Here is a 57,671-nt window from a genome sequence, read left to right as displayed (position 1 = left end):
CGTTTCTGTAATCCAGAAGAATTAGTGATTTCACCAGATATCGATGCACCAGAGCTTGCGATGAGTGCGGTTATTACAGGAGCAGAAATTTACTTACCCTTAGCGGATTTGATCAATATCGAAGAAGAAATTGCTCGCTTGGAAAAAGAATTGGCAAAATGGACAAAAGAAGTGAAGATGGTTCAAGGCAAGTTGTCAAATGAGCGTTTTGTTTCAAATGCACCTGAGGAAGTCGTAGCAGGTGAACGTGAAAAAGAAAAAGGTTACTTGGAAAAACAAGCAGCTGTTAAGGAACGGATTGCCACATTACGCAAATAAGTGACTGGGGGAAAGTTCAATGACTTATATGGAGGCTCTTGAGTGGATTCACAGTCGCTTGCCATTCGGCTCGCGACCGGGTTTGGAGCGAATTAATGCTCTTCTTGATAAACTAGATAATCCTCAACACAAAATAAAAACTGTTCATGTTGGTGGGACAAATGGTAAGGGATCGACTGTCACATTTTTAAGATGTTTGTTAGAGGAGGCAGGTCTTAAAGTAGGGACCTTTACGTCTCCTTATATAACGGCGTTTAATGAGCGGATTGCAATTAATAATCAGCCAATACCTGATAAACAACTAGTGGCTTTGGTTGAAAAGTTTCAACCTTTAGTGGCAGAACTGGATAAAAGTACTGATCTAGGTGGTGCAACGGAATTCGAAATTATTACGGCCATGATGTTTGATTATTTTTATGAAGAGGCAGTGGACGTGGCCATAGTTGAAGTTGGCTTAGGGGGGACGTTGGATTGTACAAATGTGATTACGCCTTTGATTAGTGGCATTACAACAATCGGTTTGGACCATATGGATATTCTAGGTGACACGTTACCGGAGATTGCGCATCAAAAAGCTGGAATTATCAAAGCTGGTCGTCCGATTGTGACAGGGAACATTCCGTTAGAGGCGCTAAACGTACTGATAGCATCTGCTAAGGAGAAAGGTAGTCCTTTAGCTCAATATCAAAGTGATTACCGCTTAAATAATCCCTTTTCTTTGGGAATTAAAGGAGAGTCTTTTGATTTTGTGAGTCATAATCTGGCTGCTGAAGGGGTTAACATCCCTCTTATTGGCCAACATCAGCGAGATAATGCCGGCTTGGCTCTTGAGATGTTTCGTCAATTAGGTCCTGACTTAGGCTATGATCCGACTCTCATTGACTTTCGCCGGGCCCTTTTAAAAGCTGAATGGGCTGGGAGAATGGAGACGATTAGCGAGTCACCCTTGGTCTTAATCGATGGTGCTCATAATGAACCGGCTGTCCAAGTATTAGTGGATAATCTACTATTGGAGTTTCCCAATCGTAAAATTTATACGATTTTTGCGGCAATTAAGCCAAAAGCAGTGGAAAAGATGTTACAATTACTATTAACAGTTCCTGAGATGCATCTGTATTTAACGACCTTTGATTATCCGAAGGCCTATAACTTAACTGATTACCCGATAGCTGGGCTAGAGGCGACTGAGTTGATTCCAGATTGGAAAAAGGCTTTAGTTGAACTCAAAGGACAGTTAACAGGCGACGATGTGTTATTAGTCACGGGGTCGTTGTATTTTATTTCTCAAGTAAGGTCATTTTTACTTGAATAATGGTTATTTCTTAATAGTGTTAAGTGAGAAGTGGGTTAAATAAGGGGTTAATAAAGTCTGACTAGACGCAACTCCATGGGAGCTCAGACCAGTCAGCAAAAAGCGTTTCAAACAGGAGGTTCCAATGAAGAAAGAGTATAAAGGCATCATTTTTGATATGGATGGGCTACTTTTTGACACTGAAACAATTTATTGTGAGGCGAGCATGAAATTAGCGCCAAAATATGGACTTACAGGCTACGACGAAGAGTTGTACATGCGCTATGTGGGGATTTCCGATGAAGAATTACAACAAGCGTATTATCAGGACTTTGCAGAAGTGCCTAATGAGGCGATTGATGCGTTTATGGAAGAAGGTCACCAAGAGGTTAAGAAAATGTTCTTGGCTGGCCAAGCGGCATTAAAACCAGGCGTTGTAGAACTTTTGCGCCACTTTAAGCAAGAGGCTGTCCCTTGTGTGGTAGCAAGTAGTAACATGCGAATTTTTATTGACATTTTATTGGATAAGGCTAAGATTCGTGATTTCTTTATTGATATTGTGTCTGTTGAAGATGTTAAGCGAGCTAAGCCTGATCCGGAAATCGTTGAAAAAGCCGTAGGTAAATTAGGGATTCATGCCTCTGACTGTTTGATGTTAGAAGATTCTTTTAATGGTGTACTGGCTTCTCATGGTGCTGGTGTGGATGTTATTATGGTGCCAGATTTATTGCAACCAACTGTTGAGATTCGAGAAAAAACCTTAAAAGTTCTCCCAGATTTAAAAGAAGTCAAAGAAATGTTAAAAAAATAAATGAAATCACCTCTTTTTTGCTTACTTTATTAGTAGGGAGCAAAAAGGAGGGTTTTTTTGAGTCAAGAAATGAGCAGTAAAAATTTGATTTCTGAGATGCCAGTCGCCAATCGTCCTCGAGAACGGTTGATTCATTATGGGGAAGGCGCACTCTCGGACCAAGAGTTATTAGCAATTATCTTACGAACTGGTTTTAAAGAGAAAAATGTCATGCATTTGTCTTTACAATTTTTAAATCATTTTGGAAGTCTGTATGAGTTAAAGGTGGCATCTCTTGAAGAGCTTCAAGAGATCAAGGGAGTTGGGTTAGTTAAAGCAGTTGAAATTAAGGCGGTGATTGAATTAGGAATGCGGTTGGCTAAAGCAAATCAGGTCAAATTAGGTAGGGTCACGTCAAGTATGGAAATCGGGCAGATGATGATTGAAGAGCTTAAAGATTTGAGACAAGAACATTTAATGGCACTGTATTTGAATACGAAAAATGAAATGATTAAGAAGGAAACGTTATTCATTGGCAGTTTAAACCAAAGCATTGCCCATCCGCGGGAAATTTTTCGTTCGGCAGTTAAATACTCAGCTGCAAGAATAATTTTAGTTCATAATCATCCATCAGGAGATACTTATCCATCTAAAAATGATATTGAATTCACTAAAAGGGTTGTGGAGTGCGGGGAATTAATGGGGATTGAATTGTTGGATCACTTGATAATCGGCCATCAAAGTTACTGTAGTTTAAAAGAACTTCATGTTATTTAATGAGGGTTAAATAAGGTGACAGGCTGAAAAGGTTGTACTTGCAATTGTTTTATTAATGCGTTATCATAATAGGTGTAATTCTAGAATGGTCAGTATGTAGAGGTTGTTTAACGAGAAAAGTTGCAGACACCTTTAACGTACCGCAAAAGTATTACAATATTATGTGCAAGACAAGGCACGAGGAGGAAACACAACATGGAACAAGGTACAGTAAAATGGTTTAACGCAGAAAAAGGCTTTGGATTTATCCAACGCGAAAATGATGGTGGAGACGTATTTGTACATTTTTCAGCGATCCAAGGAGAAGGTTTCAAATCATTAGAAGAAGGTCAATCAGTTACTTTTGAAATTGAAGACACCGACCGTGGCCCGCAAGCAGCTAACGTAACTAAAAACTAATTTAAACTTTAATCAAAAACACTCAGCTTTTCGAAGCTGAGTGTTTTTTTCACGTACTAAATCATAGACAATAGGAAAACCACCAGGCAAACTGTCTGGTGGTTGCTGTGTTATCGAGCTGCATGTGTGACTAGCGAGCGCGACTTTTACGCATTGCTTTGCGGCGGTTATCGTCGATCATGTTTTCTTTTTCTTCAATTGGTTCGATGACAGTTTTTTTCACGCCATATACGATACCTGCTAGAGTCGCTACTGCTACTGTTGTTCCTGCCAGGAAACCAGATACAAATTTTTTCATCATTAATCACCTTTTCATCTATTAGATAGGTTCTATTATCCAACAAATTGTAAAAAAAAGCCAGTGATATACTATATTTATTGCATTTAGTTGTGTTTGAGCCGCTTCTACGCTAATAGCATTTCTTTCTCCTACTACTTTTACTTGTAAAGTGATAGAATTAGAGTTGAATTGGAGGTTGATGGAAATGACAAAAGTAATTGCTCATCGAGGAAGTAAAGGAACGCACCCTGAAAATACCTTTGCTGCATTTCAGGAGGCCGTTGATTGTCAGAGTGATGGCATTGAATTAGACGTCCAGTATACAAAAGACAAGGCCTTAGTTGTCATTCATGACAATACGGTTGACCGTACGACGAACGGCCAAGGCGAAATCGATCAGTTGACACTTCAAGAAATTCAACAACTGGATGCAGGAAGTTGGTTTGATCCCATATACAGTGACCAGCGGATTCCGCTTTTCACAGAAGTCTTGGTCTTCTTAGAGCAACAGGGATTTAAAGGATTACTTAATATTGAAATAAAGACAGATGAAAAAGCTTATTTGGGAATTGAAGGGGATATTGTCAAGGTGATGCAAAGCGAATCTTGGGGATTCGATTATGTCTATTCAAGTTTTAATTTAACGTCACTTGAAATCGTTCACCAACTGGATCCACTGGCTGAAAAAGCCTATATTATGGCCACATCAGTTAAAAAGATAAAAAAGGCACAAACGATGGCTTTTATCAGTGGGATTCATCCGAAAATTGATTGGGTTAAAAGTCAAGGCGATAAGATAAGTGCTTATCCGAAAGCTGTTCGACCTTGGACGGTTAATGATGAGCTGGATATGCGTTATTGCTTTAGACATAATATTACTGGGATTCATACGGACTATCCGCGGGAGGCTATCCGCTACCGTAATTTGATGTATCCTAACTTATGATAGGGAGAGGTTAAGAATAATTGGTAAAAGAAAAAGTATTAGTAATTGTCGGTCCGACTGCAGTTGGGAAAACCGCGTTAAGTGTTGAGCTGGCAAAAGCCCTTAATGGTGAAATTATCAGTGGTGATTCTTTGCAAGTTTATCGAGGGCTGGATGTAGGCACAGCCAAGGCGACTGTTGAAGAGCGTCAAGGGATTCCTCATTATTTATTAGATGTACGGGATCAACAGGAGAGTTTTTCGGTGGCGGATTTTCAAGTATTAGGTCGTCAATATCTGGCGGACTGCCATCGTCGGGGAAAATTACCCATTGTTGTAGGTGGGACAGGACTTTATATTCAATCCTTATTATTTGACTTTGAGTTAGGTGGCCAAAGTGAGGCGCTGGATACCTCGGAGCTTCGCCAAGAGTTAACGGTTTATTGGGAACGGTGTGGGACTCAGAAATTGTGGGAACGACTTCGCGACCAAGATCAAGGGGCAGCCGAAGTAATTCATCCGAATAATGTTAAGCGAGTTATTCGGGCTATTGAAGTCATTGAGTTAACTGGGAAGAGTTTGACTGAACAGGTTCAAGTGGATTATCATGATTTAGAGAATGCGTTGTATGATGTTAAGTTGATTGGTTTAACGACTGAGCGTGAGAACTTGTACCAACGGATAAATCAACGAGTTGAATTGATGATGGAGGCGGGAGTTTTAGAAGAAGCCCGTGGAGTCTACGGACAAGAAGGTATTCAGGGAGCCCAAGGGATTGGGTATAAAGAATTTTTCCCTTATTTTCAAGGTGAATCGAACCTCGAGACAGCCGTCACTCTAGTGAAACAGAATTCCCGTCGTTATGCGAAGCGACAATTAACATGGTTTCGCAATCGGATGTCGGTTGAGTGGTGGGACTTGGTGGCGCATCCTGAATCCTTAAGTGAGCTTCAGATGGATGTTGCCAATTGGTTGGAAAAATAAGTCAGTTTTTTATTAGAAAGGGGCATGAATGCTTTTTGTTAGAACGTGAGAAAGTGATTTTAGTCGGCGTGGAAACGCAAAGTAATCAACAGTATTTTACTGAATCGATGAATGAATTAAAAAATTTAACAGAGACTGCTCAAGGGGAAGTTGTCTATCAATTGGTTCAAAAGAGGCAGATGGTGAGTCGTCAAACAATTATTGGTAAAGGGAAATTGGCTGAATTAGTCCAATTGGTAGATGCTCATGAGGCAGATTTAGTAGTGTTTAACCAGCCATTGACACCTCGTCAAAGTCAGTTGATTAACGACGCAGTCAATGTACGCGTGCTGGACCGGGTCCAATTAATTCTTGATATTTTCGCCATGAGAGCCCAGTCAAAAGCTGGAAAGCTGCAAGTTGAGCTAGCTCAGTTGAATTATCTTTTGCCTCGCTTAGTCGGGCAAGGAACCAGTTTATCTCGTTTAGGTGGAGGAATTGGCACCCGTGGCCCGGGAGAAACAAAATTGGAAACGGATCGTCGTCATATTCGAAACAAGTTAACGGCCATACGGCGGGAATTGAAAGAAGTAGGGGCTAGTCGCGAACGAAATCGTCAAAAGCGCCAAGATGCCAATGTTTTTCAGATTGGTTTAATTGGCTATACTAACGCTGGGAAATCAACTCTTTTAAATATGTTGACGGATGCAGAGACGTACTCTGAAGATCAGTTATTTGCGACTCTAGATCCTTTGACTAAACAATGGCAGATGGCTGAAGGTTTCCAAGTGACCTTGACTGATACGGTTGGATTTATTCAGGACTTGCCAACACAATTGATTGAGGCTTTTCAATCCACACTGGAAGAGAGTCGCAGTATGGATCTATTGCTTCACGTTGTGGATGCTAGCTCTGAAGATCGTCATCTTCAAGAAAAGACGGTTTTAGGTCTGTTAGACGAGTTGGAGATGAATGAGATTCCCTTGATGACTGTTTACAATAAAATTGATCAGGTGGATGACCATACCTTTGTGCCTACCCTTTTCCCAAATATTCAAATTTCTGCCAAGAATCCAGCTGATCGAGTGGTGGTAGAAGCTGGTATTAGACGGAAAATCATGGAGATGTTCGAACCTTATGAAAAACATTTGCGAGCGGAAGAGGGGCATTTATTAAATCGATTGGCGACCCATACATTACTGGTCAGCCAGGAATTTGATGAAGAGGCTGAAGAATATGTCGCCAAGGGATTTGCATCTAAAAATTCTCGGTGGCTAGAGGAGGAGTGATGATCTGGTCCGCTCAACTAGCGCCTGAATTGATTGAAACAATTAAAGAGCTAGATATCAAAATCACACCTATGCGCCGGCAAATGGAAGAAGTGGCGTTAGTTAATCAAAGTAAAGTACTGACAGCCTTTCGTCGCAATCAATTATCGGAAAGTCACTTTGCCATGTCCACTGGGTACGGCTATGATGATCTGGGGCGTGACACTCTTGAGTCGATTTATCCAGAGGTTTTTAATACAGAAGATGCCATTATTCGTCCATAGTTGATCTCCGGTACCCATCTCATTGCAACTGTTTTATTCGGAGTGTTGCGGCCTGATGATGATTTGTTGTACATTACAGGGACGCTTTACGATACCTTGCTTGAGGTGATCGGTCTTGCAGGTGACGGAATTGGCTCGTTTAAAGAATCCAATATCGGTTATGACCAGGTGAGGTTAATTGATGGCCATGTTGATTCTAGTGGTATCGAGGGAAAAGTCACTGCAAAAACAAATTCGTTGCTATCCAGCGTTTCCGTGGTTATGATCAGCGACCCTCCTTTACTGTGGAGAAAATCGGTCAGATGGTTACTCTTATTCGCGATTGCTATCCAGGAATGGTTTTTTTTGTCGATAATTGTTATGGGGAGTTTGCGGAGATAATTGAGCCGATATCATGGCGGGTTCCTTAATAAAAAATCCCGGTGGTGGGATTTGTAAGACTGGTAGTTATATTGTAGGGCGTGAAGAGTTGATTAAGTGTTGTGGGTATCGCATGACAATTCCTGGTGTAGGTTAGGAAACTAGGGCTATGATCGGCATTATTCACGAAATGCTTCAAGGTTTCTTTTTAGCTCCTCACGTTGTTAGCCAAGCGTTTCAGGGAGCAATTTATACAGCGGCATTGCTGGCTGAATTTGATATTGAGTCAACACCTAAATGGGATGAACCGCGGACTTACTTAATTCAGATGGTAGTTTTAAAAGAGCGAGAGGTGATGGTGGCATTTTGTCAGGCAATCCAGACCTATTCCTACCTATATGCCAAGTTATGAAGACGATGTTATAATGGCGGCTGGTACCTTTATTCAAGGTGCCAGTCTCGAGTTGACTGCCGATGGGCCTTTGCGCCCGCCTTGCATTTTATATGTTCAAGGTGGTTTAACGTATGAACATGCTAAACTAGCAGTTAGTCATGCTGTTAACGATGTTTTTTCAAAAGGTATAAAGAAGTAGCCCCTCTGTCCAGAAATAGGACGGAAGGGCTTATTTTCTAGTGACGAGTTATTTCTTTTGATTTATTCATAGGATAGAGACGTCTAAGCGACAGATTGCTTAAGAAACTTGTTTTAAAGGGTATTTGATTTAATCCTAACCCGTTGTATTGAGGCGTGTCATCTATTCAGTTGAATTGGTCTAGTTTTATTTGCAGTGGCTAAACAGGTAGAGAATGATAAATAAATATATTTTTTGAACTTTATCATTATTTATTCTTTTTATTATAACTGTTGAAAACTTGATAAATCAATCTTTATATACAGTGTTGAAAAAAAGTATAAAAAAATAACGCATCCATGTAAGGAAAGCTAACATGGAATGTTGACAGTTTTTTTATCAACTGGTATGATTCTATTATCAATTAAGAGGAGGGCTGCTATGAGTGAAAAAGAATTGCGGAAGTCGATGTCTGTTTTTCCCATTGGAACAGTTATAAAATTAACTGATTTAAGTGCTAGGCAAATTCGTTATTACGAAGAACAGGAGCTAGTATTTCCAGAGCGAACAAGTAGTAATCAACGGATGTATTCTTTGAATGATGTGGATCGTTTACTTGAAATTAAAGACTGGCTCAGTGCAGGCTATAATATGGCAGGCATTCACAAACTGTATGATCGAGAAAAGGAAAAGCAACAATCACAAAAAGCAGCTTACCACTTAACGGACAATGAGGTGCGGAGGATTTTTTATGATGAACTGCTAGCAGAAAGTGGTTTGAATCGTCATCCTTTCCAATCTGAAGGCCCAAGGTTTTAAAATCTAATGACAAATGGGGACGACAACTGTGGAAAAAAATGCCAAACGAATTGCCGAGATTAAAAAGATTGCCAAGGAAGAAAACGTGCGCTTCTTACGTTTAATGTTTACCGATGTAATGGGAACAATCAAAAATGTGGAAGTGCCGATCAGTCAATTAGACAAAGTTTTGGATAACAAAATGATGTTTGATGGTTCTTCTATTGAAGGCTTTGTTAGAATTGAAGAGAGCGACATGTTCTTATTTCCAGACCTTAAGACCTGGTTAATCTTCCCTTGGGAAAATGGCGATGGAAAAGTGGCTCGTTTAATTTGTGACATTTACATGCCAGAAGGCACACCTTTCTTGGGCGATCCTCGTGGAAACTTGAAGCGTGTGGTAAAAGAGATGAGCGATCTTGGGTTTAAGTCATTTAATTTAGGTCCAGAACCAGAATTTTTCCTTTTCAAACTGGATGAGAAAGGGAAACCGACGACTGAACTTAATGATAGCGGCGGTTACTTTGATTTTTCTCCGCAAGACTTAGGTGAAGATTGTCGCCGAGATATTGTGTTAGAACTTGAGAACCTTGGTTTTGAAGTTGAGGCTTCCCACCATGAATGTGGGCCTGGTCAACATGAAATTGACTTTAAGTACGCAGATGTGTTGGAAGCATGTGACAATATTCAAACCTTTAAATTAGTGGTAAAAACCATTGCCCGTCGTCATGGCTTGCATGCGACTTTTATGCCTAAACCTTTACACGGCATTGCTGGTTCAGGCATGCACTGTAATATGTCCCTTTTCACTGATGAAGGAAATGCTTTCTTCGATGAAAATGGCGAACGTCAATTGAGTCAAACTGCTTATTATTTCTTAGGAGGTTTACTGGAACATGCTCGCGCGTATACGGCAGTATGTAATCCGACAGTCAATTCCTACAAACGGTTGGTGCCAGGTTTTGAAGCACCGGTTTATGTAGCTTGGAGTGGTCGCAATCGTTCGCCATTAGTTCGAGTGCCAGAATCTCGTGGTTTGTCTACTCGTTTAGAGTTGCGTTCTGTTGATCCTTCGGCTAATCCTTACTTAGCAATGGCGGTCCTACTTGAGGCAGGCCTTGATGGCATTCGCAACAAGATTGTGCCACCGGCAGAAGTCAACCGCAATATTTATGTGATGAACGAAGAGGAACGTGAGGCAGCTCAAATCACGGATTTACCTTCAACATTACATAATGCAATCAAAGCCTTGCGCAAAGACGAGGTGATAAAAAATGCTCTGGGCGAGCATATTTATGCTAATTTTGTTGAAGCCAAGCGCCTTGAATGGAGTGCTTTCCGCCAACAAGTCTCTGAGTGGGAAAGAGAACAATATTTAGAGTTGTATTAAAGAAGGGAATGAACAAGCGGCATTGAGTTGGGGGACTCATTTCTGCTTGTTTTTTTGACGCCAATTTTCAACTGAAAAAGTAAGGGGGTCTAGCTTTTTTTATTTTTTCTTTAAGGAAAAATTATCAGCAGACTAAAGTGTTTAATGGTATACTATGTCTTGTATAATTTATTGAAAGAGGTGGCTTGGATGACTTGGCAACAAGTATATAAAGAATGGCAAGAACAGCCAGATTTACCAGGGGCTTTAAAATCAAATTTAGCCGAATTAGCAACTGATCCTGAACAATTAGAAGATGCGTTTTACGCACCTTTAGAATTTGGTACAGCAGGAATGCGAGGTATTTTAGGTGCTGGGATTAATCGCATGAATGTTTACACGGTAAGACAAGCAACAGAAGGATTAGCTCGATTTATTGAAACACTGGATGAGAGTGCAAAAAGCAGAGGTGTTGTGATTGCCTATGATTCTCGTCATCAATCACCTGAATTTGGTCTGGAAGCAGCTAGAGTACTGGCATCTCATCAGATTAAAGCCTATGTTTTTGAAAGTTTAAGACCGACACCGGAACTATCTTTTGCCGTACGGGAGTTAAATTGTATCGCTGGCATTATGATTACTGCCAGTCACAATCCTGCTGCGTATAACGGCTATAAAGTTTATGGAGCCGATGGTGGGCAGATGCCGCCACAAGATGCTGATGCTTTGACGGCGTTTGTTCGTCAAATTGAAAATCCTTTGGCGATTAACATTGCGGCTCACAGTGACGAATCCCCTTCTGAGTACATCGAAATAGTGGGTGATAAACTTGATACTGTTTATTTGGAAAATATTAAGTCTGTCTCGATTGATTTGGACTTAATCAAGGAGTATGGCAAAGAATTAAAATTAGTTTTTACCCCTCTTCATGGTACAGGTAAGATGCTAGGAGAACGAGCTCTTCAACGAGCTGGTTTTGAGCAATTTATTTTAGAGCCAGAGCAATCGATTGCTGATCCTGATTTTACTACGGTAAAATCACCAAATCCAGAAGAGTTGTCGGCATTTGAATATGCTATCCGTTTAGGGCAAAAAGAAGGCGCAGACCTGTTGGTCGCAACTGACCCAGATGCCGATCGTTTAGGAGCGGCTGTTCGTTTGCCGGATGGTTCATATCAGGTGTTAACTGGTAATCAAATTGGCGCATTGCTAATTCAGTATATTTTAACAGCTAAACAGGATGCTGGGATTTTACCAGCCAACGCGGCAGTTTTAAAATCAATTGTTTCAAGTGAGATGGCCACGGCGATTTGCCAGAAATTTGACGTTGAAATGATGAATGTTTTGACAGGGTTTAAATTTATTGCAGAAAAAATCGAAGAATTTGAGCAAACAGGTTCTCATTCGTTTATGTTTGGTTTTGAAGAAAGCTATGGTTACTTGGTCAAGTCCTTCGTGCGAGATAAGGACGCGATCCAAACCTTGCTGTTATTAGCTGAAGTGGCTGCATTCTACAAGAAAAAAGGACAAACACTTTATGATGGCTTACAAGCTATTTTTGCTGAATATGGTTATTTTGAAGAAAAAACCATTTCTGTGACTATGGCAGGCATTGAAGGAGCAGGGAAAATCAAGGCCCTAATGACTAAAGCCCGGACTGAACAAGCTACCGATTTTGGGGGTATTCCGGTTCTTGGGACTGAAGACTTTGATGCACAAGAGACAACCTTTGCTGATGGTACTAAAAAGCCTATTGAATTACCAAGAGCCAATGTCTTGAAATATCTATTGGAAGATGGCAGCTGGGTAGCAATTCGACCTTCAGGAACAGAGCCCAAAATTAAGTTTTATATTGCCGCCAAAGCTGAAACTCAAGAAGCAGTGTCTGAAAAAGTGGCAGCAATAAAAAAAACCATTGAGTTATTAATTCAATAAGTAAGTCGAAAGAAGGCAGATAGGTTGCCTTCTTTTTTGTAAATAAGAATAATTTCGTTTTAGGAGCTGAAAGACTAGACATTTAGCAGAAAACGTATTAGCATAGTAAAGTAGAATCAACATGCAAGATGGTTTTCCAAAGAAGGACGCTATTAGAAAAAGGAGAGCCTTAACTCTCTACGATGACCCTCATCTCTAAGCCAATAAATTGGCAAGAATGACGGCTCTACGATGACCCTCATCTCTAAGGTCTGAAGACCTAAGAATGACGGCTAGCATTTTTAATGCGTAGAAGTTTAGGACTCTACACTAGCGCTTCGATCGCAACAATCTCTAAATGCTTAAGCATTTAGAATTGAAGGACGGACCTATTAGAAAAAGGAGTGGCATAATGGCTGAACTGACAGCAACACCGGAAATGATTGAAAAAGTGAGTCAATTGTATAAAGCACTAAGCGATCCGACTAGGATTAAGATTTTAACTTTGTTAAGTCACTCGGAGCAAAATGTGAGTGCTATAGTAGAAAAAATTGGTTTGGAGCAATCGGCAGTTTCCCATCAACTTAAATTATTACGATTGAATCATTTAGTGAAATCCCGTAAAGAGGGAAAATCAGTTTATTATTCATTGGATGATCAGCATGTAGTGGATATTTTAGGTCAAAGTTTTAAACACATTACTCATTCTCAACACCGTGAATGAGTCGAGCCGGTGGCTTTGTGGCGTATGGCAGAATCAGACAATCATTTTGGGTTGTCTGATTCTTTTTGACTTCGGCTAAGTAGTTCAGTGACTTAGTAGGTGTCTGATATCTCTAATGAATCGGACGACGGTATTTGTTAGTCAGGTGTTCTTTAATTTTTCTTCATTAGGGCTAGCAAAAGAGGTTGAATTTCGGTATACTGAGAGATATTATCTTGATTAAAAATTGATGATAAGTTTTTAATCAAAGCTTAAGTAAGGAGTTTAGTCATGGAAAAATTAAAAGTAGCGGTTTTAGGATTAGGAACAGTGGGATCAGGGGTGCCGCTAATTCTAAAAGAACATCAAGAAAAAATATCGTCAGTTACTGGAGTTGAAATTGTTGTTGAGCAAGCCCTAGTGAGAGATGAAGTGGAAAAAGCGGATTTAGCGAAACACTATGATATTCAATTAACGACAGATTATCAAGAGATTTTAACTAACCCAGAGATTCAAGTAGTGGTGGAACTAATCGGTCAAATTGAGCCGGCCAAGACCTACATTATGGAAGCTTTAGAGCATGGAAAACATGTGGTAACAGCGAATAAAGATCTTTTAGCTCTTCATGGTAAAGAGCTAGTTGAGGCAGCTAATAAACACCAACGTGATTTGTATTACGAAGCAGCGGTAGCTGGTGGAATTCCAATTCTAAGAACAATTGCTAACAGTTTAGCAGCAGATAATATTACCTGTGTAAGAGGTATCTTAAACGGAACCACCAATTACATGTTAACAAAGATGGCTAATGAGGGTTGGTCATATGAACAAGCCTTAGATGAAGCTCAGGCGTTGGGATTTGCTGAGTCAGATCCTACCAATGATGTTGATGGAATTGATGCGGCTTATAAAGTGGCCATTCTAACTCAGTTTGCCTTCGGAATGAGCATTGATTTGGATGATATCGACAAAAAAGGGATTCGCGGTATGTCCTCTGATGATATTCAAATGGCTCAGCAATTGGGGTATATCGTGAAACTATTAGGTTCGTCCAAAAAAACTAACGGAAGTGTGGCGGCGGAAGTGGGACCTGTCCTAGTACCCGCTAATCATCCTTTAGCCTCAGTTCAAAATGAAATGAATGCTGTTTATGTGCAAAGTTCAGGTGTCCGTGAGTCGATGTATTATGGACCAGGGGCAGGTGCTAAGCCAACTGCCACAAGTGTGGTCAGTGATATCATTACAGTGGCGAAAAACATCCGTTTGGGAATTAGTGGTCACATGTTTAATTCTTATGCCAGTGAAACCTTGCTGACAAAAGATGAAGACATTGAATCTAAATACTATTTCTCTGTGAATGTTGAAGATAAAGTCGGTCAATTTTTGAAATTAACGCAAATTATCACCGAAGCAGGTGCTAGTATTGATCAGTTGATTCAACAAAAGTCCGATGGCAAGCAAGCGCGGATTGTGGCGATTACTCATTTAATGACGAAGGCACAAATGGCGGAAGTAGCAAAACAGATAAACGAAGTATCGGAATTTGAATTAATTGCCTCGTACCAAGTCTGGACAGATTAAAAAAAGAAAAAGAGAGTTATAGATTCTTGATCATGATGAGGAATTTATAGAGTTTGGAGTAATTTTATGAAAATTAGAGTACCAGCAACAAGTGCCAATTTAGGTTGTGGGTTTGATTCATGTGGCATCGCCTTGTCATTGTATTTACATTTAGATACCGGTGTTGAAGCGGATGTGTGGCAGATTGAACATAGTTTAGCAGGGGTTTCTCATGATGAGAGCAATTTAATCATTAGTACGGCTTTAAAGTTGAAGCCAGATCTTCAGCCTCGTAAGATGACGATGCAGACGGATATTCCACCCGCTCGTGGTCTGGGGAGTAGTTCTACTGCAATAGTGGCGGGGATCGAGTTGGCTAATCGTGAAGGTCAACTTGGCCTTACCCGTAAAGAAAAATTGGCTATTGCGACAGAAATAGAAGGGCATCCTGATAACGTGGGACCCGCTATTTACGGTGATTTTGTCGTCGCGTGTTACGATCAGTCAGAAGTCAATAGTGTTAAGCACCATTTTCCGGATTGTGACGTCGTGGTTTTTATTCCTAATCAGGAATTATTGACTAGTGAGAGTCGTGATATTTTACCGAAAACATTACCATATAAAGAGGCTGTAACGGCCAGTGGCATTAGCAATGTCATGATTGGGGCTGTGTTAAATGGTAATTTACCACTAGCTGGCAAGATGATGGAACAGGATTTATGGCATGAAAAATATCGGGGAGAGTTAATCCCACATTTGAAACCTCTTCGTGATGTCGGTCATGATTTAGGGGTGTATGGAACTGTCTTAAGTGGTGCTGGACCAACTATTCTGACCTTATGTCCGTATGAATTGACTGATAAATTTGTAAATGAAGTCAAAGCTTTAGGTTTGGATGGTAAAGTAGAAATTTTAGCAGTGGATAAAGAAGGCACGCAAGTCTATTAAAAAGAAGTTGGTGGACGGTGTCCAACCAACTTCTTCGTGTTTATCCGTAATAGCTGTGTTCTTGTAGGTGCAAGCCGTCTAAGATGATTGAAGCTGTTTCTTCAATAGATAGATCGGCAACGTTGATGACTAAGCAATCCAATTTGTTATACAGATCTTTAGCGAAGGTTAACTCTTCTTTAATTTTCTCAATATTGGAATAAGCCGTTTCAGGGTTTAACCCATATGCCTTCATCCGTTCCTGACGAATTTTATTAAGAATATTGGGGTCGTTAGTTAGGCCGACGATTTTTTTAGGGTCAACCTCCCACAATTGTTTAGGAATATGAGCTTGTGGAATTAGGGGGAGATTAGCAACCTTGAGATTTTTATTTGCCAGAAATAAGCTAAGAGGTGTTTTAGACGTTCGTGAGACACCAAGTAAGACGATATCGGCTTCTAAAAAACCTTTTGGGTCTTTGCCATCATCGTATTTAACGGCAAATTCCATAGCGTTAATGCGGCTAAAATAATTTTGATCCAGTGAATGAACGGCGCCAGCGACACGATTTGGTTTAATATCTGTTCGCTTCGCTATTTCATTGACTAGAGGTGAGAGTAAATCCATGCAAAACAAGCCGCATTCGGCGCAAAAATCATTGGCGAGTTTAACAAATTCTTCTGAAATCATGGTATGAACCACAATAGCATCAATTTTTTTTGCTTCTTCAAGAGAGGCAATTAAATCTGCTTCTTCACAGACAAAGGTTTTTCTGACTAACGGAATGTCGGCACCTTCGTACTGTGCAACGGAGGCCTGAGCTAATCGAGCAGCTGTTTCTCCGGCTGAATCGGAAATGATGTAAATACTGGGGATTTTTTGGGTCATATGTAATTCCCTTTCTTGATTTTATTTCATAATTATTATAGCATATATCAAAGAGAGAGAAGGGCTGAATAATGACAGAGACAAAACGAATTGATTTAGCACTAGAAAAGATGAAGGAACACGGGTTCAAATACACGAAACGCCGGGAAATGTTACTGACCTTTTTAGCTGAAGCTGATAAATATACCAGTGCGAAGGAAGTTTATGAGTATATGAGTCAACAGTTTTCAGGTATTAGCTACGATACGATTTATCGTAATTTAAAGGATTTTTCGGATATGCATCTATTGGAAGAGACCGAGTGGGATGGGGAAAAGAAGTTCCGTTTTCATTGTGATCATCATGAAATGGGACATCATCATCACTTTATTTGTACCAACTGTGGTGCAACTCGAGAAATTCACATGTGTCCTATGGATTATTTTAAAGAACAGCTGGCGGGGTGTAAAATCGAAGGTCATCGCTTTGAAATATTTGGAAAATGTGAAAATTGTATTCAAGCCTAGTCAGGGATAGACGGCTTATTGTAATAAAAAAGAGAAAAGATTGTCGAATTAAGTTGACGTTAAAAAGGACTTTCGCTATAATGTTATAAGGACAGTTTTTTGTTATGAGATAGTTACTATCAAACTATGAAAAACGGTTACTTTTTAAGCACGGGGGGAGGGAATTTATATGTCAAAAACAGTTGTTAAGAAAAATGAATCTCTTGATGATGCTCTTCGTCGCTTCAAACGTTCCGTTTCAAAAACTGGTACTTTGCAAGAATACCGCAAACGTGAGTATTACGAAAAACCAAGTGTGAAGCGTAAGAAAAAATCTGAAGCAGCGAGAAAACGTAAGAAATTCTAGTTTTCAATGATTGGAGCTGATCCTAATGTCGCTTCTTACCCAATTGAACGAGGACATTAAAACAGCGATGAAAGCCAAAGACAAAGCGTCTTTAGATGTTCTAAGGCTGTTGAAAGCTTCTGTTCAAAACGAGCAAATCGCAAAAGGTGGAGACTTAACTTCTGATGAAGAGGTAACGGTTTTAGCCCGGGAAATGAAACAGCGTCGTGATTCACTTGTTGAATTCGAAAATGCTGGTCGTGATGATTTGGTTGAAACAGTAAAAGCGGGAATTGTTATTGTCGAAAAATATTTGCCGAAACAATTAGATGAAACGGAAGTTCGTCAAATTGTTGCTGATGCAATTGATGCCACTGGTGCCAGCTCTGCTAAAGAATTTGGTAAGGTGATGGGGGCAGTAATGCCTAAAGTCAAAGGTAAAGCAGACGGAAATATGGTCAATGCAGTTGTCAAAGAATTATTACAAGAGAAATAACTAAGAAACCAGGAGAGGAAACTTTCTTGGTTTTTTTGCGCGTGGGGAGCTGAATCAAACCGTCATATTATCAATAAATCGGGGACAGTGGTATAATTCAGTGACTCGGTTTTGTTGAGTTCTTTAATCAGTCCGATGGGAGCAGTCGGAGCAACTATTTAATCATAACCTTTAAGTTCCAACAAGCGAAACCAGTGAAAGGTTCCTTACAAGTTGTAAAGAATCTTTTTTCAATTGACAAAGTATGGTATTATTTGAGTTAGTAGAGTGAGATAAAATAGAGAAGGAGATGTTCTTTTTTTGTTAGAACAAAATCAAGCGTCTTTAGAGATCCGCGTAAAAAATCAATCAGAGGCAACTGAATTATTAGGAACTCACGATAAACATTTAAAATTGATTGAAGAAAATCAGCATGTGACTATTTTAAGTCGGGGTGAGATGATTCAAATTACCGGTTTGGAAGAGAATGTCCAAAGGGTCTATGAAGTCTTAAGAAAACTGCAAGTCTTAATTTTAAGAGGCATCCCCATTGGGACTCCAGATGTTGTGACCGCTCTAAAAATGGCCCAAAAAGGCACGTTGGAATACTTTACTGATATCTATGAAGAAGAAATTCTAAAAGATAAAAATGGTAAAGCAATCCGCGTGAAAAATTATGGTCAAAAAGAGTATATTGAAACAATTAAGAAGAAGGATGTCACCTTTGGTATTGGGCCAGCTGGAACAGGGAAAACATTTCTCGCCGTGGTAATGGCGATTTCAGCTTTAAAACGAGGAGAAGTTCAAAAAATAGTCTTAACCCGACCAGCTGTTGAAGCTGGGGAAAACTTAGGCTTTTTACCTGGTGACTTGAAAGAAAAAGTTGATCCTTATTTACGCCCAGTCTATGATGCGTTGTACGCCGTTTTTGGCATCGACCATACCAATCGTTTAATGGAGCGTGGTGTAATCGAGATTGCGCCTCTGGCATACATGCGTGGGCGTACTTTGGAAGATTCCTTCGTTATTTTGGATGAGGCTCAAAATACGACGATCGCGCAAATGAAAATGTTCCTAACCCGTTTAGGATTTAATTCTAAAATGATCGTTAACGGGGATGTCTCTCAAATTGATTTACCTCGTGGGGTGATGAGTGGCTTGATTCACGCTGAAAAAACATTAAAGTCGATTAAAAAAATTGGGTTTGTGACCTTTACGTCCAGTGACGTGGTTCGTCACCCAGTTGTTGCAGAAATCATTAATGCCTACGATGAAGAAAATAAGTAGGTGTGTACCATAGTCTTGTCGTGACTGTCAGCAAGGCTAAACAAGGACTGTGAGCAGGATGCTGGAAAGAGCTTTGTTTATTTCAGCAACTGTTTGTCTGTCTAGTAGTAAGGAGTAGTAGCCATGAAATTAGATTTTGGATTGTTGCAAAAAAAATTAGGCAAGAAGTACATGGTGGGCTTGGTCATTGTTTTCGGTCTCTTGTGTTTTGTGTTGCTCTATAATAATGTACGCCAAAAGGCCGTATCGATCAAAGAAGGTAATCTTGCATCGGAGACGATTCGTGCCAACAAGACAATTGAAAATAAATACGAAACAGAAGAGAAGCGGCGATTAGCCGCCGAAACGGTTAATCCGGAATATACCTATGACAAAGAGATTGCCACTAAGCAAGTTGAGCTAGTCAATCAGCTATTTACCCTTGTGACTGAAGTTAAAACGGATGCTGATAAGGACTATGAAACGCGTCGAAATGCAGCTAAAGATAAAGCAACCGTCACCCCAGCTACCACGGAAGAGCTAGTAGCCTCATTGAAGAAAAAGTTTGAGTCGATCAACCAGGACGATATTTCCTTCTATCAGGGCTTTCCTAATGCTTTTTATGAAGGTATCTTTAAATTAAGTGAAGGTGATTTGAAAACCGTTCGAGATCAAAGTGTGTCTCTAGTTCAAACCAAAATGGCCGAACCAATTCGCAGCAGTAATTTGGCGGCGGTTCGTCAAAAAGTGAACGATGAGATTCAGTATTTGAATTTGGGAAATGACCTTCAACAGTTAATTAAGTATGTGACGGACAAAGGGATCGTTGTCAACGAAGCCGCAAATGATAAACGGACGGAAGAATTAAAAGAACAGGCCATGGCGAAGGTCAATCCTGTGATGATTTATTCCGGAGAAGTAATCGTTAGGGAAGGGGTCCAAATAGATTCCCGAGCGATTCAAAAGCTTGAATTATTAGGGCTAACTAATCGTGAACCTTCCATATTTCCATTAGTAGCATTGATTGTTTTGATTATTTTGCAAATTGCGGTACTTGGTTACTTGGTTTTCCATACTAGTGAGTTGGAAAGGCAAGTACGCTTTACAACGTTTTATGTATTGATGGTCTTAATTGGCTTGATTGTCATGAAGGGGTTGCAGTTATTTCAAAATGAAGCCTTGGCTTATGTACCACTGATTTTTCCTGCGGCATTTACGCCCCTTGTACTAAATCTGTTTATCAGTCGACGAGCCAGTATTATGGGTGCCTTGTTTCAAACGGCTTTTTCAATATTTGTTTTTTACGATTTAATCGGAACGAGCACCTTGCTTTTAATTGTATTAACCTATATGTTTACTGGGTTAATGGCTACCTTAATTAAGCGGGAACGGATTGGTCGTCAGTTAGGAGCAGCTGCCCTTTGGATTATCGTCTTCCCAATGGTTTTTGTTTTTATGGTGACCATTTATCAAGGCATGGACTTTAAGGATTCCAAGACGATCGCGACTCTCTTGTGTGCGTTTGCTGGAAGTCTCTTTACCTATCTAATGTCTGTTGGGTTGCACCCATACATTGAACTGATGCTAAATGATGACAGTGTCTTAGTCTTAAATGAGTTAAGCAACCCTAATCATCCTTTATTGAAGCAGTTACTGGTCGAAGCGCCGGGGACTTATCACCACAGCATGATGGTAGCTAGCCTTAGTGCCAATGCTGTAGCCGACATCGGTGGACGGTCACTCCTAACACGTGTGGCTTGTTACTATCACGATATTGGCAAGATTAAACATGCCAATTTTTTTGTGGAAAACTTGCCAGATGGTGCAGAAAATCCCCATAATTTTTTATTGCCAGAAGACAGTAAGGAAATTATTTTTAGTCATGTTTCCGAAGGGGTGAAAATTCTTGAAAAAGAAAACATGCCTCAGTTGGTGATTGACATTTGCCAGCAACATCATGGAACAACCTTAATGGGTTTTTTCTACGCTAAGGCCAAAGAGCGAGATTCGGAAACCAAAGAATCCCAATTTCGTTATGTGGGACCTCGACCGCAGACAAAAGAAGCAGGTGTGGTTAGTTTGGCGGATACCTGTGAAGCGGCGGTTCGAGCAATGGATCACCCAACAAACGAAAAAATTGCTAAATTTGTTAAGAATTTAATTGAATCACGGATTTTAGATGGTCAGCTTGATGATACGGGGTTAACGATGAAAGAAATTCGAATTATCGAACAATCTCTTATTAATGGCTTGTGCAGCACGTTCCACTCACGCATTAAATATCCGAAGATGAAATCAGAAGCCGAAGAAATGAAGAAAGAACAGGAAGAGAGAGCATAATTATGGATATTACGTTAATGGATGAAACGGAAAGTGTGACATCGGAGCAGTTGGTTGAAATTGAAAAGTTGCTGAACTTTGCGGCGAACCAGTTGGAAATTGCCGATAGTACAGAAATGTCGGTGACCTTTATGGATAATGATGGTATTCAAGCGATTAATCGTGATTACCGCCAAAAAGACAGTCCGACAGATGTGATTAGCTTTGCTTTGGAAGAACTTGGGGAAGGTGAAATGCCGGTGATTTTTGAGGGAGCGGACGCACTTCCTCGAAATCTTGGGGATATTATGATTTCGATTGAAAAAGCGATGGAGCAAGCTGTGGAATACGACCATGCTTATGACCGAGAATTAGGCTTTTTGGCGGTTCATGGCTTCTTACATCTCAATGGTTATGATCACATGACCGAAGAAGATGAAAAAGAGATGTTCGATTTACAAAGAAAGATTCTCGATGCCTATGGACTTACACGATAAAAAGAGTGATGAACAAACCTATAAAAATAAAAGTTTTATTGCGTCTTTAGAATTTGCGCTTCAAGGATTCCGTACAGCTTTTAAAGAAGAGCGGAATTTGAAAGCCCATGTCTGCTTGGCGATTGTGGCGATCATTGCTGGTTTTATTTTCAGACTGGCTCTGAACGAATGGCTGTGGCTGCTGCTGGTGATCTTTCTTGTAATCGTGATGGAGATCATCAACACAACGGCGGAAAATATTGTTGACATGGTCACAAATTATCATTTTAATTCAATTGGAAAAAAAGTAAAAGACATGGCAGCGGCGGCCGTTTTATTGACGGCTTGCTTTGCCATGGTAGTCGGTGCGTTAATCTTTGTCCCAAAAGTTTGGGCGATGTTAAGTAATTTTTTATAAGAAAGAGGAAATCAAATGAGTTCAGTCCACAAATCAGGGTTTGTAGCCATTATTGGTCGCCCGAATGTAGGGAAATCAACCTTGTTAAATCGTATCGTTCGTCAAAAAATAGCGATTATGAGTGACAAAGCACAAACTACACGAAATAAAATTCAAGGTGTCTATACAACACCAGATGCTCAAATTGTTTTTATTGATACACCTGGTATTCATAAACCAAAACATCGCTTAGGTGATTTTATGGTGGAAACGGCTTATAGTGCCTTACGGGAAGTGGATGCGGTCCTCTTCATGGTGAGTGCGGAGCAACCTCGTGGCCGCGGCGATGATTTTATTATCGAGCGGTTAAAAAATAGCCAAGCGCCAGTTTATTTGATTATTAACAAAATTGACACGATTCATCCGGATAAACTATTTGCGATTATTGAAGACTATCGCCAGCAAATGGACTTTAAAGAAGTGGTGCCGATTTCGGCAACAGAAGGCAATAATGTAGAAAAATTATTAGAGGTAATCGAAGCAGAGATGCCAGAAGGCCCTCAGTACTATCCTGAAGACCAGGTAACGGATCATCCGGAGTATTTCATCGTCTCTGAACTAATCCGCGAGAAGGTCCTCTTATTGACCAGAGAAGAGGTGCCTCACTCAGTAGCGGTTGTAGTGGAGGACATGAAACGTGATGAGTACGATAAGGTCCATATTCAAGCAACCATTATTGTGGAACGTTCTAGCCAAAAAGGCATTTTAATTGGTAAAGGCGGCTTAATGATGAAAGACATTGGCATTAAAGCTCGTAAAGATATTGAAAATTTATTGGGCAATAAAGTTTATTTGGAATTGTGGGTTAAAGTTCAAAAAAATTGGCGTGATAAACAAAAATATCTCCAAGATTACGGCTATCGTGACATGGACTATTAAGACTAAAGGCATTGACGTACAATCGTCGATGCCTTTTCCTTATGAGTCAGAAGTTATCTCAGTTTGGATGGGTTGGAAAATCAGCCAAATTAGAGTATGATAACAAGAGAACTCAGGGAAAAAAGGGAGGCGTTGGCAAATGAAAAGTAGCAGCAGTGAATCAAAAGGAATCATCCTGTTTGCCCGCAACCACCGTGAAAAAGATAAGTTGGTCAAAATATTTACTGAAAAACATGGAAAGATGATGTTTTTTGTCAAGAATGCTAATCGACCAAACAACAGCATTACAACAGCTATTTTACCATTTACAGAAGCGGTCTTTGTGGGAGAGTTTCGGGAAGAGGGTCTGTCTTTCCTAAACGATTCGAAAGAGGTTAATGGCTTTCAGCGAATCCAGCAGGACATTTTTATTAGTGCCTATGCTACCTATATATTAAATTTGGTTGATGTGGCCATTGAAGATCTGGTGTATGATCCGGCTCTTTATGGATTTACCCGCCAGGCGTTAACCTATTTAAACCAGGGATTAGATGCTGAAATTATCACGAATATATTTGAATTGCAACTACTGGCCCGTTTTGGTTTTGCGTTTCAGTGGAAACAATGTGCAGTTTGTGGGGAGACTCAAGGTAAATTTGATTTTTCATCCCAGTATTCTGGTGTGTTATGCGAACGGCACTGGCACTTGGATGACCGTCGTTACCATGCTAAACCACGGGCTATTCATTTTATGCGTTTGTTCTCCAGTATCAGCTTAGATCAAATTAAAAGCATTGAGCTAAAAGATGAAACAAAAGAAGACATTCGCAAGACCATCGATTTACTTTACGATGAATTTGTAGGCATTCATTTGAAGAGCAAAAAATTTATTGATGAGATGAAAAATTGGGAGACAACCATGAGAATTCCTAAGCGGGAGCCCAAGGTGGAAACAGCCACTGAATTTGAAGGTGAAGAAGATAAGTGATGGCGTTGGCTAAAGATGGGCGAATTTTTTAAGCGGTTAATGGCATCTTGGAAAACAAGCGGGAACCATAATGGGGCTTCTCGATTAAAATAATGGTGATTCTAGTTGACAGCTTATTAACTAAAGGCTATTATTAGTGTAATAAAAAAAGTTACAGTGATGGAGAATAGTAGATAGTTTTCTAAACAAAGCGAGATTGGGATAGTGGAAGCCAATTTGCGGAAAAAGATTGAATGGCGCTCTTGAGTAACCTTAACGAAGCTGCTGATGGAAATCAGAAGTAGGGTGGAACCGCGATTAACTCGTCCCTATGTTTAACATACTCATGTTAAGCATAGGGACGAGTTTTATTTATGTCAGTCTTACATTACTATTAAGAAGTGTGTCGCAAATAAGCGAGCACAATGGAGGAGAGATCAAATGAAAAAGAAGTTAACAGTACAAGAAATGATTTTAACATTACAAAAATTTTGGTCAGATCAAGGCTGTATGCTAATGCAGGCCTATGATACTGAAAAAGGCGCCGGGACTATGAGTCCGTATACTTTCTTGCGGGCAATTGGACCTGAACCTTGGAATGCGGCTTATGTAGAACCGTCACGTCGTCCAGATGACGGACGTTACGGTGAAAACCCTAATCGTTTGTTCCAACATCATCAATTTCAAGTGGTCATGAAACCTTCTCCCGATAATATTCAAGAGCTGTATTTACAGAGTTTGGAATTAGTTGGAATTAATCCTTTGGAACATGATATTCGTTTCGTTGAAGATAATTGGGAAAATCCGTCAATGGGTTGTGCTGGTCTGGGCTGGGAAGTTTGGCTTGACGGCATGGAGATAACACAATTTACCTATTTCCAACAAGTGGGCGGATTAGAGTGTAAGCCTGTGACGAGTGAAATTACATTTGGGATTGAACGTCTGGCTTCTTATATTCAGGAAGTGGAAAGTGTCTATGATTTAGAGTGGACAGATGGCGTGAAATATGGCGAGATTTTTATTCAACCAGAGTACGAGCATTCGAAATATGCCTTTGAAGAAAGCAATCAAGAGATGCTCTTTATGCTATTTGAAATGTACCAAAAAGAAGCACAAAAATGTATCGAAGCTGGGCTGGTCCATCCTGGTTACGACTATGTGTTAAAATGTAGCCACGCCTTTAACTTGCTGGACGCTAGAGGGGCAGTGTCGGTCACAGAGCGAGCTGGTTTCTTAGCTCGAATTCGTAAAATGGCCCGTGAGCTTGCAAAAACCTTTGTGGCTGAACGTGAAAAATTAGGATTCCCATTATTGAACAAGGAGGCTAACTAAGATGACGTATCAATTTTTATTGGAAATCGGTTTGGAAGAGATGCCAGCACGGGTAGTGACCCCTAGCATCAAACAGTTAAAAGAAAAAACAGAGAAATTCTTAAAGGATAATCGTTTAAGTTTTGAGTCTATCGACCCATTTTCGACGCCTCGTCGTTTAGCGGTTCGGATCAATGGTTTGGCCGAGAAACAGACAGATATTGAAGAAGAAGCTAAAGGACCCGCTAAGAAAATCGCCCAAGATTCAGAGGGCAATTGGTCGAAAGCGGCTCAAGGGTTTGCCAGAGGTCAAGGCATGACCACTGATGATATATTTTTTAAAGAAATTAAGGGCATTGAGTACGTTCATATTAATAAATTTGTGGCTGGGCAAACCGCTCAAGCTGTTATGCCTAAAATAGTTGATGTTATCAAAAGTCTGAGCTTCCCTGTCAGCATGCATTGGGGAACTCATGACTTTAAATATATTCGTCCGATTCACTGGTTGATTGGGTTATTGGATGATGAGGTGATTCCTTTTGACCTGGTTGATATCCATTCGGGCCGCGTTTCTCGTGGACATCGTTTCCTAGGCCAGGAGACGGAAATCGATCATGCGGCGAATTATGAGACTAAATTAGCTGAACAATCGGTTTATGTTAAAGGGGAAGAACGCCAGGCTTTAATTGAAAGACAAATTGGCGCCATTGCTCAAGAACAAGAGTGGCATGTCGAATTAGATGAGGATTTATTGGATGAAGTCACTAATCTAGTGGAATATCCCACAGCGTTCGCGGGAAGTTTCGAAGAGAAATACTTGGCTATTCCAGATGAAGTGTTAGTGACATCGATGAAAGAACACCAACGTTATTTCGATGTTCGTGATGGCTCAGGTCAATTGTTACCATTTTTCATCTCAGTTCGTAACGGCAATGGAGAACATTTGGACAATGTAGTAAAAGGAAATGAAAAAGTTCTAAGAGCTCGTTTGGAAGATGCTGAATTTTTCTATAAGGACGATCAGGCCTTAACCATTGAAGCTTGTGTGGCTAAGCTTCGTCACGTGACGTTCCATGAGAAAATCGGCTCTATCTACGAGAAAATGCAACGTGTTGGCGCGATTGCTCATCTCGTTGGGCAAGAAGTTGGTTTAACCGAGACTGAATTAATTCACCTAGACCGTGCAGCCGAGATTTACAAATTTGATTTAGTGACTAATATGGTTGGTGAATTCCCAGAGTTGCAAGGAATTATGGGGGAAAAATATGCCCTGATGCAAGGGGAAGATCCAGCGGTTGCTCAAGCGATTCGCGAACATTACTTGCCGATTTCAAGTGAAGGTGACTTGCCCGAATCTAAGATTGGCGCCGTGTTAGCGGTAGCGGATAAGACAGACTCTGTTCTGAGTTTCTTTAATGTAGGCATGATACCAAGTGGTTCTAATGATCCTTACGCTTTGCGTCGACAGACATATGGCATTATCCGTATTGTGACTCAAATGGGGTGGAATTTCCCATTGATTCGTCTTCAAAGTCAAATTGCTGAGATAATTAATGCAGATAGTGAACGGTTTGGTATTGAATTGGCTCAGACTCAAGAAGGCGTGACGGACTTTATTAAAGGTCGGATGAAGCAATTCTTAAGCACTCGAGGCATTCGTCATGATATCATCGAAGCTGTGACAAATGCTCAGCAAAGTGATTTAGCGACAATGGTCGAAGTGGCGACGATTCTTAAGGAACGTCATGAAGATAGCGACTTTAAACCATCTGTTGAATCCTTGACACGGGTCATGAACCTTGGTGCAAAAGGCCAAGAACTGTTGCAACAAGGGGTCGAAGAGGCTATCCAGCCAGCTTTATTTGAAAATGAAGCGGAACAAGCCTTATATGAGGCGGTAGAAAAAGTAGAAAAAAATGTAAGTGAACGAACTTTAAGCGAAAATTATGAGGCATTAAAAAACCTTTCGCCTCTGATTGAAGCCTATTTTAATGATACAATGGTAATGGCGGAAGATGAGTCTGTTCGCGAAAATCGACTTCGTCAATTATTTAAAATTGCGCGATTGGTCTTGTCGTTTGCTAGCTTAGATTTATTAATTGTTAAACAATAAAAAATAAAGGAGTAATTTATGAAAAAGATTGAAACAGCAAAAGCACCCTCAGCAATCGGGCCTTATGTCCAAGGGAATATCGTCAATGGTTTGTTATTTTCTTCAGGTCAAATTCCCATTAATCCAGCTACTGGTGATGTGGAAGAAACGACTATTGAAAAACAAACTAAGCAAGTCATGGAAAATATTAAGGCTATTTTAGACACAATCGAAGGTGATTTCGACAGCATTGTGAAAACTACGTGTTTCTTGTCAGACATGGAAAACTTCGGTATTTTTAACGAAGTTTATGGCTCTTATTTTGGTGATGAACTGCCTGCCCGTTCATGTGTGGAAGTGGCTCGTTTACCAAAAGATGTGTTAGTTGAAGTAGAAATAATCGCAGAAGTGCCTAAAAAGTAAAAACATAGAAAGACATTGTTATCTTATTTGATAGCAGTGTCTTTTTTTTTACCAATCTTCCCTATTCAAGGTGACAATATTGGAAGGTTAAACCTCCCAAATTTGATAGTATTTGATTTTTCACTATGGTATAGTCAAAGTAACGAAATAAAAAATGGTGCTTTTTAGCATGTTTAATGGAGGATGAAGAAATGAATTTTTTCAAACGTGCGCTAGCTAGCGTTACACGAAGAAAAGGGAAATCGATAATTTTATTCGCAGTTGTCTTTATTTTAGGAAATGTCATTGCTGGCGCAATTTCCATTCAACAAGCGACTAAAAGTGTTGAGAAGAACATTAAGGGACAATTAGGCGGGACGGCAACGATTGGGTTTGATCAGAAGGAGATGGAGAAGTTTTATAAGGATAATCCTCAATCTGAAAAAGGTCCTGATATGAAGAGCGTTACAAAAAAGGAAATTGAAACCATTGGTAGTTTATCTTATGTGAAATATTATGATTATTCGGTTAATAATTGGGTGCAAACAGCTAAACTTAAAGGGTATGAGCCTAAAAGTATGAAGGATAGTGGGATGTCTTATACAGATCCTTCAAGCAAATTAAAATACCAGTTTGGTGTAAAAGGTGTCAATTATGAGAAAATTCTGGATGTTGAAGAAAAAAAGATTGAAATAGTTAGTGGACGGGTTTTTACTAAGGAAGAGATTAGTCAGGGGAAGGCAGTTGCAGTAATCTCCAAGCAAATGGCGGATGAAAATAGTTTAAAAGTAGGGGATAAACTGGTGATGGATGCAGGCTCTGAGAATTGGGGAGCGATGGATAGTGCTGCAAGTGAGTCTGACAGTGATGCTGAACCGGCACCAAAAGAATATTTCTTCCAAGATCAAGTTTACGAAATAGTTGGGCTATTTTCACCATTAAAAAAGGAAGAAAAAACTGAAAAAAAAGCGGATCCTAATTCCATGGACCCTTTTCTTGAAATGGAACAATATAATAGAGTGTATGCACCAAATGATGTAGTAGTTAAAACGTTAAAAGACTTTCAAAAAGGGATTGAAGAGAAGTTTCCTGAGATGAAAAGTGAAATGACTGAAAAAGAAGCTAATGAGTCATTCGAATCAGTAACCCCGTATTTTGTCTTAAAGTCACCAGAAGATGCGGATGCATTTCGGACAGAAGTAACACCCTTGTTACCTGATAAATACAGTAAGTTAATCATGTCAACCGATCAGTACGATTCAATCGCAGCCCCTGTTAAAAATATGTCGAAAATTGCGACATATGTCATTTTTGTTTCCGTAGGTGCGACATTGTTGATAATCTCATTAGTTGTTTTATTATTCTTGCGCGATCGCAAACATGAACTAGGTATATACTTATCCTTAGGCGAGACTCGTGGAAAAGTAATCGGACAAATCGTCATCGAAGTTGTAGTCATTGCCTTTGTTGCAATTACTTTATCTGTTTTTACTGGTAATATTCTAGCTAAAGGTGTTTCTGGTTCTTTAATTGAAACACAAATGAAGGCTAAAGAAGAAGAAGATATGGGTGGCATGAATTATGATTATGAACTTGAGCAATTAAACGCAGGAAATTCAGTTGACGGTACCGATGTTACTAATTCCTATAAAGTAACACTATCACTAGGCTATATCATCATCTTTTACGTGGTGGGACTTGGCACAGTGTTGTTATCAACGATTGTTCCGCTAATCTATATATTGCGACTAAATCCGAAGAAAATTATGATGTAAGGAGGAACCAAAAATGGCAATACTTGAAACAAAAAAAGTTAATTATTATTATCAAGATGGGGATAAGCGTCGGTTCATCTTGAAAGATACCAGTGTTAAATTTGAAAAAGGCAAGTTCTATACAATTCTTGGACAATCGGGTTCAGGGAAGACTACCTTCTTGTCGTTAATCGCGGCCTTAGATGCGCCGAAAGATGGCGAAGTGTTGTATAAAGGGAAAGACATTAAAAAGATTGGCTATGAAAAATACCGTCGAAATGATATCGGCATTATTTTCCAGAGTTATAACTTGATTCCTTATTTAACAGCGGCTGAGAATGTCTTAGTGCCAATGGCTATCACTGAAAATGACTTACCTGCTGATCAGAAAGAAGTCGCCTATAACTTATTAGACTATATCGGCATTGTAAAAACCAAGGCGGATCGTCCGGTTAATAAATTATCGGGTGGAGAGCAGCAGCGGGTTGCCATTGCCCGTGCTTTGGCGACAAACGTTGATATTATTTTAGCTGATGAGCCGACTGGTAATTTGGATGAAGAGATGGAAGCGGAAATTGTAGAGATCTTTAAGACACTAGCCCATGAACATGATAAATGTGTTATCGTTGTAACCCACTCCAATGAAATCGCCGAACTATCCGACGAAACATTGTACTTAAGAAAAGGAATACTGAATAAATATGAGTGATTTTTTATCTAATTTCGACAAAAAAAACTATGAAAAAACTATTTCAGAAAAAAATGGTAAAAAACTTGCACCTGAATCACATGATCCAATGCCAACTAAGGATGAAGCTGACACTCGTACCGCTCGCAAAAAACGCTCGTCAAGCAAGCCTCGTTCACGTGAAAAGGAAGTCGCTGAACCCGTTATGGAAGAGACGATTAGTGAAGAGAAAGCCGTCGAGGTAGTTGAGCCAGAGCCGGTTAGTTATTCAGATATGTCAGAACCGGTTGAAGGGGAATTCGAAGACATTGAAGACAGTAGTGAAGAAGATGATTACTATCCGGAGGATCAACCTAATACCTCGGCTGTTGTCGAGAGGCCAACTGCGGAAGTAGCGACTGACGACGAGGAGACAACGAGTCGTTTCAGTGAAGAAGAGACGGAAATCGATCCCACTTATAAAAAGCGGAAACGGTTGAAGATTATCATCTTTACGGTCATTGGGGTTATTGTTGCTATAGCATTGTACTGGATGTATTATTCTTACACGCATGTCGCGATGCCCAAATTCACAGGTAAAAATATTTCTGAAGCTCGTGCCTGGGCATCTGAGAATGATGTGAAGTTAGATGTGGAACAAAAGTATGATTTTGATAAAGAAGTTAATTCAGTGGTCAAACAGGATGTTAAGTCTGGTAAAAAGATCAAGAAGAAGTCAACTGTTAAGTTGGTTTCAAGCTTAGGTCCTGACCCAGAAGAACAAATTCCACTACCAGATTTTTCTAAAATGAACAAAAGTGCGGCAGATGAGTGGGTCGTTGAGCACAAAGCAGAGAATTTATCGATTCTTGAGGAATATAGTGACACTGTCGAAAAAGGGAAATTTATCCGTCAGGAAATTAATGACAAAGAGATCAAACCTGAAAGCTACAAGCGAGAGGATCAAGCCGTTGCTTATTTCTCTAAAGGCAAAGAAACCTTTGAAAAAGATGTACCAGTTCCTGACTTTAAAGGCAAACCGAAATCCGAAGTAGAGACTTGGGTTAAGACCAATGAAATTAAGATGGAATACAAAGAAGTGGATTCCGATACAGTAGCTGAGGGAATGGTTGTGTCTCAAAGCATTGAGAAAGCTCAAAAAGTAGCGAAACGAGATGCAATGAGTGTTGAAGTTTCGACAGGAAAAGCCTTCACTGTGCCTAATTTTTGGGACTATACACCAGAGACAGCTGCGACTGCGGCGGAAGGATTATCCGTTAATGTTAAAACCACTTTTTCAGGTGATGTTCCTTACGGTCAATTGATTTCACAATCGGTTGAAGCAGGGACAAAAATGAAGATGAAAGATCTAAAACCTGTTACGGTGACTTATTCAGCAGGGCGACCTTATCTGCGATCATATTTTGGATCGTTGGAAGGTGACTTAGAGAAATTATTCTTTGAAGAGTATCGCTCCAAAGGTGCTAATATTACGTATACCACTTACTACGTCGACTCAAGTGAAGAACGTGGTAAAGTCGTAGACATGAGTGCATATAACCAATACGTGGCAATGGATTATGTAGTTAATATTGCCATTAGTAATGGTAGTAAAGCATCCAAACCAAGTGAGACACCCGCAACACCAGAACAAAAGACACCAAGTGATAATACGGAGTCGTAATGTCAATAAAATGGCTACCTATCGGAAACGATGGGTAGTTTTTTTTGAGTGGTGATTGACTGACCAAGGAGGAATAGTTTTAGCGGATTTTCTGAAACATAATGATTGAAAAATCAACCGATTGTGCTATAATGGAATATGTATCTTTGTGTACGTTTATCTTTGGTCGCGCTAAATGGTTTTTCTGTTTAGTGCGACCTTTATATACTAACGCATCACATTAAGTAGAATGTGGGGTGAACAACATGTCACAACGTATCCCTCAAGAGGTTATTGAGGAAATCAGGCGACAATCGAATATTGTCGATGTTGTTGGTCAGTATGTCCAATTAAAAAAATCAGGAAAAAATTATTTTGGCCTGTGTCCCTTCCACGAAGAACGTTCACCGTCATTTTCTGTGGCGGAAGATAAGCAGATGTATCATTGTTTTGGCTGTGGCAAGGGAGGTAATGTTTTTAAGTTTCTTCAAGAAGTTGATGGTCTTTCTTTTCCAGAATCCGTTAGAAAAGTAGCGGATATGGGCAATGTCCAGTTGGAATATGAGTTTACTGACGCCAGTCAAGCTGAACCGAATGAACATCAACGTCAACAAAATGAATTAATCAAACTTCACGAAAAAGCCGCAGATATCTTTCATCATGTGCTATTGAATACCCAAGCAGGTGAACAAGCCCTGAATTACTTAAAAGGCCGCGGGTTGACCGAAGACATTATCACTGAGTTCCAAATCGGATTTGCACCAAGAGAACGTATTTTGTTGAAGAAAATTTTTGAAAATGAAGCGGTCAGTGATGAATTGCTGGATGCATCAGGTTTAATGACTCAGCGGGATAACGGTGAATGGCTTGATCGCTTTTATCAGCGAATCATGTTTCCAATTCGTAATGCTCAGGGAAAAATCATTGCCTTTTCTGGCAGAATTCTTCAAGTGGAAAATTTTGACAATGATAAAATGCCAAAGTATTTAAATAGTCCGGAAACCTTAATATTTAATAAAAGGCAGACTCTTTTCAATTACGATCAGGCTAAAAATGAAGCAAGAAAAGAGCAGGAGTTAACGCTTTTTGAAGGTTTTATGGATGTTATTGCAGCTTGGAATGCAGGGGTTAAAAATGGCGTTGCCTCCATGGGAACCAGTTTAACCAATGAGCAAATCAAAATGATTCAGCGTACGTCTAATAAGTTGTTACTGTGTTACGATGGGGATTCTGCTGGGATTGAGGCGACCAAAAGAGCATTGGACTTATTGTCCAGTGAAACGACCTTGGAACTGAGCATTGCCAGATTGCCAGATGGCTTAGATCCAGACGATTATATCGGCAAGTATGGGCCCGAGGAATTTGTTCGTTTGACTAAAAATGGGCGAGAGACGGAATTCACCTTTAAAATGAGTTACTTTAAACGAGGTAAAAATCTTAAAAACGAACAAGAACGATTTGGTTATTTGCAAGAAATAGTCAAAGAATTGGTGAAAGTTCCTTCTGTGATTGAGAGAGAGGTTTATATCAATCAAATAGCTGAAGAATTTGAAATTTCAGTTGAGGCCATTACAGAGGAAATTCGTGGCGCCCAAAAGGACGGTCATCGAGAGTCTCGTGAAAATAGGCAGAAACGGCAAGCGCCGGAGTTTAACCACTACGAGCCGCCAATGGATTATCAGGAACCACACTATGATGAACCGATGCCAGCACCTGAAAGTCGTTCGCCAAAAGAATATCAAGTGAAGCCAATGACTTATGGTGAGAAAGCTGAGCAAATGCTACTATTCCGTATTATGCATGAGCGAGCAGTTCGTGCTAAAATCAACCAAGTCAGCGAGTTTGCGTTTATTCATGATGAATACCAGGAGTTATATAGTCATTTTAATGACTATATGTTGACTCAAGGAACATTTGTTGAGGCTGACTTTCTCAGCTATCTTCAAGAAGATTATTTAAAAGAAAAGTTTGTCACTGTCTCGTACATCGAGATGTCTGAGGAAAGTTCTGTTAAAGAAATTGATGATTATTTATTGGCCCTAAAGCGATATCGACTAGAGTCTGTAAAACAACAAAAAATCATCGCCCAAAAAGAAGCGAGCCGAACAGGGAATAAGCAGTTAGAACAAGAATTAACTGTTGAAATAATAAATATTCAACGCGAATTAAAAAGTGTATGATAATAATAAAGGGGGCTTTCTTCCGTGTCAAAAGAAGTCGAAGCAAATAAAACAACATATAGTAAAGCAGTATCTGCGTTTATCAAAGAGTACAAGCCAAAAGGCGAAGTTCTTTATGATGAGCTAACAAATAAGTTAGCGACGCCTTACGAATTGGATTCTGAGGGAATGGACAGCCTTATTCAAAAAGTAGAAGACCAAGGAATTAGTGTTGTGGATGAATCTGGCGAACCAGCTGCCCGAAGCTTGCAAAAAGAAGAAAAAGTCAGTAAAAAGGAAGTCAATGAAGATTTATCAGCACCTGCGGGTGTTAAAATTAATGATCCAGTGCGGATGTACTTGAAAGAAATCGGTCGTGTGTCATTATTAACAGCAGAAGAAGAAGTTGAATTAGCTTTACGTATCGAAGATGGGGATCAAGAAGCTAAACAAAAACTAGCAGAAGCTAACTTGCGTTTAGTTGTGAGTATTGCGAAACGTTACGTTGGACGTGGCATGCAGTTTCTTGATTTGATTCAAGAAGGTAATATGGGGTTGATGAAAGCTGTTGAAAAGTTTGATCACACTAAAGGATTTAAATTCTCAACATATGCCACTTGGTGGATTCGTCAGGCGATTACTCGTGCGATTGCTGACCAAGCAAGAACGATTCGGATTCCTGTTCATATGGTTGAGACCATCAATAAATTAATTCGAATTCAACGTCAATTATTACAAGACCTAGGTCGGGAACCAACACCAGAAGAAATCGGAGCTGAAATGGATTTACCAACTGAAAAAGTTCGGGAAATTTTAAAAATCGCCCAAGAGCCTGTTTCGTTGGAAACGCCAATTGGTGAAGAAGACGATTCCCACCTTGGTGACTTCATTGAAGATCAGGATGCGACGAGCCCAGCAGAACATGCGGCTTACGAGCTTCTGAAAGAACAATTGGAAAGTGTTTTGGATACCTTAACTGACCGTGAGGAGAACGTCTTACGCTTACGTTTTGGCTTAGATGACGGTCGTACTCGCACGTTGGAAGAAGTGGGCAAAGTCTTTGGGGTAACCCGTGAACGGATTCGTCAAATTGAAGCGAAAGCTTTAAGAAAATTGCGTCATCCGTCTCGTTCAAAACAACTTAAAGATTTCTTGGAATAAAATAATAGAAGCCGCTAATTTAAGGAACCCTTAGATTAGCGGCTTTTTTGGTTGTTTTTACATAGAACTGAGACGTGGCTTAAGCGGCATTTAGTTTGGATTTTCTTTAATTTTGTTAAAGGTCTGGTTTAATTTTTATTCAGAAGGACATATAGTTGTCTAAAGTATAAAAGCTATAGTAAAATTGGGAGGAAGCGTTGGGCTTTTGGCGCTAATAATGAAGAGGAGTGTGTGTGATGAAAAGAAAAGTCTGGTTAATCAGCGCATTAGCATTAGCAGTGATTTCGTTGGCTGCTTGTGGTACGAAAGATAAGGAAACCGTTAATTCAAGTGAGGCGAGTAGTGTGAAAGAATCGAGTGTGGCTTCGTCGGAGTCAAGTGAAGCGATGAAGCAGTCTGTGATTAAAGGTGTATTAAAGGAAGATGTAACAGTTGACGGCGACAAAGTCAGTTTCTTTATGACAGAGGTTGAAGGTGTCAGTGACCTGAATGAGATTGCCAAAGGCATCGGTGAAGAGGGGGTTATTTTAAATGCGGAATCCAAGGAAGTGGATGGCGAATTTAAGGCAGATGACTTTAAAGCTGGTCAAGCCATTGAAGTAACCTTGGATGCTAATCCGATAATGACCCGATCATTGCCGCCACAAATTCCAGGAGCATCCATTATTTCGATTAAAAAGCTGTAAGATAGCTGACCTGGTGAATGGATAAGTGTTATAATGGGCATAAAGAAATTAAAGGTGTGGAACGATAATTATGAACGAACAAAAGCTTTCAAAAAGACTTGCTAGTGTTGCCCATTATGTTAGAAAAAACGATCGAGTTGCCGATATAGGCTCCGACCATGCTTATTTACCAGCCTGGCTTGTACTCAATCAACAGATTGAGTACGCTGTGGCAGGTGAGGTGGTTGAGGGGCCTTATCAGGCTGCCCTTAAATTAGTGAAACAACGGAAGTTAGATCAATACATCACCGTTCGTTTGGGCGATGGCCTCGATGCGATTGTGACAGATGATGACATTAGTGCGATTACAATTGCTGGAATGGGAGGCTCTCTAATAAGTGATATCTTGGAGCGAGGGCATCAAAGTGGTCGCTTAAATGGTAAAGAGCGCTTAATTTTACAGCCAAATGTTGGTGAAAAAACATTGCGTACCTGGTTGATGAATCATTCCTATGAGATAATAGCTGAAACACTTGTCATGGAAGACGGCCGTTTTTATGAGATTATCGTGGCTGAAAAAGTGGCTAAGACAGTTAAATATAGTTTAGCGGATTTAACATTTGGCGTCTTTCTTCGGACTGGCTACCCTGATTTATTTAAAGAAAAATGGCAGGCTGATTTATTAAATAGAAAACGAGTGCTTAAGCAACTGGAGCAAGCCAGACAACCACAGCTAGAAAAAATTGCGGAAATGACTCACATGATCAAGTTGATTGAGGCATTATAAGGAAACAAAATCCATGGGCTCCCTAAGTAAAAGGAGAACCCATAAGTAAGAGGGGGAGAGTCAGAAATGAGTATGTTAGGAACTGAGTTTATTCAGCGGTTGGATCAGTATTTCCCGCCTGCTTTAGCAGAGTCAGATGATCCGGTTGGGTTACATATAGGAACGTTGAACAAACAGATTTCGAAAGTGATGATGACCCTAGACGTCAGACCAGAAGTGGTAGCTGAAGCGGTTCGCGAAGAGGTGGATTTAATTGTGGCGAAACATCCTCCCATATTCCGGCCAATTAAACGGCTGACGGTCGATGATCCGCAAAATAAGATGTACAGTGAGCTCATTAAACATGATATCGCTGTTTATGCGATCCACACCAATATGGATATAGTTGAAGATGGCTTAAATGATTGGTTTTGCGAGCTGTTAAAGATAGGTGAAACTGACTTTCTAAAGGTCACTCATGAAGTGCCTTATCTTAAGTTGTCTGTGACTGTGCCGACTGACCATGCTGAATCTGTTAGAGGAGCCTTAGAGAAGGCGGGTGCAGGGCAACAAGGTGATTATGGTGGTTGCAGTTTTTCGATGGCTGGAGAAGGTCGCTTTACACCAGTTGGGAATGCCGAACCTTATCTGGGCAGCTTGAATCAAGGGGAAGTCGTGGCTGAAACAAAGATTGAGGTTATGTTATTGGAGACCCAGCGTCATCAAATTGTGAAAGCCATGTTGGCGGCCCATCCTTATGAAGAACCTGCTTATGATTTGATTTATTTGGCTAATCCCCCTAAACAATTTGGCATAGGTAGAGTAGGCGATTTGGAAGAGGCCTTAACCTTAGTTGAGTTTGTTCAACAAGTTAAAGAGGTTTTCCAATTAGAGGGTCTGCGCTTAATTTCGGACAATCCCGATAAACTGGTTAAACGAGTGGCGATTTGTGGTGGCAGTGGTGAAAAGTTTTTCCGTGATGCCGTTAAAGCCAATGCCGATGTTTATATAACCGGTGATGTTTATTATCATACAGCTCATGATATGATAGCGGAAGGGATATCGGTTATTGATCCTGGTCATCATATTGAAGTCCTGTGTCAAGAACGTTGTCTGACCTTATTTGAGCAGTGGAAACAAGAAAATAATTGGAACATTACCTTTATTGAATCGAAAGAAGACACCAATCCGTTTCGTTATTATTAAATGTGGTAAAGTGGGGCAGCCCCTAAAATATAGAAATGGTTACCTTAGTTATTTGAGGTTACTTTTTCAAAAAAAGGAGATCATCACATGTATAAAAATTTAGTACCTCGTTTTATTCGTTATGTTGAAACAGAAACACGCTCTGATGGAACGAGCACGACAGTTCCATCAACTCAAACGCAAGTTGATTTTGCCCAAACCTTAGTGGCGGAATTAAAAGAAATTGGTCTGTCAGATGTGAATTATAATGAAAAAAATGGCTTTGTAACAGCTGAATTGCCAAGTAATACAGATAAATCAGAAGTTAGAAGTATTGGATTTATTGCCCATATGGACACGGCTGATTTTAATGCAGTAGGCGTGTCGCCTCAGTTTGTAGAAAATTATGATGGCCAATCAGATATTGCTCTAGATAAAGAGGGCAAATTTAAATTGACCCTTAAAGATTTCCCTAACTTAAGTAACTACAAAGGGCAAACGCTGATTACAACCGATGGTTCGACTCTTTTAGGTGCAGATGACAAATCGGGAATTGCTGAAATTATGACCGCTATGGAAATCTTGATTCAAGACCCGTCAATTAAACATGGTAAAATTAAAGTGGCCTTTGGCCCAGATGAAGAAATCGGGACAGGAGCTAATAATTTTGATGCTGAGGGCTTTGATGTTGATTTTGCTTATACGATGGACGGAGGACCAGTGGGAGAGTTACAGTTTGAAACCTTTAGTGCCGCTCAAGCGGACATTACCATTCAAGGAAAAAACGTTCACCCGGGAACTGCCAAAGATACGATGATCAGTGCCTTAGCTTTGGCAATCGAGTTTAACGAAGGGTTACCATCGGATGAAGTCCCTGAAAAAACCAGTGGTTATGAAGGCTTTTTCCATTTGATGGCCATGACTGGTAACGTGGAAGAAGCGACTATGAGTTATATTATTCGCGATCATAATCGTGAAAAATTTGAAGGTCGTAAAGGATTGATTACGGAAATTCAGGAAAAGATTAACAGCCGTTTTGACGAAGAACGGATTAAGATTCATTTATATGATCAATACTACAATATGCGTGATATTATTGAAAAAGATATGAGCATCATCGAATTGGCGAAAGCGGCCATGGTTAAATTAGGGATTGAACCTAACACTGAACCTGTTCGTGGTGGAACTGATGGTTCGAAGATTTCTTATATGGGGATTCCAACACCTAATATTTTTGCTGGTGGCGAAAACATGCACGGTCGTTTTGAGTTTGTAGCAGTTGAAAGCATGGAAAAAGCGACTGATGTTATTGTGGAAATCGCTCGTCTGAATGAGGAGCAAGCATAGTGTTTAGTAGTTCGCCAATTCCTTTTTATTTGGTGTTGGTTAATGGTTATTTATTTTTATTAATGTACATCGGTCGTGGCCAAGATCAAAAAAGTGGTTGGCTAGTTCCAGACTGGCAATACTTACTTTTAGGAATTGTTGGTGGGGGTTTAGGCGGCTTACTTGGTCAATATATGTTTAATCAAAAAAAAGACAAGTTAAGATATAAAATTAGCTTTATTCTCGGTACGATTTTAAGTGTGTTATTATTATTATCGACCTTTGATAGGTAACTATTTAGCTAGTTGTAGAAAGAGTGTGGGCCTGATGACTCACACTCTTTGTATTTGTCTAGGTAGTTTGATGAAAATCTGGTAAAATAGGCTTAATGAATGGTTTAGTAACATGAAGGGGTTTAGTAATGAAGAAACATCCAAAGGGGAAATTATTCTTAAATTTCTTATTGATCAGTGTTATTATCGTAGTCATTTTATTTATTATGAAAAATTCCTTAGGGGACATATTCCATCAAATTGGACGAACAAAGCCTAGTGTGCTAACGGGCGTTACCTTGTTAGGTTTGTTGTTTTTGTGTTTAGAAGGCTATAATTACAGACGGATTGTGGCACCATTTAATTTAAAGCTGACATTTTCGAAAGGTTTTTTTGCTTTTTGCTACCCAGCCTTTTATCGAGTAATTACCTTTGGGGCAGGTACCTTAGTAGCTGAAGTTATGTACTTTCGGCAAAGAGGCTTGACCACATCTCAGAGCATGGGTGTCACGTCAATTCACATGATGTTATATAAACTTGGGGTGATTAGCATGAGTTTAACTGGGTTACTGCTATCATTTCCAATCTTGTTGGCTAAGATGTCGTACATGATTCCAGCTGTTATTATCGGTTTAGCCGTCACTAGTTTAGTTGTGTTTGTGCTTTTTTTAGCCTCGGCCAATCAACGTTTTCATCAGTGGTTAATGACCTTAGCCAATCGCTTTTTTAAGACTGAGAAAGCTCAAAAGCGAATCGCCTCATTTAACGAGCAGATTGAAACTTTGAGAGAAACGGTTCGAGAAATTATGACGGATCGAACGAATGTCATTAAATTAGTCGGAATTAATGTTCTTAAGCTCGTTCCATGGTATGTTATGCCGTACATGATTTTTCAAGATGAACATCAGCTATCACTAGTTTTGACGATGTCCCTTGTAGCCATGGCGTCCGTAGTAGGAGGAATTATTCCAAGTCCTGCGGGAATAGGTTCATTTGATTTTATTTTTGTGTTGTTATTTAGTCCCTTAGTTGGCAGAGTTGACGCGGCTTCAGGGTTATTGTTGTATCGTTTTGGGACCTATGTGTTACCTGTACTGCTTGGTATGCTTTACGTTGCCCGAAACAAAGAACAAGAATTGAAAGAAGAGATTCTTGAATTAAAAGAAACAAAGACATAGAAATATCAGGTATTAGGCAGGATGAGTTTGGCTGAGTGAACGTAGGTCAGGTCATCATATTTTAAGGAGGAATAACTGTGTTATCATTTGAAGAAAAAAAAGCAATATTTGAAAGTTTCCCTGAATTAAGTGCTCAAGCTGTTTCCATGAATCGCTTGAATTACCATTTTGAAGAAAGTGCCGTACCAAAAACAACGGTTGTAAAATACTTACATCCGAAAAGCGGTAATGCCTTTGTTTTTGCTGGCTATTTGCCAAAAGAAGAAACTAAGGATGGTTATGTTTCCGTAATGGAAGGGTCAAAAGAAGAGATCACTAAGTTAGTAGAAGAGGCAATTGCCTATCTGCGCCTAACTGAAGATGGGTACGAAAATGGTTATGAGGAAATTTGGAGTGACAGCAACGGGGATAAATTAACCTTGCAGTATGGTGACTATATGTGGACAGTACTAATGTCCAGCGGTGCGGTTGAAGCTGTCTTTAAGACCAAAGAACAAGCCGAAGGATACTTAATGGATGAAGGTTTTGATTAAGAAAAGGTAGCTTTAGAGGGAGCGTGATGCTGCCTCTTTTTTTGATGACAAGTCTAACTGTTAACTATATATGTATTATTAATTTATTGATTGTAATTGTAATGTGTGACAAGTTGTGAAAAAGGTAATAAAAATAGATCTGATTTTTCGAAAGGATGAGTGATGGGTATACTCACTCTGAATTTAGTTATTTTAAGAGGTTTAAGGTGTATCTACATAAGTTGTTTGAGTTGGTTTTTAGTGTTATAAAATGAGCGGTAGCGTCACTCATTTGTTGAGGGGGTGATTTTTTAGGAGAGCACTTACGTGAGTTAAGAAGTCGATAAAAGGAGTAGGTCTCTCACGAAGAGGTGCAAAAATAATTCTGCTAAAAGAATTTTGGATGATAATGTTTTTAATGGTTTGAGTTTAGGAATGCAGCACTCGATTACGTGTTAAAATAGTATAACGGAAAGCTAGAGGGAATCTCTCTAGTTTTTTTAATAAAAAATAGTCAAATGTTGATGGTTATTCTTTGACCATTACTGACCAATTTGATATAATATGAGTTGTGATGAAGTTAAAGTATTATTACTATTAGAATAATAGGGCTTTGTCAGCACAAGCTTTCAAAATTAACTATGTATTAGTGTTAGTTTTGATAGTCGATTATTATCGTACTATACTAAGCTTTTAAACAGGAGGTCAGAACTATGAATATGGAAAAAATGACAACAACTTTACAAGAGGCGATTGCGGCTGCCCAACAAGTAGCAGTGACACGCCGACATCAAGAAATAGACATTGCTCACTTGTGGAAAATTTTTCTACAACCAGATCATTTTGCGTATCAGTTTTATCAGGAGGCAGGTATTCCGATGGATGCTTTTGTCAGAGAGGTAGATGAAGCGCTGGACAAGTTACCTGTCGTAGAAGGAAATGTTCAATATGGTCAGGGATTGAGTCAAAATCTATTTAACTTATTACAAGAAGCAGATAAATTGCGTGAAGGATTTGGTGACGAGTATTTAGCTACTGAAATCGTCTTATTAGCCTTGATGAAATTAAAAAATTATGTCTTGACTAAATTTTTAACCTCTCAAGGGCTAAAAGAAAAAACGTTGCGTCAAGCTATTGAAGAGTTAAGAGGAGGGGATCGTGTGACGTCCCAAAATCAAGAAGAACAATATAAAGCTCTAGAGAAATACGGCATCGATTTAAATAAAGCTGTTAAGAGTGGCAAACAGGATCCAATTATTGGGCGTGACGAAGAAATCCGTGATGTCGTTCGGATTTTATCTCGTAAAACAAAAAACAATCCCGTTTTAATTGGTGAACCTGGGGTTGGTAAAACAGCGATCATTGAAGGGTTAGCTCAACGGATTGTTAGAAAAGATGTGCCTGAAAATCTTAAAGATAAAACGATTTTTTCTTTGGATATGGGCGCCCTAATAGCCGGGGCTAAATTCCGTGGTGAATTTGAAGAGCGATTAAAAGCGGTCTTAAAAGAAGTTAAGAAGAGTGATGGTCGAATTATTCTCTTCATCGATGAGATTCATAACATTGTCGGCGCAGGGAAAACTGAAGGCAGCATGGATGCCGGGAATTTATTGAAACCGATGTTGGCTCGTGGTGAGTTGCATTGTATTGGTGCTACTACATTAGATGAATATCAACAGTATATGGAAAAAGATAAAGCATTGGAACGTCGTTTCCAACGGGTATTGGTCAAAGAACCGACAGTTGAAGACACGATTTCCATCTTACGTGGCTTAAAAGAACGGTTTGAAATTCACCATGGCGTGAACATTCATGATAATGCTTTAGTGGCGGCGGCTACCTTGTCTAACCGCTACATTACTGATCGTTATTTGCCAGATAAGGCCATCGATTTGGTGGATGAAGCCTGCGCAACCATTCGGGTGGAAATGAACTCCATGCCAACAGAATTGGATCAAGTGACACGCCGGTTGATGCAGTTGGAAATTGAAGAAGCTGCTCTGAAGAAAGAACATGATGATGCCAGCAAAAAACGTCTGGAAGTTCTTCAAGAAGAATTAGCTGAACTTAGAGAAGAAACCAATGCCATGAAGATGCGTTGGGAAACTGAAAAAGAAGAAGTCAATAAAGTCAGCATGAAACGTGAAGAGTTAGATAATGCTCGACATGCGTTGGAAGAGGCTGAAAATAATTACGATTTAGAACAAGCGGCTGTCTTGCGTCATGGCACTATCCCTAAATTAGAAATTGAATTAAAAGAATTGGAAGCCAAAAATGAAGCCTCAGAAAACCGTCTTGTACAAGAAGCGGTCACAGATAATGAGATTTCATTAGTTGTGGGGCGGATGACGGGGATACCAGTTACCCGTTTAGTTGAAGGAGAACGTGATAAAATTTTACGTTTGAATGAGACCTTACACCAACGGGTTATTGGTCAGGAAGAAGCTGTCGATGCTGTATCAGATGCGGTCATTCGCTCTCGGGCTGGCTTACAAGATCCAAATCGTCCTTTAGGGTCCTTCCTGTTCTTGGGACCAACGGGTGTTGGTAAAACAGAATTAGCCAAAGCTTTGGCAGAAAACTTATTTGATTCTGAAGAACATATGGTGAGGATTGACATGAGTGAGTACATGGAAAAACACAGTGTTTCTCGTTTAGTTGGAGCTCCTCCAGGTTATATTGGCTATGAAGAAGGCGGTCAATTGACGGAAGCTGTTCGTCGCAGTCCCTACACGATTGTCTTGTTGGATGAAATTGAAAAAGCTCATCCCGACGTCTTTAATATTTTGTTACAAGTTTTGGACGATGGTCGTTTAACCGATTCTAAAGGGCGGATTGTGGACTTTAAGAATACTGTTTTAATTATGACCAGTAATATTGGGTCACAGCTATTGCTTGAAGGGGTGTCTGAAGATGGACATATTCCAGAAGAAACAAATGAGCAAGTGATGCGGATGTTGCAAGCTCATTTTAAACCAGAATTTTTAAATAGGATAGATGATACGATTCTCTTTACACCATTGAGTTTAGCTGATGTAAAGAATATCATTGTGAAGATGACTCGCGACTTGTCTACTCGTCTAGCTGATCAGGACATTGAATTGAGCATTTCTGAATCTGCAAAAGCGTGGATTGCGGAAAATGCCTATGATCCGATTTACGGGGCTCGTCCAATCAAACGGTTCATCACCCGTGAAGTGGAGACACCATTAGCAAAAGAAATTGTTTCTGGTCGTGTCGGACCGAAGAGTCAAGTGACGGTTACCGTCGTTGATGAACAGCTAGTCTTTGAAACTAAAGCAATGGAAGAGTAAAAAAAAGCGATCTTAGGATCGCTTTTTTTTGCTTGATTAATTAAGATTTTTTTCATAGACTTTAAAGAATGGGTAATACACAGCAGCATTAATCGCGATTAATCCACACCAGAAAACCACATTACGCCAATCCATTGTGGCTAAATAAGCCTGAGCGAAAAAGGGGGTAAAAGAAGGGTCCACAAGGTATCCCATAGAAATAAGGCCTGTCAGTTGAGCGTAATAGGTTAATATCAGATTAATGATCGGATTAAGTAAAAAGGGGATTGCCAAAATCGGATTGAAAACAATAGGCATGCCAAAAATTATCGGTTCGTTGATACCACAAATACCAGGGACTAGAGAAAGTCGCCCGAGAGTTTTAATCTGAGCCTTTTTACTCCATAACATCCAAACTAGCAGTCCCAGTGTGGCTCCAGCTCCGCCGAAAATTGAAATGCGAAACATCTGTAAATTCATGGCGATAGTGGGATCTTTTCCTAATGAGACCAAATCACCATTTAATCCGGTATTGGCAATGCCGATCGAAAATAAAATTGGAAAAACAATGGATGAACCATTGACTCCGAAAAGCCAAAGAAGATTGCCAAATGTCACAATGGCGATAAAGCCCCACAAGTTACCAGCAATATCTAATGCTGGTGTCAGAACACTCATGATAAATTCCGGTAGAATTTTGCCGGTCAGAGCGATAATGATTAAATTTAATCCATGAAAAATCACAATATTGATTAGCAGTGGCAATAAAGAATTAATAAAGGTTGTGACAGCCGGTGGAACTGAATCAGGCATCGATATTTTCCAGTTGAATCGTTCGATTAAGCGGGCCACTTCTACCACTAATAGAGAAATAATGATGGCGATGAAAAGGCCGTTAGAGCCAAGGTATTCCATGGGGATTTGTCCATCTTGACTATTGGCAGCTACTAAAATAAAGACAGACATGGAGATGATACCATTCATGGCTGGATTAAGTTTGTATTCTTGAGCCAGTGAGTAAGCAATCCCGAATGCGCAGATGATGCCAAAAATACCCATGGTCATATTGTAAGGAGCTGTGATTTGGTCGTAATTTTCTATGGCAAACTCTTTCCAAGTAGCTAAAAATCGAAGGATAAAACCAGCCGTATTAGGGTTGTACAAGTCCATATTAATTGGTGGGTTGGCGATGATTAAAAAAAGGGACCCAACGACGATAAAAGGTAAACCAAACATCATACCGCTGGAAATCGACTTCAAGTGAACTTGATTTCCTAGCTTAGTACCAATAGGTGATAGAACATGATCGAGCTTTTCCAACAAAGTTTTTTTTTGAGTCATTTGTCTCTTCTCCTTACCTAAATTTGCCATGAATTAAAGTTAAAGGCACTTTCAACGACCTTCTTGGGATCGTAGGTTTCCAAGATTTTAGCATAGGCTTCTTTGTAGCCATTATCGACTGGCATTTCTGGAATGACTTTACTGGCCTCATTAAGAAAGTGAAAAGAATCTCGACCCATGGCTTGACCGCGAACAGTGTGTTTATCTAAGGCGAAATCTGGTATTTCTGGAACGTATCCCATGGCGAAGCTTTTGATCACGATGTTTTTCAACAAGTCGGTGGAGCGATCTTTTTCAGATTCTGCTAGCAGACGGATGGCATGGAAAATATACATGGCTCGATCCGATTCGTTATAGGCGAATTCTTTGCGCATTTGATTGAGACTATTGATAATCGGTGCAGCTTGGATATTTCCCATGCCAATATCTTCCACAGAAATAGCTAAAAGACGACGCCATAATTTTTCTTCAAACTGGGGTGAGGTGATATACATTTCATAAGCGAACTCGCAAGCTTCTTTTGTTAAGCCACGGCGAATGGATTTTTGTAAGCCGGAAACGACTTCATCCCCTTGTAAGCCGTTTCGAGTGATGACTCGGGCCCATGGATCTTCAATATAATCGTGTGTGTTAGTCATTATTTTTCCTCATTTCTAAAAATGTGATATGATATTCCAGAGGTGAAAAGCATGAATATTAGTACATTAATCAATAAATATCGCTTAAACAAAACGGAACAAACTATTTTATTGTTTCTGCAGGAAAATTTGTCAGAAACAAAAGACCTGGGGATACGTGGGGTTGCCAAACAGTGTTTCACTTCCCCTGCCACCATTGTTAATTTAGCGAAAAAGATGAACTACTCTGGCTATACAGAGCTGGTCTTTAAAATTAAGGAGGGAATGGGGCAGAATGATTCACCTGAAAATTCTCAAGTTAGTGTTACTGACTATCCCGCTTATCAAGAAAGATTTAGTGTGTTGTTAAGTCGTTACCGCCAAGCCAACATCATGATACTGGCATCAGGGTTTTCTCAAATCATTTCCAATTATGTCAATGAAAGTTTGATCATCCATGGCTTTCGCAGTATCAGTAATTCTCATTTAGAATTACTGGAACCAGATTTTTTGAAGGAAACATTAGTCCTGACCATTTCGGAATCGGGAGAGACGACGTCTTTAAAAGAAATTATTTTACGGGCTCAAGGGAATGGAATCGATGTCATTAGTTTTACCGGTAATCCTCAATCGACGATTGCTAAAGCCTCTTCTTTAGCGATTCAGATTAAAACTGCTAATCAATTTTCTAGTGAACAGCACGCTCCTCATTTGTTTTATGGCAATACTTTAAATATGTTTGAACTGTTGTTAAGCGCCTATCTGAGAACAATGCCTTGATAATTGCTGATGACCGATTAAGTTGCTCATGGGTTTCTGGAATCCATATGGCACATAATAGCAGTTTTTTTCGTGAGTGTGTTGATTTTCACTGCAAATTGAACAGGTTCACGAATGAAAAAACATGTTCAAGGTTAATTGTTTGTTTTTTGCGGATGGTAACGGTTATTTTTTTTTATAAACAAATAAACTCTTTTAGAGGCGAATGATGAACCGTCGTCTCTAAAAGAGTAAGTTGTTTTAGAAATAATCGCTGAAGTAAGCAGTTTCGTTTGGAATGATTCGTTCCAATGAACGAATGGTTTCTTTGTCAGCATCAATTCGGTCGATATTGTGAAGGTAAGTTGGTCGTTTATAGCTCATAAACATGGTGGAGAGAGTTTGAATATCCAAGTTGACTGGTTTGCCAATTGGCTCATTTGTTATGGTCACTTGATCATCTTCATCCCAGATTAGGCCGAAGACGCCGTTATTCCATGTGGCTACTGGGTCTTTTACAACAAAGTGGAAAGGTTTGACAGTGCTGTCAAACGGATACCGTTGCAGAAATTCTTTAACATCAACGATTCTGGCCATGAAGAAGGGGGAAATCGTTTCTTTCATTTCGCTGTCTTCAAAGAGAAAGGCGATGGGTTCATTTCGATAAACTTCTCCCTCCACATAATTAATCATGGAAAAATGAGCAGAGATAAAATTCCACAACCCAATCCGCGCTTCTTGATTAAGGTAGATCATTTCTTTGATATGGAAGACCTCTTCGGCAATCCAGTATAGGCAGTACCCTGTTGGCTGATTTTCAGCATTGTAGTAAACGGCAGCAATCCGTTCCTCTTCATTTTCCCAACGCCAGTATTCGTCCCAGTTTAGCGCGGTACGAATCATGGCGCCATGGTTTTTACGGGCAAATTGATCGTAGACGGCCATGACATCAGGATGATTGTTTTCCAGTCGTTCTACGGATCCTGAGACCGGTACTTGTTTGGGGAGTTGGGAATCTTTGACTCTAAAGGTCATCATGTCCGACATGATTTCCCAACCTTTGCGGCGGTAATAAGGAATGCTATATGGATATAAATAAGAAATCCACTGACCTTTTGCTCGCATTTTTTCAAGTGCCAGTTCGATTAAATCTTGCATTAAGCCTAGACTAGCATATTCCGGATAGGTGCCCACACCCGTAATCCCGCCCATGGCATAAATTTCACCATGAATGTTGACTTCACAAGGATAGATGGCTAATTGGGAAACTAAGGTATCATTATCATCGAACCAACCGATGACATCGGCTGATTTTAAAACTGGGCGTTTGGCTTTGGCAACTTCACTGCCATCTTCATAGCCACTTTCTTCAATATCTGAATCTGTTACTTGGAAGACATATCGTAGTAATTCATTAAATTGTGTTAAATGTTTGACTTCGACTGGTTTGATTGTCAGTCGATCACGTATTCGCTCTCGATTCATGTTATTCCCTCACTTATAGTTAATACGATGGAAAAGCTTTATAGAATAATCCATTAAGCATTCAGTATACTTTCTCATTATACCAAATTATCTGCTAATAGTGGAAAAATATGATGGTGAGGATCGGAGTCTGGTCTCTTGAGTTGAAAAGACTTTTCAAGTGGCCTAAAGATTGCTATAATCAAGAGTGCTGATTGAATAGAAAGTAGGAATATATAATGAATTTAGAAGAAATGAAGAAAAGACAGGAAAAAATTCGCAATTTCTCGATAATTGCGCATATTGACCATGGTAAGTCCACCTTGGCCGATCGGATTTTGCAAAAAACCGAAACGGTTTCTGACCGAGAAATGCAAGATCAACTGCTTGACTCCATGGATTTGGAAAGAGAACGTGGTATTACGATTAAATTAAATGCAGTTGAGTTAACATATACTGCCAGAGATGGCGAAGAGTATATCTTCCATTTGATCGATACGCCTGGTCATGTGGATTTCACTTATGAAGTGTCTCGCAGTTTGGCAGCCTGTGAAGGAGCAATTCTAGTGGTGGACGCAGCTCAAGGGATTGAAGCTCAAACGTTGGCCAACGTTTATTTAGCAATTGACAATGAATTGGAAATTATTCCAGTGATTAATAAAATTGACTTGCCGGCAGCTGATCCGGAAAAAGTTCGTAAAGAAATTGAAGATGTAGTGGGGATTGATGCTAGTGATGCGGTTCTTGCTAGTGCTAAAGCGGGGATTGGAATCGAGGACATTCTGGAACAAATCGTTGAATTAGTTCCGGCGCCAATGGGTGATATTGAGGCACCTCTTAAAGCTTTGATATTTGATTCTATTTACGATACGTATCGTGGGGTAATCTTAAACGTTAGAATCATGGATGGGATGGTTAAACCTGGCGATGAGATCATGATGATGCAAAGCGGTAAAAAGTTTGAAGTTATCGATGTAGGTGTTTTTTCACCGAAAGGTATTTCTCGTGACCGTTTAATGGTTGGCGATGTTGGTTATATCACGGCAGGAATCAAGACAGTTAAAGATACCCAAGTGGGAGACACGATTACCCTTGCCAACAATCCGGCTGATGAAGCATTGTTTGGATACCGTCGCATGAATCCCATGGTATTCTGTGGCTTGTACCCAATTGACACTTCAAAGTATAATGAATTGCGCGAGGCTTTGGAAAAGTTGCAATTGAATGATTCAGCCTTGGACTTTGAACCGGAAACCTCTCAAGCCTTAGGTTTTGGTTTCCGTTGTGGATTCTTGGGGTTATTGCATATGGACGTCGTTCAAGAGCGTTTAGAGCGCGAATTCAATTTGGAATTGATCACAACAGCACCCTCAGTTATCTATCATGTTAATAAGACAGACGGGACGCAAGTTGTGGTTGATAATCCAGCGGAATTCCCGGAACCAGGTGTGATTGATTCCGTAGAAGAGCCTTACGTAAAAGCCTCTATTATGGTGCCAAATGATTATGTTGGAGCTGTGATGGAATTGTCCCAGCGTAAACGTGGTGATTTTGTGACAATGGATTACTTAGATGATTACCGTGTCAATGTGGTCTATGAGTTGCCTTTGTCAGAAATTGTGTTTGATTTCTTTGATCGTCTAAAGTCTAGTACCAAAGGATACGCTTCATTGGATTATGAAATTACCGGTTACAAATCAAGTCGCCTATCGAAGATGGATATTTTATTGAATGGCGAAACAGTGGATGCCTTGAGCTTTATTGTCCATAAAGATTTTGCTTTTGAGCGTGGCAAAGCGATTGTTGAGAAATTAAAAAAATTAATTCCTCGACAACAATTTGAAGTGCCGGTTCAAGCGGCTATTGGTCAAAAAATTGTGGCTCGTTCCGATATTAAAGCATTGCGTAAAAATGTCTTGGCGAAATGTTATGGTGGGGATATTTCTCGTAAACGCAAGTTACTTGAGAAACAAAAAGATGGTAAGAAACGTATGAAACAAATTGGTTCTGTAGAAGTTCCTCAAGAAGCCTTCATGGCTGTTTTGAAAATGGACGAGGACGATAACAAGAAGTAGCAAGGGTTTTGATTTATTGGAAAAAAATAATGAGATTCTTAAATTTCCCTCGGCTGTCAGCTGCTGGGAAATTTTTTTTATTTAATTCTTTTTTTTTGATCGTAAGTTTCACTTATGAGAAGCTAATTCATTGTTAAAAGTCGATTATTATGACCTCAGAAAAAGTATGGTATTGTTATTTTATATGGATTGCTGAATTTGAGAAGAGGAGAGGGAGCTGGATCATGAAGTAAAAAGTAATAGTGATTATGGTGGTTGTAGTGATTTTTTAGGGGTCCTGTCATGTGAAAGAAGAGACAACGGCATTCATCTCGGAAAACCTTTGGTATTGAGATGAAATTTGTCTACACTCATAAAGGGGATAGACTGTTATCCCAAATGCGAAAAGGATCATCCTTTATGAGTCTATTGGGGTAAGGACAGAAGATGGTGTAAGAACTCACCTGCATCAAGTCTCTGAACAGGATCAAGGGATTAAAGAAAAGTAGAGGAGTGGGGGGGACATCCTAAGCATGCAGTTAGGGACGAATTTTTAGATAGATAAATACCATCAAATCACGTAAGTGAATTCCTTGTTTTGGTGGTATTTCTATGATTTTTTTTTTTAAAAGAGCGTGATTTGGCATTGATGTTTCGGGTTATTCACCATGATAAACAGCTTCAATATGATAGCCATCTGGATCATAAACAAATGGTCCATGATAATTTGGATGATACTGAGAGCGTAAGCCGGGTGCTGCGTTATGAGTTCCGCCAGCGACACCAGAATCATGCTGTAATTCACAATCGAGAGTGACTGAAACGGTTTGATAAAAAGCTTTACTTTTTTCAAAACTGCTGACATTGATACCAAAGTGATCAATCATTGTTGTGCCAATCCGTCTCTCTATTTTAATATAAGAATGTTCGTTCGTGTGGTCGAGACGGATGGCTAACAAAAAGAGCCTCGAAGGTTATACCTAGGGGCTCTTTGTCACTTAATAGGAAAATATCTAACTTTCTCTATATCATAGTTTGGATCTAGCTTCATGAGACATCACTACGCTTCAATCGCAACAAATTTTAAGTGGTGCCGTTGTTCTAGCATTTTAATGCGTAGAAACAACGGACAACGTAATAAAGCAATAAGAGCAACAGCAACGCCTCGTGCAGCTTATCTTATTATTTAAGTCGTTTCCAAATGACGGGGTTGCTTGGTTGTGTGTCATTGGTGGCATTTAAATTAGGAATTGACAGAGTGTCAGAGTCAATTAGTTCTAATTCCATGTTCGGTTTTTGGCCCAAATTATACAAAATAAAGATAGATTTATCGATTTTGACATGTTTGGCAGGATAAACTAGGTTATCCTCATCTGTTTGAATGATGGCGATATCTTCCTTGGTTGTTTTAAAGGTCAAGGGGAATTTATTTGCGGTGTCACTCTGCTGAACCCAGGTACCATCTAATTGTGTCACGAATGTCTCCTGATCTTTTGTAAAGTACTGATCTTTTTCCGGTATGGCGTCAATAATTTTATTACCGACAGACCCTCCCACGGCCATTAGAACAATATTTCCTAAATAACCGACTAATACTAGGCCAATGATTACGCCGATTCCAATAAGTGCTTTTTTCATGAATACTTTCTCCTTTTTCCTGTGGGCTTGATTTTCTTATGAGTCACAAGACTTGTTGCGAAAAGCTACCTAATTGAGTATAACAAAAAAAGAAAGTCTTTGATAATTTAGTGCCCTGAAGGATAGTGGTGCAGTCGTGTAATTATTTGGTAAAGTTGACAGAAATCAAACAAAGATAGTGACAAAACTTTACATTAAAGCTCTGTCATAAGCAAGTGAGCCTTGTTATACTAGAGTAAAAGAGAGGATGAGGGCGTGTTGAGAAAAGGCAATTGGGAAGAGTCAATCTATCGTAAATTATGTAAATTAATTGATCAGCAGCAAAATCAACAGCAGTATGTCGTTTTTGATTGGGACAATACATGCATTATCAATGATATCGGTGAAGCGGTTTTTAATTATCAGTTAAAGGAGTTAAGCTTTGAGTTGAATCCCGAGGAATTAGCCGAGGTTTTAGTTAAGGGAATTCCCAGTGACTCGTTTAAGACCTGGAATAACCTAGAGGGAAAGGCTTTAAATGTGGAGCTTTTGGCCGCAGATATAGTCGCAAGTTACAGGCTGTTATATCAGGCTAGTCGTAGGGAGGGAGAACGCTCAGTTGATGTAACAGGGACTGCGGCTTATCAGGAGTTTATCACGAAAATGCGATTTTTATACGATGCCATTGGTGACTCTTTTTCAGCGGACGTTAGTTATCCGTGGGTGACTTACTTCTTAGCTGGTAAAACAGCCAAGGAGATTCATGATTTGGTGGAAGCAACCCTAGCAGAGGAGCTGACAAGGTCCTTATCCTATGAGACATGGGAGAGCCCTGAGGCATACGGTAGTCAAAGTGGTCAAGTTAGCATTCGATTTAAAAGAGGGATTCGATTGATTCCAGAAATGCAAGAACTGATGGCAGAATTGACTGAGAAAGGTATCAGAGTTTACATTGTCTCTGCTTCTAATCGAGAAGTTATTTTACCTTTTGCAACGAGTCGAAAATTTGGCTATGGTTTAGCTACTGAAGATGTTTATGGAATGCGTCTAAAGCAACAAGGTGGGCGAATGCTACCAGAGTTGGATGACGAATTTGCTCAAACACAGGGGGTGGGAAAAACCCTGACCATTAAGGAACTGATTGCAAGCCGCCATCAAAATAGTGGCCCGATTATGGTAGCAGGGGACAGTGATGGTGATGTCTCCATGTTGTCTGATTTTCCTGACACTGAATTAGCCATAATCATTGACCGTCATAAAAAGGGGAAGATTGGCGAACTTGTGGAAATCGGCCGTTCAGAAGATTCAGAACAGCGCTATTTTGTTCAGGGGCGCGATGAAGTAACGGGTGCGTATCTAAATAAGCAAGTATCCCGAGTGCTAAAATTCTAAAAAAGGTGCCTGACTAAGTCAGGCACCAGAAATGGTTAGTTGCGACGTTTGTAAACGATAATTCCAATGGCCAGAAGAATAATTGCCCCCCCAACTAAACCATACTTGGCAATAGCTTCACCGGTTTGTGGGAGTTTATCGCGATCGTTTTTTACTTTTTCGGCTTTATCTTGTAAACTTGTTATTTTTTCAGGCTCGGTTTCGTTTTTGGAGACGTCATTTGCCACGACATCAAAATCGATGATGTCACTATAATTACCTTTTAAATCAAGGACAATGATTTGTATTCGATTGGGCGTCGTTTTGTATTGACGAGCCACGATGCCGTCTTCGTGAGTGTAGATTTCAGCAGTTCCTTTATCGGTATCTGCTGTAACATATGCCACACAACTTGGGTCAGTTTTAAATGAGAGTAGATTCTTTTCGGAATCAAATTTAATATCAGTGACTTTAATAGTCGCTTCATTGTTTTTAGTCAGGAAGGTATAAGTGTATTTAATTGTTTCATCCTGATCGGTGACGATTAACAAATTAACCTTGGTTAATCCAGCTTTATCCATAGCTGGCGGAGTATCAATGAAGGAAATGTTTTTTATTTTGAATGATTCAATTCCTTCGATAATCGGTCTGAAGTCTTCCGCTGTTACGGGCGTCCCTTTTGTGAATTTGCCATAACTGGAATCGTCCTGACCATCCAACGAACGAATTTCAGGTAGATTAGTGGCAGTTGATTCAGCAGTGGATGCCGTTGTATCGCTGGTTGTCGACTCGGTTGTCGTGTCGCTCGTTGTGTGACTTGTATTGGATGTTGACTCAGCAGTTGATTGTGTAGTTCTTGTTTCTTCTGTAGGAATCACTTGGCTTGAACTGCTAGTGTCATCAGCAAAAGATTGCCTTGGCAAAGTTAGGCATAGTGTTGCGACGAGACAGGCTGTTATGATCAGCTTTCTATTCACGGGAGTCACTCCCCTTTCTTCCGAGGTATTAATGTTGCAGTAACCTTGTTGTAACAATTGTAACATGTCTTTCTGGAATTACAACTAAAATTATTCGAAGAAATAACAACTTAAGTTTTATATAATCTTTTATTGATATAAATCCCAATAATCAGAGGTTTTTAGTGGTAATCTTCCTTATTTTAGGTTAGTATGTCTAATAACAGCGATTTGCTAGATCAGGTAAGGAGATGGATGACATGGGAATTAATCGTTTATCAGCCATTTTTCCTCGTTCGATTGTCGGATGTTAATGCTTAGTTGGGCGTTCTAACGAGTAATGGATTAACTATCAGATATGGAGGAAACTAAAAATGACTAAAATTGTAAACTCAGTAGTAGACTTAATCGGCAATACCCCTATCGTGAAATTGAATCATATCGTGCCAACTGGCAGTGCAGATGTTTATGTGAAGCTAGAGTTTTTTAATCCAGGCGGTAGTGTGAAAGACCGGATTGCTTTAGCGATGATTGAAGTGGCGGAAAAAGATGGGCGATTAAAGCCTGGCTTTACGATTGTGGAACCAACAAGTGGTAATACTGGTGTTGGGTTAGCGATGGTTGCCTCTGCTAAAGGTTACAGAACAGTGATTGTGATGCCTGATACTATGAGTGTGGAACGTCAAAAAATCATGAAAGCATATGGTGCTGAATTAATTTTGACTCCAGGAGCACAAGGGATGAAAGGGGCTATCGCGAAAGCTACCGAGTTAGCGGAACAGGATGACTTCTTTATGCCTTTGCAATTTGATAATCCAGCAAATGCCCAAATCCATGAGGAAACGACGGGTCAGGAAATTTTAGCAGCTTTTGCTGATACACCGTTAGATGCTTTTGTTGCTGGTGTCGGTACAGGTGGAACAGTAACTGGGGTAAGTCATGTGCTAAAAGTGGCTCATCCAGAAACGAAGATTTATGCAGTTGAACCTGAAGAGTCTCAAGTACTTCAAGGTAAAGAACACCATCCTCATAAAATTCAAGGAATTGGCGCCGGTTTTGTGCCAAATGTTTTAGATACGAATGCTTATGACCAAGTAATTTCGGTTTCCAGCGAAGAGGCTATTTTAACAGGTCGTAAAGTTGCAGAAAACGAAGGCTTACTTGTTGGTATTTCTTCTGGAGCTGCCATTAAAGTCGCTTTGGATATTGCGAAAGAATTAGGGGCAGGTAAAAAAGTACTAGCCATCGTTCCGGATAATGGCGAACGCTATTTATCAACTGCTTTATACGAAAAATAAGCCACTTCTAACTAGTTATGTGCTAAACTAAAAGAGCAGTGCCTAATAGCCTGTTCTTTTTTAGCCGTTGTCTTAAATAATGGGTGATTTGAAAGTGGGAGGGGACAGGATGATTGAATTACGACCGATTACTAAATCGGAATTAAGAGATTTGTGGAAGATTAGCTACCGAGGGGAACATCCTGTCTGGGTTAATTATGACGCACCATTTTTACATGACTATCACCCCTTATCTTTTGAGCGATTTGAATTGACAGAAAGTGACTTCTTTCTTTCTCCACAAGTAAATGGCCTATATATAGAAGGAAAAATCTCTGGCGCAGTTAATTACTACTGGGTGGATGAAGAAACTCGCTGGTTAGAAGTGGGGATCGCCATCTTTGAAGAGACCAATTGGGGGAAGGGGTACGCCACTGCAGCTTTAAGGTTATGGGTGGATCGCCTATTTTACCAAGAACCTCTAATTCAGAGGATAGGTTTGACTACTTGGTCTGGGAATCCTGGTATGGCCAAAGTAGCAAATAAGCTTAATTTTCAATTAGAGGGACGACTCCGAGGCGTCCGTTATTATCAAGGCACGTACTACGATGCCTTACATTTTGGCTGCCTTCGATCAGAATGGTCTTCTTAAGTAGTTGAGAATCATTGTTAGTTAGGAATAGTTCCTTGAAATAAGGCCAATTAAATAGTATGATAGTAGTAATAACAGGAAATGGAGGGAACGCTATGGCTCATTCAAAAGTAGAAGAGGCGATTAATCGCTTGAAGGCATCTGATATTCGGATTACACCTCAGCGTTATGCCATCTTAGAGTATTTAATTGAAAGTCACACCCATCCAACTGCCGATGAAATATACAAATCACTAGTTGTACGTTTTCCGAGTATGAGTGTGGCAACCGTTTATAACAACTTGCGTCTATTTACAAAAATAGGTTTTGTGCAAGAGATGGCTTATGGCGATGCTTCAAGTCGTTTTGATTTCAGCTCGCAACGACATTATCATGCGATTTGCGAAAGCTGTGGCAAAATAGTTGATACGTATTATCCAGGTCTTGAAGATGTGGAGGCTGCTACGGAGCAATTGACAGGGTTTAAAATCAATGAACACCGTATGGAGCTTTATGGTGTTTGTCCAGACTGTCAAAACAAACAATAATGCTTATGACAATAAAAGTTAGACTGTTCTTTTGTTAAAAGAGAATGGTCTTTTTTCGACTAATTTTAGAGTTAAGGTGATTGGTTAGTTACAAAATGGCGTGCAGCTCATACGTACGAACTATTTTAGAAGAGGGATAAGGAATTTATCTTAAAATAATTGAACAGTATCAGTAAAAAGTTAAGACGAACAACTAGTTAAAGTAAACAAAAAGAGTTTGTTATTTTAATTTGTCATTAGAACCCATTTATCTCTTAAAGGTCAGAGCCAAATAATCATCGGCGTAAAGGGAGTTAAATTGCAAGGATTACGAAGGAAAAAGTCGATTTCAAATTCATTATTCGCATTTGCATTTTTTTGTCAAAAAACTGATAATAATAGTTGCAATTTCCTCTGAGACTTGGTATATTATTACATGTCGCTGAGATGTGACCAACAAGAAAAACAAAATAAAACTTCTTGAAAAAAGTTGTTGACAACGTCAACTATGTTATGTTATTCTTATGAAGTTGTCGCATGGAGAAGTAAATTACTTCCACTGAGAAAAAACTTTTGAAAAATAATAAAAAAGTTGTTGACAAAGACAACTAAACATGTT

General features: G+C 39.7%; 53 protein-coding genes and 1 pseudogene (1 of these 54 running past the window's edge). 46 read left to right on the top strand and 8 right to left on the bottom strand.

Annotated elements, in window-relative coordinates:
• The 5 genes from RWN13_RS02185 to RWN13_RS02165 form a co-directional block, all read left to right on the top strand.
• Positions 1 to 318: the final stretch of a valine--tRNA ligase gene (locus RWN13_RS02185; RefSeq protein WP_314060016.1), read on the top strand. It extends 2,322 nt beyond the left edge of the window; the window shows 318 of its 2,640 coding nt (coding positions 2,323-2,640); its start codon lies beyond the left edge, outside the window; the stop codon is at positions 316 to 318.
• A gap of 19 nt (positions 319 to 337) precedes the next feature.
• Positions 338 to 1,630 carry a folylpolyglutamate synthase/dihydrofolate synthase family protein gene (locus tag RWN13_RS02180; RefSeq protein WP_314060015.1) on the top strand — a complete coding sequence of 431 codons (1,293 nt, stop codon included), beginning with the start codon at positions 338 to 340 and terminating at the stop codon, positions 1,628 to 1,630.
• Positions 1,631 to 1,754: 124 nt separating this feature from the next.
• The gene (locus RWN13_RS02175) at positions 1,755 to 2,420 is read left to right on the top strand and encodes an HAD family phosphatase (RefSeq protein WP_314060013.1); all 666 of its coding nucleotides are present in this window, start codon (positions 1,755 to 1,757) and stop codon (positions 2,418 to 2,420) included.
• Between the two features lie 69 nt (positions 2,421 to 2,489).
• Positions 2,490 to 3,176, top strand: coding sequence for a DNA repair protein RadC (radC, locus tag RWN13_RS02170; RefSeq protein WP_314060488.1), 687 nt, complete (start codon positions 2,490 to 2,492; stop codon positions 3,174 to 3,176).
• A gap of 195 nt (positions 3,177 to 3,371) precedes the next feature.
• The gene (locus RWN13_RS02165; protein WP_209532280.1) at positions 3,372 to 3,575 is read left to right on the top strand and encodes a cold-shock protein; all 204 of its coding nucleotides are present in this window, start codon (positions 3,372 to 3,374) and stop codon (positions 3,573 to 3,575) included.
• A gap of 130 nt (positions 3,576 to 3,705) precedes the next feature.
• Here the strand turns inward: RWN13_RS02165 and RWN13_RS02160 are convergent, their stop codons facing one another.
• Positions 3,706 to 3,873: a DUF3042 family protein gene (locus RWN13_RS02160; protein ID WP_314060011.1), complete on the bottom strand. Its 168-nt coding sequence runs from the start codon at positions 3,871 to 3,873 to the stop codon at positions 3,706 to 3,708.
• A 187-nt stretch (positions 3,874 to 4,060) separates the two neighbouring features.
• Between RWN13_RS02160 and RWN13_RS02155 the strand changes: the two genes are divergently transcribed.
• The 10 genes and pseudogenes from RWN13_RS02155 to thrB all read left to right on the top strand — a co-directional run bounded on the left by RWN13_RS02155 (position 4,061) and on the right by thrB (position 15,515).
• Positions 4,061 to 4,801, top strand: a complete 741-nt coding sequence (locus RWN13_RS02155) for a glycerophosphodiester phosphodiesterase (protein WP_314060009.1) — start codon at positions 4,061 to 4,063, stop codon at positions 4,799 to 4,801.
• Between the two features lie 20 nt (positions 4,802 to 4,821).
• Entirely contained in the window at positions 4,822 to 5,763 is a 942-nt protein-coding gene (miaA, locus tag RWN13_RS02150) for a tRNA (adenosine(37)-N6)-dimethylallyltransferase MiaA (protein ID WP_314060007.1), read from the top strand.
• A 35-nt stretch (positions 5,764 to 5,798) separates the two neighbouring features.
• Positions 5,799 to 7,031 carry a GTPase HflX gene (gene hflX / locus RWN13_RS02145; protein WP_314060005.1) on the top strand — a complete coding sequence of 411 codons (1,233 nt, stop codon included), beginning with the start codon at positions 5,799 to 5,801 and terminating at the stop codon, positions 7,029 to 7,031.
• Positions 7,031 to 8,247: pseudogene (locus RWN13_RS02140) on the top strand (methionine gamma-lyase family protein). The gene hflX and the pseudogene RWN13_RS02140 overlap by 1 nt, the downstream one beginning before the upstream one ends.
• Positions 8,248 to 8,667: 420 nt before the next feature.
• Complete coding sequence (locus RWN13_RS02135; protein ID WP_314060003.1) at positions 8,668 to 9,045, top strand: MerR family transcriptional regulator; 378 nt, start codon at positions 8,668 to 8,670, stop codon at positions 9,043 to 9,045.
• A gap of 28 nt (positions 9,046 to 9,073) precedes the next feature.
• Entirely contained in the window at positions 9,074 to 10,414 is a 1,341-nt protein-coding gene (gene glnA / locus RWN13_RS02130; RefSeq protein ID WP_314060001.1) for a type I glutamate--ammonia ligase, read from the top strand.
• Between the two features lie 189 nt (positions 10,415 to 10,603).
• Positions 10,604 to 12,328, top strand: a complete 1,725-nt coding sequence (locus tag RWN13_RS02125; RefSeq protein ID WP_314059999.1) for a phospho-sugar mutase — start codon at positions 10,604 to 10,606, stop codon at positions 12,326 to 12,328.
• A gap of 391 nt (positions 12,329 to 12,719) precedes the next feature.
• Positions 12,720 to 13,031 carry a metalloregulator ArsR/SmtB family transcription factor gene (locus RWN13_RS02120; protein WP_314059998.1) on the top strand — a complete coding sequence of 104 codons (312 nt, stop codon included), beginning with the start codon at positions 12,720 to 12,722 and terminating at the stop codon, positions 13,029 to 13,031.
• Positions 13,032 to 13,301: 270 nt separating this feature from the next.
• Positions 13,302 to 14,588, top strand: a complete 1,287-nt coding sequence (locus RWN13_RS02115) for a homoserine dehydrogenase (protein WP_314059997.1) — start codon at positions 13,302 to 13,304, stop codon at positions 14,586 to 14,588.
• Between the two features lie 66 nt (positions 14,589 to 14,654).
• Complete coding sequence (gene thrB, locus RWN13_RS02110) at positions 14,655 to 15,515, top strand: homoserine kinase (protein ID WP_314059995.1); 861 nt, start codon at positions 14,655 to 14,657, stop codon at positions 15,513 to 15,515.
• Between the two features lie 40 nt (positions 15,516 to 15,555).
• Here thrB and RWN13_RS02105 read toward each other — a convergent pair whose 3' ends face one another.
• Positions 15,556 to 16,383, bottom strand: a complete 828-nt coding sequence (locus tag RWN13_RS02105) for a pyruvate, water dikinase regulatory protein (RefSeq protein ID WP_314059993.1) — start codon at positions 16,381 to 16,383, stop codon at positions 15,556 to 15,558.
• Between the two features lie 71 nt (positions 16,384 to 16,454).
• Between RWN13_RS02105 and RWN13_RS02100 the strand changes: the two genes are divergently transcribed.
• The 25 genes from RWN13_RS02100 to clpB all read left to right on the top strand — a co-directional run bounded on the left by RWN13_RS02100 (position 16,455) and on the right by clpB (position 44,459).
• Positions 16,455 to 16,889 carry a Fur family transcriptional regulator gene (locus tag RWN13_RS02100; protein WP_314059992.1) on the top strand — a complete coding sequence of 145 codons (435 nt, stop codon included), beginning with the start codon at positions 16,455 to 16,457 and terminating at the stop codon, positions 16,887 to 16,889.
• A gap of 169 nt (positions 16,890 to 17,058) precedes the next feature.
• Positions 17,059 to 17,235: a 30S ribosomal protein S21 gene (rpsU, locus tag RWN13_RS02095; protein ID WP_023605663.1), complete on the top strand. Its 177-nt coding sequence runs from the start codon at positions 17,059 to 17,061 to the stop codon at positions 17,233 to 17,235.
• Positions 17,236 to 17,260: 25 nt separating this feature from the next.
• On the top strand, positions 17,261 to 17,710 hold the full coding sequence (locus RWN13_RS02090) for a GatB/YqeY domain-containing protein (protein WP_314059990.1): 450 nt from the start codon (positions 17,261 to 17,263) through the stop codon (positions 17,708 to 17,710).
• Positions 17,711 to 18,010: 300 nt separating this feature from the next.
• Positions 18,011 to 18,976 carry a PhoH family protein gene (locus RWN13_RS02085; RefSeq protein ID WP_314059989.1) on the top strand — a complete coding sequence of 322 codons (966 nt, stop codon included), beginning with the start codon at positions 18,011 to 18,013 and terminating at the stop codon, positions 18,974 to 18,976.
• 123 nt (positions 18,977 to 19,099) lie between these two features.
• Positions 19,100 to 21,295, top strand: a complete 2,196-nt coding sequence (locus tag RWN13_RS02080; RefSeq protein ID WP_314059988.1) for an HDIG domain-containing metalloprotein — start codon at positions 19,100 to 19,102, stop codon at positions 21,293 to 21,295.
• 2 nt (positions 21,296 to 21,297) lie between these two features.
• Positions 21,298 to 21,771, top strand: coding sequence for an rRNA maturation RNase YbeY (gene ybeY, locus RWN13_RS02075; protein ID WP_314059987.1), 474 nt, complete (start codon positions 21,298 to 21,300; stop codon positions 21,769 to 21,771).
• Positions 21,749 to 22,168 (top strand): diacylglycerol kinase family protein, encoded by a 420-nt coding sequence (locus tag RWN13_RS02070; protein ID WP_314059985.1) that lies wholly within the window; start codon positions 21,749 to 21,751, stop codon positions 22,166 to 22,168. Before ybeY ends, RWN13_RS02070 begins: the two co-directional genes overlap by 23 nt.
• Before the next feature lie 15 nt (positions 22,169 to 22,183).
• A complete protein-coding gene (era, locus tag RWN13_RS02065; protein WP_314059984.1) occupies positions 22,184 to 23,086 on the top strand; it encodes a GTPase Era in 903 nt (300 codons plus the stop codon).
• Positions 23,087 to 23,225: 139 nt separating this feature from the next.
• Positions 23,226 to 24,053 (top strand): DNA repair protein RecO, encoded by an 828-nt coding sequence (recO, locus tag RWN13_RS02060; protein ID WP_314059983.1) that lies wholly within the window; start codon positions 23,226 to 23,228, stop codon positions 24,051 to 24,053.
• A 420-nt stretch (positions 24,054 to 24,473) separates the two neighbouring features.
• Positions 24,474 to 25,364, top strand: coding sequence for a glycine--tRNA ligase subunit alpha (gene glyQ / locus RWN13_RS02055; RefSeq protein ID WP_314059981.1), 891 nt, complete (start codon positions 24,474 to 24,476; stop codon positions 25,362 to 25,364).
• Position 25,365: 1 nt separating this feature from the next.
• Positions 25,366 to 27,456, top strand: coding sequence for a glycine--tRNA ligase subunit beta (gene glyS, locus RWN13_RS02050; RefSeq protein WP_314059979.1), 2,091 nt, complete (start codon positions 25,366 to 25,368; stop codon positions 27,454 to 27,456).
• Positions 27,457 to 27,474: 18 nt separating this feature from the next.
• The gene (locus tag RWN13_RS02045) at positions 27,475 to 27,858 is read left to right on the top strand and encodes a RidA family protein (RefSeq protein ID WP_314059977.1); all 384 of its coding nucleotides are present in this window, start codon (positions 27,475 to 27,477) and stop codon (positions 27,856 to 27,858) included.
• 191 nt (positions 27,859 to 28,049) lie between these two features.
• Positions 28,050 to 29,612 carry an ABC transporter permease gene (locus RWN13_RS02040; RefSeq protein WP_314059975.1) on the top strand — a complete coding sequence of 521 codons (1,563 nt, stop codon included), beginning with the start codon at positions 28,050 to 28,052 and terminating at the stop codon, positions 29,610 to 29,612.
• Positions 29,613 to 29,625: 13 nt separating this feature from the next.
• Positions 29,626 to 30,300 carry an ABC transporter ATP-binding protein gene (locus RWN13_RS02035; protein WP_314059973.1) on the top strand — a complete coding sequence of 225 codons (675 nt, stop codon included), beginning with the start codon at positions 29,626 to 29,628 and terminating at the stop codon, positions 30,298 to 30,300.
• On the top strand, positions 30,293 to 31,942 hold the full coding sequence (locus tag RWN13_RS02030) for a PASTA domain-containing protein (RefSeq protein WP_314059972.1): 1,650 nt from the start codon (positions 30,293 to 30,295) through the stop codon (positions 31,940 to 31,942). Before RWN13_RS02035 ends, RWN13_RS02030 begins: the two co-directional genes overlap by 8 nt.
• Positions 31,943 to 32,187: 245 nt before the next feature.
• On the top strand, positions 32,188 to 34,101 hold the full coding sequence (gene dnaG / locus RWN13_RS02025) for a DNA primase (protein WP_314059970.1): 1,914 nt from the start codon (positions 32,188 to 32,190) through the stop codon (positions 34,099 to 34,101).
• Between the two features lie 24 nt (positions 34,102 to 34,125).
• Complete coding sequence (rpoD, locus tag RWN13_RS02020) at positions 34,126 to 35,241, top strand: RNA polymerase sigma factor RpoD (RefSeq protein ID WP_314059968.1); 1,116 nt, start codon at positions 34,126 to 34,128, stop codon at positions 35,239 to 35,241.
• Positions 35,242 to 35,477: 236 nt separating this feature from the next.
• Positions 35,478 to 35,927, top strand: a complete 450-nt coding sequence (locus RWN13_RS02015) for a hypothetical protein (RefSeq protein WP_314059967.1) — start codon at positions 35,478 to 35,480, stop codon at positions 35,925 to 35,927.
• A 70-nt stretch (positions 35,928 to 35,997) separates the two neighbouring features.
• Positions 35,998 to 36,693, top strand: a complete 696-nt coding sequence (locus tag RWN13_RS02010; protein ID WP_314059965.1) for a tRNA (adenine(22)-N(1))-methyltransferase TrmK — start codon at positions 35,998 to 36,000, stop codon at positions 36,691 to 36,693.
• A gap of 66 nt (positions 36,694 to 36,759) precedes the next feature.
• On the top strand, positions 36,760 to 37,878 hold the full coding sequence (locus RWN13_RS02005; RefSeq protein ID WP_314059963.1) for a Nif3-like dinuclear metal center hexameric protein: 1,119 nt from the start codon (positions 36,760 to 36,762) through the stop codon (positions 37,876 to 37,878).
• Between the two features lie 87 nt (positions 37,879 to 37,965).
• Positions 37,966 to 39,204 carry a peptidase T gene (gene pepT, locus RWN13_RS02000; protein WP_314059962.1) on the top strand — a complete coding sequence of 413 codons (1,239 nt, stop codon included), beginning with the start codon at positions 37,966 to 37,968 and terminating at the stop codon, positions 39,202 to 39,204.
• Positions 39,204 to 39,476: a DUF1294 domain-containing protein gene (locus tag RWN13_RS01995; protein ID WP_314059961.1), complete on the top strand. Its 273-nt coding sequence runs from the start codon at positions 39,204 to 39,206 to the stop codon at positions 39,474 to 39,476. The genes pepT and RWN13_RS01995 overlap by 1 nt, the downstream gene beginning before the upstream one ends.
• A 128-nt stretch (positions 39,477 to 39,604) precedes the next feature.
• A complete protein-coding gene (locus RWN13_RS01990) occupies positions 39,605 to 40,633 on the top strand; it encodes a lysylphosphatidylglycerol synthase transmembrane domain-containing protein (RefSeq protein ID WP_314059960.1) in 1,029 nt (342 codons plus the stop codon).
• A 77-nt stretch (positions 40,634 to 40,710) separates the two neighbouring features.
• Positions 40,711 to 41,166, top strand: coding sequence for a hypothetical protein (locus tag RWN13_RS01985; RefSeq protein ID WP_314059958.1), 456 nt, complete (start codon positions 40,711 to 40,713; stop codon positions 41,164 to 41,166).
• Between the two features lie 692 nt (positions 41,167 to 41,858).
• Positions 41,859 to 44,459 (top strand): ATP-dependent chaperone ClpB, encoded by a 2,601-nt coding sequence (gene clpB / locus RWN13_RS01980; RefSeq protein WP_314059956.1) that lies wholly within the window; start codon positions 41,859 to 41,861, stop codon positions 44,457 to 44,459.
• A 36-nt stretch (positions 44,460 to 44,495) separates the two neighbouring features.
• On the opposite strand, the gene RWN13_RS01975 is transcribed toward clpB, so the two are convergent.
• Positions 44,496 to 45,779, bottom strand: coding sequence for a PTS transporter subunit EIIC (locus RWN13_RS01975; protein WP_314059953.1), 1,284 nt, complete (start codon positions 45,777 to 45,779; stop codon positions 44,496 to 44,498).
• 17 nt (positions 45,780 to 45,796) lie between these two features.
• A complete protein-coding gene (locus RWN13_RS01970) occupies positions 45,797 to 46,417 on the bottom strand; it encodes a hypothetical protein (protein ID WP_314059951.1) in 621 nt (206 codons plus the stop codon).
• 51 nt (positions 46,418 to 46,468) lie between these two features.
• Between RWN13_RS01970 and RWN13_RS01965 the strand changes: the two genes are divergently transcribed.
• Positions 46,469 to 47,176 (top strand): SIS domain-containing protein, encoded by a 708-nt coding sequence (locus RWN13_RS01965; RefSeq protein WP_314059949.1) that lies wholly within the window; start codon positions 46,469 to 46,471, stop codon positions 47,174 to 47,176.
• A 240-nt stretch (positions 47,177 to 47,416) separates the two neighbouring features.
• Here RWN13_RS01965 and eis read toward each other — a convergent pair whose 3' ends face one another.
• Entirely contained in the window at positions 47,417 to 48,640 is a 1,224-nt protein-coding gene (eis, locus tag RWN13_RS01960; RefSeq protein ID WP_314059947.1) for a GNAT family N-acetyltransferase, read from the bottom strand.
• A 218-nt stretch (positions 48,641 to 48,858) separates the two neighbouring features.
• On the opposite strand from eis, the gene lepA reads away from it, so the two are divergent.
• Positions 48,859 to 50,694: a translation elongation factor 4 gene (gene lepA, locus RWN13_RS01955; protein WP_314059945.1), complete on the top strand. Its 1,836-nt coding sequence runs from the start codon at positions 48,859 to 48,861 to the stop codon at positions 50,692 to 50,694.
• A gap of 638 nt (positions 50,695 to 51,332) precedes the next feature.
• On the opposite strand, the gene RWN13_RS01950 is transcribed toward lepA, so the two are convergent.
• Positions 51,333 to 51,632 carry a hypothetical protein gene (locus RWN13_RS01950; protein WP_399553623.1) on the bottom strand — a complete coding sequence of 100 codons (300 nt, stop codon included), beginning with the start codon at positions 51,630 to 51,632 and terminating at the stop codon, positions 51,333 to 51,335.
• A 223-nt stretch (positions 51,633 to 51,855) separates the two neighbouring features.
• Positions 51,856 to 52,311, bottom strand: a complete 456-nt coding sequence (locus RWN13_RS01945) for a hypothetical protein (RefSeq protein ID WP_314059943.1) — start codon at positions 52,309 to 52,311, stop codon at positions 51,856 to 51,858.
• Positions 52,312 to 52,569: 258 nt separating this feature from the next.
• Here RWN13_RS01945 and RWN13_RS01940 point away from each other — a divergent pair, with 258 nt between their 5' ends.
• Positions 52,570 to 53,682: a haloacid dehalogenase-like hydrolase gene (locus RWN13_RS01940; protein WP_314059941.1), complete on the top strand. Its 1,113-nt coding sequence runs from the start codon at positions 52,570 to 52,572 to the stop codon at positions 53,680 to 53,682.
• Between the two features lie 35 nt (positions 53,683 to 53,717).
• Here RWN13_RS01940 and RWN13_RS01935 read toward each other — a convergent pair whose 3' ends face one another.
• Entirely contained in the window at positions 53,718 to 54,638 is a 921-nt protein-coding gene (locus RWN13_RS01935; RefSeq protein ID WP_314059938.1) for an LPXTG cell wall anchor domain-containing protein, read from the bottom strand.
• A gap of 353 nt (positions 54,639 to 54,991) precedes the next feature.
• On the opposite strand from RWN13_RS01935, the gene cysK reads away from it, so the two are divergent.
• The 3 genes from cysK (at position 54,992) to RWN13_RS01920 (ending at position 57,073) form a co-directional block, all read left to right on the top strand.
• Positions 54,992 to 55,915 (top strand): cysteine synthase A, encoded by a 924-nt coding sequence (gene cysK, locus RWN13_RS01930; protein ID WP_314059934.1) that lies wholly within the window; start codon positions 54,992 to 54,994, stop codon positions 55,913 to 55,915.
• A 109-nt stretch (positions 55,916 to 56,024) separates the two neighbouring features.
• Positions 56,025 to 56,546, top strand: coding sequence for a GNAT family protein (locus tag RWN13_RS01925; protein WP_314059931.1), 522 nt, complete (start codon positions 56,025 to 56,027; stop codon positions 56,544 to 56,546).
• 95 nt (positions 56,547 to 56,641) lie between these two features.
• Positions 56,642 to 57,073, top strand: a complete 432-nt coding sequence (locus RWN13_RS01920) for a Fur family transcriptional regulator (RefSeq protein WP_314059928.1) — start codon at positions 56,642 to 56,644, stop codon at positions 57,071 to 57,073.
• The last annotated feature ends 598 nt before the right edge of the window (positions 57,074 to 57,671 follow it).

Source organism: uncultured Vagococcus sp., from assembly GCF_963518325.1.
In the GTDB taxonomy this organism is placed as follows: Bacteria; Bacillota; Bacilli; order Lactobacillales; family Vagococcaceae; genus Vagococcus_D.
This window is presented reverse-complemented; position numbering and strand designations above follow the sequence as displayed.

Bases quoted from the DNA above. Each gene is read 5' to 3' on its own strand.
- RWN13_RS02105 (WP_314059993.1), bottom strand. From the start codon at position 16,383: ATGACCCAAAAAATCCCCAGTATTTACATCATTTCCGATTCAGCCGGA.
- thrB (WP_314059995.1), top strand. From the start codon at position 14,655: ATGAAAATTAGAGTACCAGCAACAAGTGCCAATTTAGGTTGTGGGTTT.
- RWN13_RS02175 (WP_314060013.1), top strand. From the start codon at position 1,755: ATGAAGAAAGAGTATAAAGGCATCATTTTTGATATGGATGGGCTACTT.
- RWN13_RS01925 (WP_314059931.1), top strand. From the start codon at position 56,025: ATGATTGAATTACGACCGATTACTAAATCGGAATTAAGAGATTTGTGG.
- RWN13_RS01990 (WP_314059960.1), top strand. From the start codon at position 39,605: ATGAAGAAACATCCAAAGGGGAAATTATTCTTAAATTTCTTATTGATC.
- RWN13_RS02125 (WP_314059999.1), top strand. From the start codon at position 10,604: ATGACTTGGCAACAAGTATATAAAGAATGGCAAGAACAGCCAGATTTA.
- ybeY (WP_314059987.1), top strand. From the start codon at position 21,298: ATGGATATTACGTTAATGGATGAAACGGAAAGTGTGACATCGGAGCAG.
- RWN13_RS01945 (WP_314059943.1), bottom strand. From the start codon at position 52,311: ATGAAAAAAGCACTTATTGGAATCGGCGTAATCATTGGCCTAGTATTA.
- RWN13_RS02045 (WP_314059977.1), top strand. From the start codon at position 27,475: ATGAAAAAGATTGAAACAGCAAAAGCACCCTCAGCAATCGGGCCTTAT.
- radC (WP_314060488.1), top strand. From the start codon at position 2,490: ATGAGCAGTAAAAATTTGATTTCTGAGATGCCAGTCGCCAATCGTCCT.
- RWN13_RS01970 (WP_314059951.1), bottom strand. From the start codon at position 46,417: ATGACTAACACACACGATTATATTGAAGATCCATGGGCCCGAGTCATC.
- RWN13_RS02005 (WP_314059963.1), top strand. From the start codon at position 36,760: ATGAGTATGTTAGGAACTGAGTTTATTCAGCGGTTGGATCAGTATTTC.
- lepA (WP_314059945.1), top strand. From the start codon at position 48,859: ATGAATTTAGAAGAAATGAAGAAAAGACAGGAAAAAATTCGCAATTTC.
- RWN13_RS02070 (WP_314059985.1), top strand. From the start codon at position 21,749: ATGCCTATGGACTTACACGATAAAAAGAGTGATGAACAAACCTATAAA.
- clpB (WP_314059956.1), top strand. From the start codon at position 41,859: ATGAATATGGAAAAAATGACAACAACTTTACAAGAGGCGATTGCGGCT.
- RWN13_RS01965 (WP_314059949.1), top strand. From the start codon at position 46,469: ATGAATATTAGTACATTAATCAATAAATATCGCTTAAACAAAACGGAA.
- RWN13_RS02080 (WP_314059988.1), top strand. From the start codon at position 19,100: ATGAAATTAGATTTTGGATTGTTGCAAAAAAAATTAGGCAAGAAGTAC.
- glyS (WP_314059979.1), top strand. From the start codon at position 25,366: ATGACGTATCAATTTTTATTGGAAATCGGTTTGGAAGAGATGCCAGCA.
- RWN13_RS02015 (WP_314059967.1), top strand. From the start codon at position 35,478: ATGAAAAGAAAAGTCTGGTTAATCAGCGCATTAGCATTAGCAGTGATT.
- recO (WP_314059983.1), top strand. From the start codon at position 23,226: ATGAAAAGTAGCAGCAGTGAATCAAAAGGAATCATCCTGTTTGCCCGC.
- RWN13_RS02135 (WP_314060003.1), top strand. From the start codon at position 8,668: ATGAGTGAAAAAGAATTGCGGAAGTCGATGTCTGTTTTTCCCATTGGA.
- RWN13_RS02035 (WP_314059973.1), top strand. From the start codon at position 29,626: ATGGCAATACTTGAAACAAAAAAAGTTAATTATTATTATCAAGATGGG.
- RWN13_RS02180 (WP_314060015.1), top strand. From the start codon at position 338: ATGACTTATATGGAGGCTCTTGAGTGGATTCACAGTCGCTTGCCATTC.
- RWN13_RS02155 (WP_314060009.1), top strand. From the start codon at position 4,061: ATGACAAAAGTAATTGCTCATCGAGGAAGTAAAGGAACGCACCCTGAA.
- RWN13_RS02120 (WP_314059998.1), top strand. From the start codon at position 12,720: ATGGCTGAACTGACAGCAACACCGGAAATGATTGAAAAAGTGAGTCAA.
- dnaG (WP_314059970.1), top strand. From the start codon at position 32,188: ATGTCACAACGTATCCCTCAAGAGGTTATTGAGGAAATCAGGCGACAA.
- RWN13_RS01975 (WP_314059953.1), bottom strand. From the start codon at position 45,779: ATGACTCAAAAAAAAACTTTGTTGGAAAAGCTCGATCATGTTCTATCA.
- cysK (WP_314059934.1), top strand. From the start codon at position 54,992: ATGACTAAAATTGTAAACTCAGTAGTAGACTTAATCGGCAATACCCCT.
- RWN13_RS01920 (WP_314059928.1), top strand. From the start codon at position 56,642: ATGGCTCATTCAAAAGTAGAAGAGGCGATTAATCGCTTGAAGGCATCT.
- eis (WP_314059947.1), bottom strand. From the start codon at position 48,640: ATGAATCGAGAGCGAATACGTGATCGACTGACAATCAAACCAGTCGAA.
- RWN13_RS02100 (WP_314059992.1), top strand. From the start codon at position 16,455: ATGACAGAGACAAAACGAATTGATTTAGCACTAGAAAAGATGAAGGAA.
- RWN13_RS02160 (WP_314060011.1), bottom strand. From the start codon at position 3,873: ATGAAAAAATTTGTATCTGGTTTCCTGGCAGGAACAACAGTAGCAGTA.
- RWN13_RS02165 (WP_209532280.1), top strand. From the start codon at position 3,372: ATGGAACAAGGTACAGTAAAATGGTTTAACGCAGAAAAAGGCTTTGGA.
- RWN13_RS02040 (WP_314059975.1), top strand. From the start codon at position 28,050: ATGAATTTTTTCAAACGTGCGCTAGCTAGCGTTACACGAAGAAAAGGG.
- RWN13_RS02010 (WP_314059965.1), top strand. From the start codon at position 35,998: ATGAACGAACAAAAGCTTTCAAAAAGACTTGCTAGTGTTGCCCATTAT.
- era (WP_314059984.1), top strand. From the start codon at position 22,184: ATGAGTTCAGTCCACAAATCAGGGTTTGTAGCCATTATTGGTCGCCCG.
- glyQ (WP_314059981.1), top strand. From the start codon at position 24,474: ATGAAAAAGAAGTTAACAGTACAAGAAATGATTTTAACATTACAAAAA.
- RWN13_RS02115 (WP_314059997.1), top strand. From the start codon at position 13,302: ATGGAAAAATTAAAAGTAGCGGTTTTAGGATTAGGAACAGTGGGATCA.
- RWN13_RS02090 (WP_314059990.1), top strand. From the start codon at position 17,261: ATGTCGCTTCTTACCCAATTGAACGAGGACATTAAAACAGCGATGAAA.
- rpsU (WP_023605663.1), top strand. From the start codon at position 17,059: ATGTCAAAAACAGTTGTTAAGAAAAATGAATCTCTTGATGATGCTCTT.
- RWN13_RS02030 (WP_314059972.1), top strand. From the start codon at position 30,293: ATGAGTGATTTTTTATCTAATTTCGACAAAAAAAACTATGAAAAAACT.
- pepT (WP_314059962.1), top strand. From the start codon at position 37,966: ATGTATAAAAATTTAGTACCTCGTTTTATTCGTTATGTTGAAACAGAA.